Raw genomic sequence first — 57,671 nt, forward strand, 5'->3', positions numbered from 1 at the left:
TTCCGATCTCGGCCGGGGCGACTTGGCCCCGACCAACCCCCAGCCATTGGCCCTGGCACGCTGTCTGGACTCTGGTGTCAAGGCTTTCAGCAGGTGAAGGAAGGCATCTGCACGGAAAACTGGCCCAAAACGTGTGCTTGACATTGGGTCCACCTTACTGAACGCGTCATGACCTGATCACGCAACGTGCGCCAGAGCCTGACAAATGGATCCACCTTAAGGGGAGCCTTCCTCACCGGCTTTCACTTTTTGATTCGAGGTGGACAGGATGCCTTCCTTCGGTATGATATGCGTGCCAGCACCAATCACACTGTATGGAGGATTCACGATGTCCACCTCGACCCGGTATGATACCATAGCCGCTCGCTTGACCACTGCGCTGCCTGAACTGCGCCCCCGCTTGCGTGACCCGTTGGCCTGCGTGTTGACGGGGATGAGCCAGTCCGTCGCATCCCATCAGCAACGGGTGGCGGACGCGATGCCCCTCGACACCGCCCAAGCGAGCAAGATCCAACGCTTCCGCCGCCTGTTGGAGAATGCCAAACTCACCGCCGAGGACATCTATCAGCCGATCGTGCAAGCGGCGTTGACGGGCTTGCGCCGCCAGCGCGTCCACCTGCTGCTGGATCGGGTGGTGCTCACCGGCGACCAAAACGTTCTGGTCGCCAGCCTGGGCTTTCGCCGCCGCTCTCTCCCTTTGGTCTGGCGCATCCTGGACCACGGAGGCTCCAGTGCGTTGGCCGATCAGCACGCCGTGTTGACTGCCGCTGTGGCCCTCCTGCCCGCCGAGGTGCGCGTGCTGGTCCATGCCGACAGCGAATTTCGCTCGCAGGCCCTCTTTACCTGGATCCGCAGCCACGGCTGGGACGCCATCCTGGGCATCCGGGGGAACGTGACGGTCACCACCGACCCTGCGCAGGCGGCTCAGGCGTTGCACACCTGGCTGCCGGATCGCGAGACGGTCGTCTACCTGAATCAGGTCTGGCTGACCGAAGACCAGCACGGCCCGGTGAACGTCCTGGCCTGGTGGGACAAGGACGACCGTGGCGTGCTGACCTGTTACGCCGTGATGACCAACCTGCCCGCGACCTGGCGAACGTACCGGATTGGCAGCCGCCGGATGTGGAGTGAGACGATGTTCCGCGACTGGCAAAGTGGGGGCTTTGCATTGGGGAAAACGGCGATCACGGATCATGAGCGGTTCCATCGGCTGATCATCCTGGTGTGTCTCATCTACCTGTGGTTTGTCAGCCTTGGGCGGTGGCTGGTCAAGCGTGGCTATCGTCACCTCCTCGATACGGGACCATCCGATGCGTGGCACCGCAGTTTGTTTACGCTGGCCGTCGCATGGCAGAACCGCTGCCGCACCTTCGACCGTCCGCTGGCCGTCTTCTGGTTTGTGTACCTCTGACCCCACCAGAAAGTGAAAGGTTGGCAATTTGTGTACATATGACACCATAAGAAAGTGAAAGCCGGTGAGGGCCCATGCCCTGGCGCCGGGCCAGACGTGCCCCTGGTTCGCCGCCCACATCCAGGGCGAGTTGGCGCTGTTCTGCCCGCAGTCGGGTGGTTCGGCGCGCAGAAGGAATGGCCAGCCCCGGCACCGGCTCAGTGAAGGTGGTGCGACCACAGCCGAGAGTCGCACCGCGAAAGCGCCGAACGTGGAGGTGGATGCGGACGGGCAGTTGGGCCAGGGGCAGATCCGCCAAACGGCGCTGGTAATGGCTATGCACCTGGTGCGTGGTCACCGCGCAGGTGGGGCAGTCGGCGGTCTGGGTGGTCGTGTGGAGGTCAACCCGGATGCCTTCGGGTGTGAAGTCGGCAGCGGTCATCTGGAGGGCGGCACCAACAGGGATGAACAGATTCTCGATCAACATCAGATTCTTGCCTTACGACAAACATGTTCTTAAACCTCCTCTTCGAGCATGTTGGTTCTCGTCCTGCCTGCACGGAAAGTGCGGGAGAGCCACTTTTCACTTGACAAAAACACAGGGGCACCCCTGCTGCGCCCGCCGTGGCACCCCGAGCGGAGCGAGGGGTCTTCCATGCGCCGCAGTGAAGATTCCTCACTGCGTTCGGAATGACATGGATGGCGTTGGCATCCCGCTGCGCCCGCCTTGCCACCCCAAGGCATCCTCCGTCACCCCGCCGCGCCCGCCGTGGCACCCCGCCGCACCCGCCGTGGCACCCGCCGCGCCAGCATTGTCACCCCGAGCGCAGCGAGGGGTCTTCCATGCGCCGCAGTGAAGATTCCTCACTGCGTTCGGAATGACATGGATGGCGTTGGCACCCCGCTGCGCCCACCTTGTCACCCCGAGCGCAGCGAGGGGTCTTCTATGCACAGCACGGAAAATTGCCTTTTGTGCATCCTGAGCCAGCAGGCGAAGTCGCGACAGCCATTCCCCGCAAAATCTCGTCTTGAACCTTTGCGCCTCTGCGCCCTTGCGTCAAAATGCGCGCCGCACGACCGCTACCACGCGCTCGAGGTCTTCCAGGGTGAGGTTCGAGCCCGAGGGGAGGCAGAGGCCGTCGCGGAAGAAGCTTTCGGCGACGCTGCCCCCGCTGCGTTCGTAGCGTTCAAAGATGGGCTGGAGGTGCATTGGTTTCCACCCTGGGCGCGCTTCGATGTGCTCGGCTTCCAGGGCCACGCGGATTGCCTCGCGATCAGTGCCGCTTTGCGCCGGGTCAATGGTGATCACCGTGAGCCAGCGCGTGTGCCGCCCCCACGAGGGTGTTTTGACGCCAAGACGCAAGGGCGCAAAGGTTGATTTGAACCTTTGCGCCTTCGCGTCAAAAACAGCCGGTCCCCCCGCCGCCCACACCAAAAACGCCGGGGCACCCAGGCGAGGCCCTGGCAACACGGCGTTTGATAGACGCCAAGACGCAAAGATATAACATTTGCGTCTTGGCTCTCAGCTTCGGGCGAGAAGGATCTCGCCAGATCACACGATGCTCTTGTATAATACCTGCAACCACACAAGTCAGTGAACAAGAGGCCGCCGATGCAAGCTTATCGTGTAGAAACGACCATTGCGCCTGATGGCTCAATCAAAATTGTCAATCTCCCCTTTCCGCGTGGCGAAGCCGTTGAAGTCATTATCCTGCTGCCAGAATCACGCACGACGACAACTGAGCGCTATCCCCTCCGGGGCACACCAGTTGTCTATCATGCCCCCTTTGAGCCCGTGAGTGAAGATGACTGGAGCATCCTTCCATGATCATCCTCGATACGCACATCTGGGTCTGGTGGATCCACCAAGATCAGCAACTCCCAACAGGCTACGAGGAATATATTCGTCATCACGAAGCACAAGGTTTGGGCATTAGTGCCATATCCTGTTGGGAAGTTGCTAAATTGGTTGAGTATGGCCGACTGACGCTGCCAATGGGCATCGCGGATTGGATGCAACGTGCGCTCTCCTACCCTGGTATGCGCTTGTTACCACTCACACCAGAGATTGCGATTGCGTCTACCCAGTTGCCACCACCTTTTCATAGAGACCCTGCCGATCAGCTTATCGTCGCAACAGCTCGTACCTATGATTGTCCATTAGTTTCACTTGATGGCAAGATACGTACATACCCATACGTTCGTACTGAGCCTCAGAGCAACAGCCCTGCCGATGCCGCAGCAGGCAACATTCATGCGTCGGGACAAGGCTCGGCAGGAACAGCGCATGACACCCATCCTGTGCAACCAGATTGATCAAGTTGCACGATGCTCCGTCGCGTGAGGGTAAACCTGGGATCCCCGCCACCCACACCAAAAACGCCGTGTCGACTAGGGATGTGCCCTGGCAACACGGCGTTTGATAGACGCAAAGACGCAGAGGCGCCAAGATCTTTTTTTACCTTTGCGCCTTCGCGCCTTGGCGTCAAAATGTCCCCCCGCGCTACACCGCGTTGCGCTGACCAACGGTGCGTTCGGTGACGACGACGGTGCGCCACAGCAGGGCGGCGCTCAGCAGCGGGACGAGGCTTGCGGCGATCTCACGGCCAGGCACGGCACGCATCCAGAGCAGGGCGCGCTTCGATGTGCTCGGCTTCCAGGGCCACGCTGTTTTGACGCCAAGACGCAAGGGCGCAAAGATCTTTTTTTACCTTTGCGCCTTCGCGCCTTTGCGTCAAAATGACAGGTGTTCCGGAGGGTTTAACTCAGAGGCACGGAGACGCGGAGGCGCAGAGATTCAAGAGGAGCCACGATCTTCCGGTTGTTTGTTGGAAACCAGGGCCTGCAAATCTCGCGTCAACGGAACGAAACGCCGAGCGGATCGCAATGCATCATCAGCACTTTGTTGCGTAGATAAAGCCCAAGGCATCCTCCTTGTCACCCCGATGCGCCAGCCATGTCACCCCGAGCGGAGCGAGGGGTCTTCCATGCGTAGCAATGAAGATTCCTCACGCCGTTCGGAATGACATGGATGGCGTTGGTAGCCCCGCTGCGCCAGCCATGTCACCCCAAGGCATCCTCCGCCACCCCAAGGCATCCTCCGTGTCATCCCGCCGCGCCCGCCGTGTCACCCCGCCGCGCCAGCCATGTCACCCCGAGCGCAGCGAGGGGTCTTCCATGCGCCGCAGGGAAGATTCCTCACTCCGTTCGGAATGACATGGATGGCGTTGGTAGCCCGCTGCGCCCGCCGTGGGCCCCCATCGCGCACCCCTGCCCCCCACTGCGCCAGCACTGTCACCCCGAGCGCAGCGAGGGGTCTTCCATGCGTAGCGAGGGGGCTTCGATGCGCCGCAGGGAAGATTCCTCACTCCGTTCGGAATGACATGGCTGGCGTTGGTAGCCCGCTGCGCCCGCCGTGGCCCCCCATCGCGCACCCCTGCCCCCCGCCGCGCCAACAATGTCACCCCGAGCGCAGCGAGGGGTCTTCCATGCGCAGCGAGGGGTCTTCCATGCGCCGCAGGGAAGATTCCTCACTCCGTTCGGAATGACATGGATGGCGTTGGCACCCCGCTGCGCCCGCCGTGGCACCCCAAGGCATCCTCCTTGTCACCCCGCCGCACCAGCCATGTCACCCCGCTGCGCCAGCCATGTCACCCCGAGCGCAGCGAGGGGTCTTTTATGCGCGGCACGGAAACTTGCCTTTGGTGCATCCTGAGCCAGCAGGCGAAGTCGCGACAGCCATGCCCCGCAAAATCGCGTCTTGAACCTTTGCGCCGTTGCGCCTTGGCGTCAAGATCACCGCCGTTCCCCCCGCCACCCACACCAAAAACGCCGTGTTGCCCAGGGACTTGCCCTGGCAACACGGCGTTCCGGAGGTTGTAACGCAGAGGCGCGGAGTTTCCTCTTGAATCTCTGCGCCTTGGCGCCTTGGCGTCAAAATGCGCACCGCACCACCACCGGCACGCGCTCCAGGTCGGCACCATATGCTGCCAGATCAAGCGTCTTTCTCACCTGCCAATTTCAGCGTCTCCTCGTATAAATCAAGCGCAAGATGAAACCCGCATCGCTGTAAGTCATCTAAGAGTGGCTGAACTGCTACAATCAGACCGGCCTTTTTTGCCCTTATCAGGATACCAATAACTCCTACAACGCTCACTTCCAAACGCTCGGCGAACAGACGCGCCTGGCGATCATCCAGCCCAGCCACATAGCCCACATGCGACCTGGCATAGGCTATCACAGCTTGCTCACCTGGCCCCAGCCGATTAGGTGGTAAGGCAGCTTGTTCACTGTGATCAACAGAGACCGCCAGCATCCAATTGAACTTGCCAGGATTGATCGTATCTGGCCGCATCAAGCGCCCCATGTCCAACTCTAAGCAAACCAACTCCGGCACATAGACCGGTTCAAAAAGAGCGTGAAGCAGACCGATCTGACCGATGCGATCCAGATACAGCAACAGGGTGGTATCGCAAACCAAAGGCCGTCTACTCATCGGCTAACTCGCGGTGCAGATCTTCCCCCGTGATTGCCGACACAGGAATATCGTAGTCAGCACACAAATCCAAAAACATCATGCGTGGCACACCTGCCATATGGGCCGCAGCACCGGATGAGAGTTTACCTATACGAAAGAGCATCAGCGCCGCGTACAGCCGCATATCACGCGCCAGTTCTTCCGGTGTCCGATTAAGCATCTGCGGAATATCCCCTGGCAACTGTATTTCCACTACATCGTACATCGTTGTCTCCTCTGCCAAGCGATGGCCCTGCCCATCCATCGTGTAGCCTATCGCCCACTGCCGAGCAAACGGGCGCGACATGTGCGTGTTTACGCTTTTCCTGGGAATGAGGGCAGCTTGCCCTCATACGCACGACGAGGGCGGGACGCCCTCGCGCCAAGGCTTGTAGGTTCCCCCAAGCTGGCACCGGGGCGGCACACCCTACACCTAAACATCCGTCAGCAAGTGCGATAGCAAAGCTATGGGGGTAGTGTACCGCACCACGAGCAGAAAATCCACCCGTCGCGCAAGGCCGACGCCACGGCGTTCCGGAGGTTGTAACGCAGAGGCACAGAGACGCGGAGGCGCAGCGTTTCTTTTTCGACCTTCGCGCCTTGGCGCCTTTGCGTCAAGATCACAGCCGTTCCCCCGCCACCCACACCACAAACGCCGTGGCACCCAGGCGAGGCCTTGGTACCACGGCGTTTTGGGGTGTACCACAGAGGCACGGAGACGCAGAGTTTCTTTCTTTACCTTTGCGCCTTTGCGTCAAGATGATAGGCGTTCCGGAGGTTGTAACGCAGAGGCGCGGAGGCGCGGAGGTTCAAGAGGAATCCGGTTCTTTGTTGGAAACCAGGGCTTGCACATCGCGCGTCAACGGAACGAAACGCCGAGCGGATGGCAATGCATCATCAGCACGTTGTTGCGTAGATAAAGCCCAAGGCATCCGCCGTGTCACCCGCCGCGCCCGCCATGTCACCCCGCTGCGCTCTCCCTGTCACCCCACTGCGCCAGCACTGTCACCCCGAGCGCAGCGAGGGGTCTTCCATGCGCCGCAGGGAAGATTCCTCACTGCGTTCGGAATGACATGGATGGCGTTGGTAGCCCGCTGCGCCAGCCATGTCACCCCGCCGCGCCCGCCGTGGCCCCCCATCGCGCACCCCTGCCCCCCGCTGCGCCAGCACTGTCACCCCGAGCGCAGCGAGGGGTCTTCGATGCGTAGCAATGAAGATTCCTCACTCCGTTCGGAATGACATGGATGGCGTTGGCACCCCCGCTGCGCCCGCCGTGGCACCCCAAGGCATCCTCCTTGTCACCCCGCCGCGCCAGCAATGTCACCCCGCTGCGCCAGCCATGTCACCCCGAGCGTAGCGAGGGGTCTTCCATGCGCCGCAATGAAGATTCCTCACTCCGTTCGGAATGACATGGCTGGCGGCACGGAAAATTGCCTTTTGTGCATCCTGAGCCAGCAGGCGAAGTCGCGACAGCCATTCCCCACAAAATCTCGTCTTGAATCTTTGCGCCTCTGCGCCTTGGCGTCAACATGCGCGCCGCACGACCGCTACCACGCTCTCCAGGTCTTGCTCGGTGAGGTTTGAGCCCGAGGGGAGGCAGAGGCCGTCGCGGAAGAAGGCTTCGGCGACGCTGCCCCCACTGCGTTCGTAGCGTTCAAAGATGGGCTGGAGGTGCATTGGTTTCCACCCTGGGCGCGCTTCGATGTGCTCCGCTTCCAGCGCTACGCGGATTGCCTCGCGATCAGTGCCGCTTTGCGCCGGGTCAATGGTGATCACCGTGAGCCAGCGCGTGTGCCGCCCCCACGAGGGTGTTTTGACGCCAAGACGCCGAGGCGCAAAGATCTTTTTTCGACCTTCGCGCCGCTGCGCCTTGGCGTCAATCAACAGCCGTACCACTGCGACGACGCGCTCCAGATCAGTGAGGCGGTTACGTAGGTGGCATGAGCATGGAGATCGCGGTTATGCGTCAAGTTCTTGTTGAATCAGGTCAATTAGTTCCAGAATGCTCAGTACCTGACCCGGTTCAATGCTGCCAGTTTCGCCAATATGCACATGATCGGGAAAATTGGGCAAGTTGGGATAATGCGGGGCATTATCCCAGCGTTTTCTCAGCAGGCGGCGTTCAGCATCCATCCACTGATATCGGTATTCCGTCGTTTGGATCCGTGCTTGCCTGCTCTGGAAGAATTCGGCAACTTCGAGAAAGTCATGGTTGCAGAGCGTCAGTCTTGCTCGGAAGAAGCCCTGGGTGGGGGTGGCATATTCCTGTATGATATCAATATGCACAACGAGGGAACTGCTCGCAAGCTTGGCTTTCAAGTCAGCCAGGTAGTCTTGTGTGTCCACCTAGCCACCCGCTGCGTTCAGGAGGTTGATCTGCTCCTGGGTCGCTAACCACATCTGGTAGAACGCACTCCATTCAAAGAAATCGGCTTCATCACCCAGTTCCCCTGCTTGAAACTGGCGATAGAAATCCTCAGAAGAGAACTGATACCGCTCCTCAAATTCATGAAGAGTCGCTGTCAGTCGTGCGAAGGCTTGTTTGGCTTGTGTCTGTTCTCGAGCGATAAGTTGCTCAATCGTGGTATCAATCATGTCACTGTGGTATCCACGACGATAGAGTTGTTCCAACGATTGGATCTTACGTAAGGTCTGTTGGCCGGAGGTCATAGACGCCCTCCTTGGGTCACGGCTTCATACCATCTATGCCTTCCAGGATATCATATCTTTGTGAACCATACCAGGGATGCGCTTTGAACCTTGGCGCCGTTGCGTCAAAATGACAGGCGTTCCGGAGGTTTTAACGCAGAGGCGCAGGGTTTCTTTTTCTACCTTTGCGCCTTTGCGTCAAAACGCCCCCGCCACATACCAAAAACGCCGTGGCACCCAGGCGAGGCCCTGGTACCACGGCGTTTGATAGACGCAAAGACGCAGAGGCGCAAAGATCTTTTTGAATCTTTGCGCCTCTGCGCCTTTGCGTCAAAATGCGCGCCGCACGACCGCTACCACGCGCTCGAGGTCTTGCTCGGTGAGGTTCGAGCCCGAGGGGAGGGAGAGGCCGTCGCGGAAGAAGGCTTCGGCGACGCTGCCCCCGCTGCGTTCGTAGCGTTCAAAGATGGGCTGAATAACAATGACCACCCTGAATCGCTGCTCGCTTACTCCTCTTCCTCCAGAATAAAGAGGATATGTTGGTGAAGTACGGGTATCTTATTGATTATGACATCGTACACGATATCATAATCAATTCCAAAATAAGCATGAATGAGGCGATCACGTACGACGCGAGACATATTCAACCTCTTGGAGAATACGCGGCCCGAGATAGGGACTTAATGAGTCAGCGGTAATCAGGTCAACCGGTCGTCCAAAAAGGTCTTCGAGATACCAGGCGAGTTGGATAAAATTATCAAATGTTTTCTGAGCTGGGTCAAACTCCACAAGCACATCAATATCGCTCTCGGCATGCGCTTCATTCCGGACAAACGAGCCAAAGAGTCCGTAGCGGGTCACACCATAGCGCCGAATAGGGGCTTCGTGCGCGGCAAGCAGGGTCAGGATTTCCTGTTTTGAGGTCACGGGCATCTCTTTTTGCCTCCGCATGCGCCGACGGTCTCCCAGGGTTTCTGGTGAGATAGTATAGCATAGCGGCCATCGTCCTGGGGTGTTTTGCAGGTACCACGGCGTTCCGGAGGTTTTAACGCAGAGGCGCGGAGACGCGAAGGCGCAAAGATCCTTTTTGAACCTTTGCGTCTCTGCGCCTTTGCGTCAACCCCCCCGCCACCCACACCAAAAACGCCGTGTCGCCTAGGGATGTGCCCTGACCACACGGCGTTTGATAGACGCAAAGACGCAAAGATCTTTTTTACCCCTTTGCGCCTTTGCATCAAAATGACAGGCGTTCCGGAGGTTTAACGCAGAGGCGCGGAGGCGCGGAGGCGCAGCGTTTCTTTTTTTACCTCTGCGCCTCTGCGTCTCTGCGTTAAAAAATGTCCTCCCGCGCTACACCGCGTTGCGCTGACCAACGGTGCGTTCGGTGACGACAACGGTGCGCCACAGCAGGGCGGCGCTCAGCAGCGGGACGATGCTTGCGGCGCTCGCACTGCCAGGCACGGCGCTCATCCAGAGCAGGGCGATGATCACGCTGAGCACGGCCCATCCAAGGTAGAGCAGAGTGACGCTGCGGTGACTCCATCCGGCGATGACGAGGCGTTGGTAGAGGTGCGAACGGTGCGCGGCGAAGATGTTTTCGCGGCGCTGGAGACGGCGTAGGATGGTGAAGGTGGTGTCAAAGACAAACGGCCAGACGACGAGCACGCCCGCTGCGGCTAGGCGGGGATCTTCGACGGCCCCAAAGACGGCCACGGCTGCCAGGGTGAAGCCAAGGAAGGCACTGCCAACATCGCCCATAAAGATGCGCGCTGGCGGCCAGTTGTGCCCGAGAAAACCAAGGCTGCTGCCTGCGATCAGGGCACCCATCAACGTGAGCAAGGGTACGTCAACGATGAGGCCAAGGGCAAACCATCCCAAACCCGCTACGACCGCCTGCCCGCCGGCGAGCCCATCAATGCCGTCCATAAAGTTGTAGGCGTTTGTGAGGCCAGCGAGCCAGAGGAAGGTAATCGGGAGGCCTAACCATCCGAGGGTGAAAGAGGGCAACAGGGGCACATCAAGAACGCGCCAGAAGCCAACAAAGATCAAGATGAGCAGCGCACCAATGGCATGGGCACCAAAACGCACCCGGTTCGCGACAGGGCGCAGGTCGTCAAGCCAACTGATCCACGCGATCAACGCCGCACCCACAGTGAACGCACTGATTTCGAGGAGCAAGTCACGCAAATCAAATAGCACAACAGCAAGCCACAACCCAGCAAACGTCACTAGCACAATCAGCAAACCACCCCCGCGCGGGGTTGGCCGGGTATGCGAACTACGCTCGTTGGGAATATCAAGCATGCGCTGCTCAGCCCAGCGACGAAAGAGCATCACACCTACATATGAAAGCGTTGCTGCAATAAAGAATGGAACAAGCCTCCAAAAAATCTCAGTCACTACTGGCCCCACTAAACATATTCAGGGTTATGATATCTGCAGAAATCATAACGATGCTAAAGGAGGCCCATCTGCCGAAGTTGTAGGGTGACACCTTCTTTGAAGGAGTAGGGCGCGTAACCAAAATCTCGTTGTGCATCTGTATAATCAAAAGCTTTATCTTCGTTAAGACGTTGAATTTGCTCTGACTTCACAGGAATCGAAACGGACATCCGCTCGAAAAACTGCAACATACCAATAACAGGTGATGACGGCAGATAAACTTTATAGATGCGTTTGTTTAACAAATTTGAGATAGTATCAATAACTTGATTAAATGTAAGACTTGCAGCCCCGCTAATATTATAGGATTTACGTAGAGTACTTTCAGTCAAGAGGCTATCTACGATAGCTTGTGCAACATTGTCAACATAGACAGGCTGTTGGAGGTTTTTACCATTTCCGACAATGGGTAGGCAAGGAAAACGACGGATATAGTTAATAAGACGACACATATTACGATCACGAGAACTCCCGTAAATCATTGTAGGTCGTATAATTGTATATTGAAGATCGCTCTTTTGAATTACCTCTTCAGCTGCTAAGCGAACTTTTTTACTACTAGCTTTCAATGAGGTAAAAATTGCCGTTGTACTTACAAATACGCCCCGTTGAACACCCGCTTCCAGAGCAGCCTGCACAATACCTGGCGCGTGTCCAAAACCTATTGAAGCTACATTAATAATTGCATCAACACCTTGCAAAGCCAATTTTAAGCTATGGAGATCACTTAAATCGCCATATACTAACTCCACCTGCCCCTGAGGAAGTATCGAAGTGTCACTCGTAGAGCGCACCAGGCAACGTACTTCAGTGCTTTTTTCTAACAACTTTGGGACTACGTATGAACCCGTGAAACCAGTACTACCTGTTACTAATACTTTCATGTTCTCTTATAGTGATAAACTTGGCGTGCTTCGTGTAAAACCTCAAGATATTGATCAGCAAGGAGTGATCGTGAAAAATGATTGACAACAAAAGCTCGTGCCTGCTCACCCATCTTATACCGTTGGGCCTGATGTTGATACAATTGCAGGACTGATCGTGCGATCGCATCCGCATCTTCAGGATTAACTACAATAGCACCTTCAGAACGGTTTAAAATTGTTGCAGCCTCTCCAGCGACACTGGCTACAATGGGGCGACCCATAGCCATAATTTCAAACATCTTTGAAGGAATAAAAAACTTGAACAGAGGAATATCACGCAATGGAACAAGACATATATCGGCCAGAGCATAAAATTGCTGCACCTCAAGCTTGGTGACAGGATCATGAAAATGGACATTGGATAAATTCTGCTCTTGAGCACGTTGCATTAACAGATCTTTTTCAGCTCCTTCACCAACAAAGAGAAATTGTATCTCAGGATGAGGTTGTAATTGAGCAGCACTAGTCAAGATTGTGGTTAATGCCTGAGAAATTCCATGTGCCCCGATATAGAGGACGATGAATTTACCCTGGAGCCCCAGCTTCTTACGGAGATCTTCTGGAGAGGGTTGTGGCTGCCAATATTGGATATCAGCACCATTATACACGGTCACAATTTTGTCGGCTGGTACCCCTCTCGCAATAAGATTATTACGAAACTCATTGGTGACAGTAACTATACGCGTTGCCCTTCGGTACATCCACAATTCTAATGTTTCCAGCAAAGCAAGCATTTGTCGATTTGTAAGAATACCTAGATCCTCAAAAGAGGCAGGCCACAAATCACGTACCTCCATGACAAAGGGGATTTTGCGCTGTATTCCTGTGGCAATTGCAGCCATGGCAGCAAAAAAAGTTGGCGAAGTTCCAATGGCAACATCCGGTCTGCTTATATGAGGATTGCTATACAACAATGTAGCAGGTAGATAAGAAATATGGCCAAGAGTTTTCTTTGCAATACCTTTATTTGGTGTTATATATGTCCAATGGCGATGCACTTCAATGCGATCTAAAATCTCATACATGTACCGCTGAAGTTTATAACCAGGATAGACTTGGCCAGTAGGATGATTGGGAAAACAAGTAATTACTTGCACTTGATGATTTTTCTCAAGCCACTGCTGAGCTAAATCATAGATGCGGGCAGACGGAGCACCAATTTCGGGAGCAAAGTAGTGCGAATAAACAGCAATATTCATAGAAAAACCGGGGGAACTTGTGGTGATAATTCAAGCATGTAGGAGTTATCCGCATAAGAAACCACAATTCTCGGCACCGAAAAACCAGATACCATCTCTATGCTTCCAGGAACATCATAAAAGATACCATAACCATGCACACAAGAAAGAACAGCGTCCTTCTGTAAAGTTAACACCTGGTTTGATAGAAGGTTCCCAAATTTTTCGGAATACCATCCTTGATAAAACGGCTCTTTCTGGCCTTTACTATAAAGATATGAGTCATGCCCAAAACCCAGCAGATAAAGGCTTCGTTTTGTATTAATGAACTGCCAGGTGGTTTGATTGACAGGTTGAAGATCAACATCAGGATGCAAATGAATATGGTTACTAGACTGAACCTTACCATCTCCCCATAATTCATCAACAAATAACCAGAATTTTTGCTGGCACCAGACAATCGTACGTCTGTGAGTAACAGGTGGATGTTGACGACAATAGCCATTATGTGAAGCCTGAGCTAACACACACTCTGACGATTGATGAAAAAAAACCGAGTCTGGTTGAGCGCGATGCGCAACGCGGAAACTTGACCAGACATCCGATTGATTGGTTGCATTTATTTCTACTGTGTTGTGAGCCCGTGTTGATCGGAAATAGTCTCGCCAATGACCACGAGTATACTCATAAACACCAGAGTCAACAATGATACGTTGACCATCAATGGTAAGTTCATAGCTAAGCAGATCCGCATGGGCATGAGCAGGAAGATAGTCTGGGCAAGGTTTTCCGACATCAATGATGCAAAAATCATCTTTAGAAGGGTTACAGATAAGCGCCCAACCACTATGCTTGAACAGGCATGATGTTTGCGAAGATTTGCTTACAGGCCAGGTTTGAAACTTATCCCACCCCCTCTGACCAAATAGCAAGAAGGGATAAAGACCAAATTCTTCGGTTAGTTTATATCTCGGGTCATCAAAATATATGGCACCAACATTCAATAGGTCAAAGGGATTAGGCGAAATATCCCAGGCTGTATCTTTGAATAAAGGCACAAGACCATTTTGAGGCAGCAGGGCCAGTAAGAAATCCAGCATTCGGTGAATAGCTTGATGCAGTTCATCGGGGCAAGAACGATGATTTCGCTTCAGCCACAGCGCAATTTCGAGGAGATCTTTCAAGACAACCAGATGGTAACCCGGGGTACGTTCAAAATGTCCCCCATCCTCAAGAACCTGTTCCTCGATCTCTTTCGTAAGTAAATCAATGCCACGCTGATACCAACGCTGTGGCTCAGAACCGTCGAATGCAATGCCAAGCCAGCACAACGCACGTATGTTTTCTAGCAAATGATTGCCACGGACATCAAGTTCTAGGTTACGAAATAAATATTGTGCTTGAGTATACAGACTGCCAATTAACTCGAAGCGAAATAGATCATCTTCCTGTACATATTGCTTAAAGCCAATAATAGCATGAAGCCAGTTCACACTTCGTAGAGCAATGGTATAAGGATGCCATCCATCCCCTTGGTATGCTTGATTGGCATCATTCCATGATCTGACTAACTGACGGAACGTTGCATATGCAGCGTTCGCAGGGTCGGTACATTCCCAAATGAGTAAATCTTGCACATAATTGAAATAGTGCAATTGATAGCGCCACAATTGACTTACCGTCGGGCTGTGCCAACCGATTTTATCTATTTCTTCGGTCTGATGCAGAAATAAGAAGCGACCTTCAGCAATTTCTCTGGCAACATCGTTCCTACTTTCGATATGCCGCGAGATTTGATGAGCTACATCTAGCTCGGCGAGGCCTTCAAAAAGAGGGTTTGGTGAGGTGTATTGCCATTGCGTAGCATACGCGAGTTGCGCACCAGAATATTGTAGCCAACGCTGACGTGCTAAACGACGTCCACGATGCCATATCTGCGATGGCGTCAAGTAACGCATTGTTGTAAGTAGTAAAGAGAGTTGACGTAGTCTACTCATAATGCATGCAGGATACTAGCAATGCGCTCACCCGTACGACCATCCCATAGCGGAGGGATAGCACCAAGTTTTGCTTCACCCTGCAAGATACGGGCAACCTCCTCAAGCAGACGCTCCATATCTCGCCCTACCAAGATATTGCTCCCTACATCAACAGTAACCGGACGCTCGGTATTTTCCCGCAAAGTGATGCAGGGAACCTGTAAATAGGTCGTCTCTTCCTGCACACCACCAGAATCCGTGAGCACGACAGAAGCATGGGCCTGTAATGCCAGAAAATCGAGATATCCTAGTGGATCACAGAACTGGATGCGTTGGGCAAGTTTGTCCAGGCCATGATGGTGGATGCGCTGGCGTGTACGTGGATGGATTGGAAAAAGCAGAGGCAAGTCTTTAGCTACATCATTCAGAGTTGCTAAAATAGTACCAAGCATAGATGGCTCATCCACGTTGGAAGGCCTGTGTAGCGTAATCAGTCCATAAGAGGAGTGTAATTCAAAGCGAGTTTGTAACGCGGGCCATAACGCTTCAGCCTGTGGCTGCAACCGTACCAGCGTATCGATCATCACATTGCCAACACAGTGAATCTTCTCGGCAGCAATGCCCTCACGCAACAGATTCTGATCGCCATCGACTGAAGGCGTAAACAGAAGATCGGCAAGCTGATCGGTCACCAACCGGTTGATCTCTTCTGGCATCGTGCGATCTCCTGAACGCAGGCCAGCCTCAACGTGAGCTACCGGTATGAGCAATTTGGCACAGACGAGGGTCGCCGCAACCGTGGAGTTTACGTCACCGTAGACGAGCACCATGTCAGGCTTTTGCTCAAGCACGACCGGCTCGAAGCGGGCCATGATCTGGGCGGTCTGCTGAGCATGACTCGCCGAACCTATCTCCAGGTTCACGTCTGGCGCAGGAATGCCAAGTTGCTGGAAAAAGATGTCAGACATGTTGACGTCGTAGTGCTGTCCAGTGTGAACAATGATCTGCCTGACGGCATCATAATGACCCAATGCATGTAACACTGGTGCGACTTTCATAAAGTTGGGACGAGCACCGACGACATGGATAAGCTTCATTGTCTGTTTCCTAACCCAGTGATTTTCAGGTATAGCAACCCTAGGAGGTATTTACTTGTTATATGATTCGCTTGACAGATCTTTTGCGAGTGATTAAACAAGAAACACAAGCCAAAAAATTATTGAATTGACATGTATTAGCTTTGGGGATCAGAAATTCCATAGCGAAACACATGACTGTGCAGACTGTAGGCTTAAAATGGACACGTTTTAAACTATTTTTTACAACCAATGACCAACATTTTGTTTTTTACTGGAAATAACCAAAGCAAGACACTTACAACTGGCAAAGCTATGTTAACTAAGAGGTCTGATTTCAATAATCTCTTCAAGTAAAAACTGTATGGAAAAGAAAGCTCATGAAATTTTGTTACAGACACGACTTCTAGTCCAACTCTTTCAAGTATACACCTTATTTCTGAAGACGAAAAAATTTGCTTATGACCAAACGGATGCGCTGAATACATGGCATTTAAAAATGTAGGAAATCTTCCGTTAGTATATTTGTACGTAATTTCCCCAAAACGATGATAAAAACTATCTCTACATGGAGTGTCAATAAAAAGACATCCCCCCGTTTTGAGCATCATTGCAGAATATCTCAGAGTCTGTTCCGGATAATTGACATGTTCGATTACATCCCATAATGTAACTACATCAAAGGATGACTGCTGATCCTTCCAGAAGTCATCCTCGATTGGGCGCTTAACGATTTCAAGGTTATGTTTTGTTCTCGCATACTGAGCTCTTGGGTCACTTAATTCAATCCCTATCACTTGTGCGCCATCCTTTTTTAATTTTGAAAGAAATAATCCGCCACCACAGCCAATATCCAAAATACGTTTCCCTCTGATTGAACGGAACCGCTGCTTCACCACGCCGGCTTGTTTCTCAAATCTTTCCGGGTTAGATTGTAGTTGGTTTTCAATGTAAACAGTTACCTGATCAGTCAATGCATTTGCATCTATCTCTGGGGAGAGTTTTTCAACTGGATCCAAATAATCGATGTAATGATAGCCATCCTGTGAGACAAAAACATTTGCATTTGTAAGACGATATTTAGGATTTCCTGTTGTATACTGCTTTAAATCGTCAATGCTTTGCATTTTATTTACCCTTTCTTGATTTGGCATACAAAAACAGTCATGAATTAACTGCGTTAATCAACCATGAATCACTCGAATTCACTGGTTTTGTTCGTGAAGTTTTTATAACATCCTTCAATGTTACTGCACCTGTTCGACAGCAGCAAATGTCGCTTGCGTGACATCTGCCAGTTCTTCCCAGGGGATGAGCCACGAGCCACCATGCGCAACTCGTTCAACAAATGCAGCCACTTCGGCGCCATGTCCTTTATCCTGCCGCCACAGCCGCTGGCCCTTGAAGCCTGCCCAGCCATAGCTGTGCAGCCGCTGGAAATTGTCGAGGGCCAGGATGCGCCCAGCACTGAAGACCTCTAGCCGCTCTTTGGGAAACTGCTTGCTGCCGTTGGCAAAGTAATGCACGGTGCCCAGGGAGCCGTCGGCAAAGGTGAGGGTGATGGTCATCTTGTCTTCACGCACCGCCAGGCCAGGCGCGGCACCGATGGCGTGCGCACTGACGTTGACAATAGGATGGCCCGCAAGAAAGCGGAGCAGATCGATGAAATGACAGCCTTCACCAATAATGCGCCCGCCCCCCACCAGAGGATCTTGTGTCCAGTGGTGCGCCGGGATTGCGCCTGCATTGACGGTATAAATCATGGTGAGTGGCTCGGTACGAGCACCAAGGAGCTTGCGCATCTCTACTGCAAGCGGAGCAAACCGACGGTTAAAACCGACCAGTAACTGAAGATTGGGGGCTTGTTGCCGCGCAGCATTGATCTGATCGAGCTCATCCTGGGTAAGCGCCAGAGGCTTTTCGACAAAGACATGCTTGCCTGCCGCCAGAGCCTCAACGATCAAGCGGGCATGCGTATTATGGCGAGTCAGAATGAAGACCGTATTGATCGCCGGATGCTCGAGGATCTTGCGATAATCAGAGACAGCCTGGGCGAAGCCAAATTTACGTGCCGCAATCGCCGCATCACGACCAGTCGTGGTTGCAATCGCCTCAAGACGAGCACCGGTTTTGACAACTGCAGGAATCAGAACGAGCGAGGCAAAATTACCGGCTCCAATGACGCCTACAGCAACCTGATGCTGGGGGGTAGATCTGGCCAAAGGTGCTTTCGCAATGCGAGGTTGCACCTGAACGACTTGCTCGAGAGCAGGTTGCACATCGGGATAGGTGAGCAAGACCCCGAGCAGCGAACGATCCGTGACCAGTTCCTGATAGACGGCAGGAGCCTGAACCAGCGGGACACGGCGCGAGATAAGGGGAGTTGCATCCATGCGCCCACTTGCCATCAGATCGAGCACAGCCTCGAAGTTGCGCTGTTCGGTCCAGCGCACAAAGCCGAAGGGGTAATCTTGACCCTTTTGCTCGTAGAGTTCGTCGTAGCGTCCTGGCCCATACGAACAGGAGACCTGAAACGTCAACTCTTTCTCATAAAAATCAGCCCGCGAGAGTTCCAACCCAGTCACACCAACCAGCACAATGCGCCCACGCTTGCGGCTCATCTGCGCGGCCTGGTGAACAGGTTCACTGCTTTTCGTCGAGGCGGTGATCACGACAGCATCAACGCCGCGCCCCTCGGAAAAAGCCATGCCTGCTGCCACCGGGTCGGTACCATTGCTGAGGTCAACGGCCTCAGCGCCAAACTGGCGCGCCAGCGCACACTTCTGGCTGTCTAGGTCGATGCCCAGCACCTGACAGCCGTTTGCCAGCAGCATCTGCACAGTCATCAACCCCAACAAACCCAGACCAACCACCACCACGCGCTCGCCCAGGGTGGGGTTGACCAGGCGAATGCCCTGCAAGCCCACAGCAGCCAACACCGTGAACGCTGCGGCGTCATCGCTCACGCCATCAGGAATGCGGGCGCAGAGGTTCTGCGGCACAGCTACGACCTCGGCGTGGGGTCCATTGGAGACCACGCGGTCGCCGACCGCAAAGCCGGTCACGCCCTGGCCTACCTCCAACACCACGCCTGCATTGCAGTAGCCCAGCGGCAGTGGCTGATCGAGGCGAGCAAAGACAGCCTCCAAAGTAGGTAGCAACCCGTCAGTCTTGATCTTGTCAAGCACTTTTTGAGGCTGAGAACGCACCTTGGTGATCAGGTTGCCCTGGCCAAACTCGACAAGCATACGTTCGGTGCCAACAGAGATTAGACTGCGACGGGTAGCGATGAGAAATTGACCGGCGGCACAGGTGGGAGTTGGGGTATTGAGGAGTTCAGTTTCGCCGGTCTTTAGGTTATGAGCAATCTGTTTCATGTTGGCAGCAATAACTGACGGTAAACTTTGAGCAACTTTTCACCCTCGGAATCCCAGGTATAACTTTTCCTTGCAACTAACGACCTTCGTTTCATTGCTGCCATGGTCTCAGGATCCCGTGCGATTTGATTAACTGCTGCTGCAATTGCCACCGGATTTCCTGGTTCACACAATACGCCCACTTGATGTGTATTAACGACTTCTCGAAAAATAGGCAAATCTGGCGCGACAAGTGCCAGACCCGCCATCACATATTCGAATAACTTGTTAGGTGATGCAAGCTGATTGTTCAGGTTATGAGGCAGATACATAATCAGGCCAATATCATACCTCGAAGCCGTCGAAACAACCTGATTTGAAGCAACCGGGGGTAGGAAAGAAACCTTATCCTCTAAACCTTCAACTGTCGCAATTGATCGTAAATCCTGTTCGACGTCTCCAGAACCGATAAAGGTCAGATGGATATTACTATCCATATATCTTGCACTGCGCACTACATCTTCAAGCCCTCTATTTCGATGAAACATGCCAAGGTGCAAGACTTGTACTGTTTGTATACCGACACTTTCTAGGTTGTTCTCGTCCTCACTTGAATTAACAGATAGAGGAGCATTCATCACGACTGTAGGCAACGGGATTTTATATCTCTCTGCAAGCATTTCGGCGATTAAGCGATTCACAGTTACTGTAGCATTGCAGCGACGAATCAGAAATGATTCCAAATACCCAACAATTTTTTTGGCGCGTCCTATATCACGACCCGCTTCTGGCCAATACTCATGCGAGTCATAGACAAGTTTGGCACCGGTAAGTCTGCTGATTAGATAGCCAGCGGGAAGGGTGTCAAGGTCATTTGCGTGAACAATGTCCGGCCGCATCACCGTTGCTATTCGTATCATTTCGAGATTTGAAAGAGTTCGCTCTACAAGCTTGGCAAGCCTAGAAGTCCTTCTTTTTGCCGCAAATTGTATGACTTTGTAGGGAAGAGGGGTTCCCGTATAGCTCCGGCAGACGACAGTAACATCAAACCCTGCATCTGAGGCAGACTTCGCCTCTTTCTGAACGCGAGGGTCAAGGTGGAGATCGGAGGTAACTAACATACAAACTGAAGAATGTGTCACAGCAGTCTTAGGCGATGGCATATCAAACATTCCTTTGACGTAAATGTGTATACAGATCGAGCAATTTGATCGACTCCACTTCCCAACAATAATGAGCCGATGCCACCTGTTTCGAAAGAATGCCTATCTCCTGCATACGCTCTGGCGATATCAATAGCGCGGTTACCGCTCGTCCTATGTCCGCGGGATCCGTGGAATTCACCAACTCCCCGACAGCATGAGTTGACACCACCCGACGGAGTGGAGGAAAATCGCTAGCAACGACTGGTAGGCCTACCATCATGTATTCATAGAGTTTGTTGGGCGCACAGAGATAATTGTTGCGTGAAGTATTCTCGTAGAGTACTAAACCAACAGTGGCCGAACTGGTGTATGCGAGAAGTTTACCATACGGTACAGGTCTATGAAAAAGTACCCGGTCTGCGACGCTCTGTTCCTTAGCTAAGACGAGCAGTTTTTCCTTATACTCCTCAGTGATACGGCCTAAGAAAATCAACCCTGAAGTCGCTGGGGCATACCGCATTGCACGGATCACCGTCTCTGCCGACCGCCCTGGAATAATACCACCTTGATAAAGCACAATCTGCGTCCACGAGCACCTTTGCTCGCGAACGTAGTCCGGAAGCAGGGAAGTTCTTTTACCTTGATAGAGTGGCGGGCAATTTTCTATAGTTAGGGGCAAATTCCGTGCGCCATACTCCTCGTGCATGACTGTTGCGCGCTCGATGTTTGCAGCAATGACAGCGTCCACACCATGCAGCAAGAATCGTTCAATTAGCCGCCACATTGAGCGAAACTGCACATAGGCCGTTTCTGTAAACAATTCATGCGAATCATAGATTACCTTTGCACGACGCAATCGTGCGGCTAAATACATAGCTGGTAGCGTCGGGAGGTCGTGCGCATGATAGATCATCGATTGTTGTCTCAGTGCAACAACGAAAGTAGCTATCAGGAATTCGAGTAATTTCACAATGTTGAACACAGCGTGTCGAGGTAGTCGTCTCGATACAATGTCGAGTCGGCTGATTGTGTAGCCGTTACGCTCTTCTTGCTTAGGTTGGGATGGAGACTTACGAATGCAAAGGACAACAACCTGATATCCTGCTGCGGCTAGTGTGCTGGCCTCACGCTCCACGCGCGAATCTTGTTGCATATCATTCGCCACGCACATTGTAACTGGCGTTGGCATATCAACTTTTAGTTGCTGATGTTGGCTTTCCACAACATTTTCCTCTACATCATGCCAAAACCACACCGCTGCCGACCAACACTTACAGCAAACCCTTCAACCTTGCTGGGTTGGTTATCTCTGTATGGCCCCTGTGTTCACTCGACTTTTGTGAGAATATTTACGATCTTTGCGGCGGAGTTACCGTCACCAAAGATTGGCGGTGGTGGTGTTATTGGCCAGGCGTGGTCGGAAACAGCTTGCAAGATGGCATCTGGTCTTGTCAGTATATTCCAGCCAGACTCGACGGTCTCCACCCATTCAGTCTCTGGACGCAAGGTTATGCAAGGCACAGCAAAAAAGAATGCCTCTTTTTGCACACCTCCAGAGTCAGTCAACACCATGCGTGCATTCTGCTCCAGGACAAGCATGTCAAGGTAACCAACTGGCTCAATGATGCGGAGCGACGCTCCGGCTAAATGTACATGCAAATCCATCATCTCCAATTTGCGCCGTGTTCGTGGGTGCACTGGGAAAATGACAGTTTGATCTATTGCGCACAGCGCCTGCCAAATCGAAGACAATACAGACGGATCGTCGGTATTGTAAGGCCTGTGGATGGTTGCCAATATGTAATCTTGAGGTTTGATCTTCAGGGTGGACAAGATATCCGACTTTGCACGAGCGGTATCGGAAAATTGCATCACCGCATCATACATTGTGTCCCCAACTTGATGAACATTTTTTGCGATGGCTTCCTGGAGAAGATTGTCGACTGCGGTTTTGGTTGGACAAAACAAAATGTCTGACAGATGATCGGTCAATACCCGGTTATGTTCTTCTGGCATCTGGCGGTTGAATGAACGCAATCCTGCTTCTACATGGGCTACTGGCACATGTAATTTGGCGGCCGCCAATGCACCAGCCAGGGTTGAGTTTGTGTCGCCATACACCAGCACGCAGTCAGGTCTCTGAGCCAGAATCACTTTTTCAATTTCGATAAGCATCTGGCCGGTTTGATAGCCATGAGACCCTGAACCGATATCAAGATTAATAGAGGGTCTTGGAAGATGAAGCTGTTCAAAAAAGACTTGGGACATCCCGTAATCATAATGTTGTCCCGTATGTACTAGAAACTCCTCATATCCACCGTTGCGTAGTGCTCGAGTCACAGGCGCGGATTTGATGAATTGGGGACGTGCTCCTACAATAGTTAACACTCGCATAGTTGACTCATGCTTCCCAGAATTGGCTAAATGCGGTAACTACAGCCTTAATCATATCGTCGGAGAGTTCTGGGTAAACTGGGATTGCTAACGTATGCAATGCAGCCGACTCACTGAATGAGAAATCCCCAGACCGATGACCAAGCTCAGCAAAACATTCTTGCAGATGCATCGGCACCGGATAGTATATCTCCGTCCCGATTTGGTGCGCCTTAAGATACGCCATCAACGCATCACGACGCTCACTGCGGATCACAAACTGGTTGTAGATATGGCGGCCAAAGCCGACATCGTAGGGCAGTCCGGCGTCAACGCTGGCGGCGGCGAACAACTGGCGGTAGCGCTCGGCGTTGCACTGGCGGGCGGCAGTCCATTCGTCCAGGTAATTGAGCTTGACGCGCAGCACCGCAGCTTGTAGCGCATCGAGCCGGAAGTTGCCGCCCACCACCTTGTGGTAGTACTTGGGGCGGGCACCGTGGCCGCGCAGCAGTTTTACCTTGTCGGCCAGGTCGGAGTCGTTGGTTGTCACCATGCCGCCATCGCCGAAGCCGCCCAGGTTCTTGGAGGGAAAAAAGCTGAAGCAGCCCAAATGTCCGATCGAACCGGCGCGGCGTCCCTTGTACTCGGCGCCAATCGCTTGCGCGGCGTCCTCGATGACAGTGAGACCGTGCTGTTCGGCAATCGCCATGATCGGATCCATATCCGCCATCTGCCCAAAGAGATGCACGGGCATGATCGCCTTCGTACGCGGTGTGATCACGGCCTCGATGCCGGCCGGGTCAATGTTATAGGTGCGCGGGTCGATATCGACAAAGACCGGTCGTCCGCCCAGCCGTACAATCGAGCCGGCCGTGGCAAAGAAGGTGTAGGGCGTGGTGATTACCTCGTCACCGGGCTGCAGGTCGATCGCCATCAGTGCCACCAGCAGGGCATCGGTGCCGGAGGAAACGCCGATGCCGTACTTGCAGTGCGAATAGGCGGCGACTTCACGCTCCAGCGCCTCGACTTCCGGCCCAAGAATGAAGTGCTGCGACTCGATTACCCTGCCCATGGCGGCATGGATTTCGTCGCGCAGGGCAGTATATTGGGCTTTGAGATCGAGCAAAGGAACGGGCGTCGCGGATTCATTTGTCTGCAGAGTATGCATAATGTGCCTTATTCTCGCCATACCAATGGGTAATTCACAGGATGTTACAGGGTATTCAACTCAATATTCACATCCAAATCAAACCACTGGAGTTGATCCATACCAATATGTTTTACCTGAAAGATCTGTTCAACGGTCGCCTTCTTAAATCGTGGATAGTCGTTGAAAGCAAAAAAGTACTCCTCTACGTTGATCAGCAACCGAAATCCATGCATGTGAGCCGCTATAAACAAGCATTGGTGACATTAAATTCACCCCTCAAATGGTCAGTGCCTGATCCTCCGGCCAATCCAGACAATGCACGATACCTGGTTCCACTTCTTGGTAGCGCCAGCCGCTCTCCGGACAGACCATCAGGCCGTCAGTGTCCGCCGGTGCGAACAGGCGCTGGCCGTGCCGGCTCATCCAACCCTTCTGCACCGCCGACACACCTACCATCAGAGCGTAGTCGGGCACGTCACCGCGCACGACGGCGCCCGCCGCAATAAAGGCATAGCGACCGATGGTGGCACCGCAGACAATTGTGGCGTTGGCACCGATGGTCGCGCCGCGGCGCACCAGTGTTCGCATATAGGCACCTTGGCGCACGATCTGCGAACGCGGGTTGATCACGTTGGTGAAGACGCAGGAAGGCCCACAGAAAACGTCCTCCTCCAATTCCACACCGGCGTAGACAGACACATTGTTCTGAATCTTGACATTGGCACCGATGACAACGCCGCCGGCGACAAATACATTCTGCCCAAGATTACAGTTTTCGCCAAGTCGGGCATGCGCCATGACATGGCAGAAGTGCCAGATTTTTGTGCCCGCACCAATCTCACATGGCTCGTCCACATAGGCACTAGGATGGACATAATAGATTCGCTCGTTCATTTAGCGCCTCTTATCACGCTTGTCTCATATCCGTTTTGATCCACCCGCTCCGGAGCAACTGTGTCCCATTTTCGCACTTCATTTTCATCCACGCAACAAAGCTCCTTCTCAAAACGATTCGATCGGCAGATGCACTGGATGCCCGTTAGTCACCAACGAACGCTGCGCTGCCTGCAGCACACGCAGCACGCGCAACCCGCTCTGCCCATCGGTGAGCGGCGGTTGTCGTGTCGCCATGGCATCGAGAAACGCCTGACATTCGAGACGCAGCGGCTCATCGCTTGCGTAGTTGACAACGACGCCATCGTGGCGCACCGGCATTGGCTGCCCTTCCTGCCATTCCACCCGCTGATCGTACAACACCAAACGCTTGTTCACATCATCAAAACTCGCCATCTTGCGTGAACCGATGACAACCAATCGCTGTTCTTTAAAGGGATGGAGCCATGAGACATGAATGTGGGCGCGCACCCCATTATCGAAAAGCAGATTGGTCACCGTCACGTCGGCAATGTTAGGCTGTAGATAGGCACCACCGCACGCAACGACCTGGAAAGGGAGGGCACCCAACAGGCGCAGTATTACCGCCACATCGTGCGGAGCAAAACTCCACAGAATGTTCTCTTCACGGCGTACTTTGCCCAAACTCAGCCGGTTGGAATAGATATAGTGAATCTTCCCCAGTTCGCCTTGCTCAATGAGACGGTACAGGGTCACGATGGCAGGATGATACTCCAGTACATGACCAACCATAAGAATGCGCTGCGCTGCAACTGCCAACCGTACCAATTCCGCACCTTCCTCGTAGGTCAAAGCTAGCGGTTTTTCGACAAACACGTCCTTGCCTGCTAGCAGCGCCTGCCTTACCAATGAAAAATGCGTCTCGGCGGGCGTTGCAATCACCACACCGTCGAACTGAGGGCTACTTAAGACATCGTCTGGGTGTTCGACGACATCACATTCAGGGGCTAGTTGACGCGCATCCGCACGTCCTTGCTCGGTCATGTCGCAGATCGAGTGTAGTACACCCAACTGTCGGAAATTGCGCACTAGGTTTTTGCCCCAGTACCCACAGCCTATTATGCCTACTTGCATCATTGTGGTTGCCTCAGAAATGTTGAGTCTTTTGTCTGGCAAGTCAAAACTGCATCCAGGGCGAAAGCCTATCTATTGCTCACTGGGCCAGATTACCTGATCCCACTCTGGGAACACGTCGCCTTCTCCAATGATGAGACTGTCATAGTTGACAGCATTGCTGTTCAATGACAGTCTGATTTGGGAACCGGCCTGAATATCAACGATTGCCTGTTCTCCGGGCGCGCCCGACCGAAATACGATGTCGTCCATGACCCAGACACGAGCATTGGCTACGTTATTTTCTACACGAATATGAGCTGATTCAAGGAATGTCGTATTGCCTCTGGAGATCAACTGCACAGCGCGCTGCGAGCGCAGGCGAATAAACTGACCGACCCAACGACCGCCGCTGTCTACATTCCAGCGCTTCATACCTTCGACGGTGTTATTGCTTACGGTGACATAGGCGCCATCAGCAATGACAATTGCGGCAAGGTGTGTTCCCACGAAGCGATTGCCATGAACCGTGATAAAGTTTCCCCTTAGGATCAGTCCACCGTTGCGCCCGCCGACCAGAAGATTATTCGAAAAGTCACAGTGTTCAGCAGTGCCATGTATCCCTGCAACGGTTGAACCTGCAATGCGGCTGCTCCCCTCAAGCAAATTGTCATATACACGGACGAGACGGCTTGGGTGAAGACCGCTGAGATCAATCGCCCTACGATGCTCTCTGATGATGCCGTCATGGATGTTTACGGCTTGACAGCCGTAGGTTTGCAGTCCATACCCACTGCCTGTCTCCCGAGTCTGATCACCCTCTGCAATCAGGAACTGCGAAATGTCCCCATCAAGGCAGTTGTCCAACCGTATGCCGGCCCAACTTCCGCCATAGATGGCAATGCGTTCGATCAGGAAATCCTGCACGTTTGATACCAGCATACCGCGTGCATCAACCCCATTAAAGCGGACACTAAAGTCTGCCAAATGGAGACCGTGAATTGCGTCTACAAGTTCAACCTGCACATGCGTAAATACCTCTGTGCCTGCATTCATCTCTTGGGGGACAGGCTCGGACAACAGAATCGAGTCGTCGCCAACGCCGGTCACTGTCGCAAGGACAGGCGCGCTGCCGACAGGCAGCAGAACAATACTGCTACCTGTATAGAATTCTTCTGCGCTAATCACCGGTAACTGGAGTGCGCCTTCTACAACGTCTTCTGCCAGACTGGTCTTATGCACTTCGTATTCTACAGATGACTGGACAGGGGTTACAAGGTGTAACATAGCGCTGATTGGTTTGCTTTGCTCAATACGTAGGAACTCGCCGTTGTGCAGGTTCGGGCGCGGATCGTACGGCCATGAGCCGTTGCCAGCCATATCAGTGCTATAGTCAATTAACTTGACAACAGAATTTGATGAAAAACCTGTTGCATCGTAAACACGCAGACGGGTATCTGCACCACTGGCACCAGCGGTCAAAAAGGTTTTGGTGCCTTCTCCAGCGTACGTAATTTGGAAGCCCCATTCGCCCGGTGATGGTTGGAAGTGCAGCGTTGTAATACTTCGTCCCATCCCCCTGAGTGCAATCCGGTCCGGAAAATCATTAAGAACCAACTGAGAAACCTCGATATTGCCAGCCGGAAACTGCACGACTCCGCCGCCCGCTGCTCCTGCATCGTCTATCGCACGGCGGATTGCATGGGCGTTTGCATTGCGCGTCGCATCATCCTTCCCCCTCCCCACTTGAACCCCGTAATCCAACACACTAAAAATGTGCAACTCACTGGACGGCTCGATCCATTGGGTCGGTTGGAGCGTGTGTGCTGTAGGCGTGGAGAAAGCTGTGCTCAGGGGACACGCACCTAGCACTGCGCCAAAACTTAGCACCAATGCCATGATTAGTTGGGTCATAACGGCATTCATCTTTCGAATGTGAGCAGATGGTCAGGATGCTTGGTCTTCATTGTCCATCACTTTGGTCACATGCCACAGATTGTTCTCAGGCGCAATAATTCAGCCTGGACGTCTGAATTCTCAGCTGCGGGCGGCAACATTCTGGCCAGGATACCGTCATCATCAGTACAAAGGTTGTGGTCGGCGCGCAGTTTCAACCAATCGATCCAGAATCGTGCATCTCGAAATGCGATTGTTGCTGCTTCTCGCAGAGCAACTTCTGCCTGTGTGATTTGCCCGCGACGGATATACTCGCGGCCAATGGCGCGCAGCAACCAATGAAGGTATCACCGTGTAGCATCGGATCAATGTCGGGTGAATCGCGCAGAGTGGCGTCGGCCAATTGCAGTTGCCAGATTGCGGCACGCAGTTTGTCTATGTCAGCTCGTTGACGGGCACTGTTGAGCCTACCTGTTGCCAATCGTGAGTTGCCAGCAAACAACAGTGTTTTCCGCAGGTACAGGAGTTTGGTCGGGCTGTTCTTTTGCTGTTGAATACTCCTCCGGTGCGCAGTTCAGATAACAATCAACCATTGCCGGCAGGTGATGGCTGATTGCACTGGTAAGCGCAAGATTGCCCGACCACCTGAAGGGGATAATCGTAGACGCGCCAAATCTAAGCGCAACGAGAACTAGTCCCCAGAAGCTACAAACGCGGTTGCGTCTAAAAGAATCCTTTATATACCAAGTAAACTACATAAGCAGTACTCAGAAGAATCGGCAGAGAAATGATCCACAAGGTAAACCATCGATAATGCTTTACAGCGCCAAACACCGCAAACAGCATCAGCAGCGGCATATACTGCATAGCATGCCGCTCATTCAATGTTGTCAGGGCAACGCCCGCAAAATAGACAAGGATAGCAACAGCATATGTTGTACGTCTGGGATGTCGGAGGCCTTGCAACACCCCGATCACAGCAAAGGGAACAAGTGGATACCAGAGAAAGGCTGAGAAATTTGACCAGTTCGCATCAAATGCTCTACCAAAAATAGGAACGGGTAAAACCAAACGATAAAACAAGCGAGCCAACTGGCTGAATGGCGTTGGAAGACTTAGCAATAATCCAGCCACAGACCTGTCATCAGAGATATTATACTCTAGTATCCGCTCTGTATAGAATATCATGCCGCGATCGATCACCAGCGCCTGAATGACGCCGTCCATGACAAGGAACAAAAGCGCTGCAAGTGCAATGAGCCCAAGCGGGAAAAGCATAAGCACTTTGGGCGCTGAGATACGGTTTGTATGATTCCTATGCCCCAAGACGAGAGCCACAGAGACAACCACCACCATCGGCAGCAGACTCTCCAGCCGAAATCCGACAAGAACAATTGTGAGCAACGCAAAAGAGACCAGGGGAGCGAACCAAAATCGTTGTGTGCGGAGATATTCAAAATTGACGACCAGGAGCAAGACGAGGAGTGCCACAATCGTATCACGCGTCACGTCAGCCGAGACCATGATTGAAGCGGGATAGATGGCAAACAAATAGGCAGCGCCGAGCGGTGCGTACCGCCCCATATCCAACTTCCGCATACCAAGCCTGGCAATGATCACTGCAACAAACCCTACGATGGCAGAATTCAGAATTCTGGCATTTAGTGAACTGCTGTCCCCCATAAAAAGGCCGGAGAAGCGCTCAACAAACCCCAAAGTATAAATATAACCATAGTAGCGACTCCTCACAATATCTTGAAGGCCTGCATAATCCCAGAAGGGCAGATCGCTCGCCATAATACCCCACCGATAGAAGTCTTCTCCATCAGTAAGGAAATCGCCATAATACTTGGCACCATAAAAGGGAACACCACCGTAGAAACTCCAGGCGTAATAGAATAGTATCGAGCTAATCACTCGGATTGCAAAGACAGCCAGAAAAAGATTGCGGAGATAGATATAATCGGGCTGGCGGCGTTGTGTCTCAATGATGGACAGACCGACGACCAGCATCAATACGAAAAAGAAGGGGACAGAGACTGTGCTGTATTGAAAGGAAAAGACAACAATCATTACCAACGATAATGGTAATAGGAACACCCAAGATGTATTTGCGATGCGTAGCAGGCGCATCCAAATGCTGCTGTTCCTGCGTATGCTTGGCAATGTTGAGGAAGTATTCGAATTTATGGAAGACAGAGAAGGTGTAAAATCCATATTAAATATTTTTCATTGAAAGACAACATCGTCATGCTGCACTACCGATGCAATGCGTTTCATGACCTGACCATCACAATGGCACCATTTGTCGGCAAATGCTTGTTGCCGGAGTATTTCGGCTTTTTGCTGCGCCGGGTCAGCGAGCAGTCGAGACAACTCTGCCGCCAAACCAGTCAAACCGACGCCGACGCCTCCTCCGTCCCGAATATAGCCCACTGGATCCAGAGCGCCGGGGAACTGCAAAATCAAGTTGGGGCGCTGGAGAGCGGCAGCTTCGATGATCGTGGTTGAGTTGAAGCTGATATGTACTGTGCTGGACAGGATGAGTGCATTCAGATCGATCTCTTCGCGCAGCACAACGGCACGGTCGACAATTCCAGCAGAGGCAAATGCGTCGCGCCATGCATTCATATCACGCGAGGCTGGATGGACTTTGACAACCAAGTACGCGTTGGTAAGTGACGGAGCCAACGCCGTGACAAGTTCAGATTTGCTGCAGAAGTGTTCTGTCTCAGGCGATGCCGTATGAAGTATGATGGGGGTCGCAGCAGTAAGACCAAGTTGTTGACGCACTGCAGCAACGAGACGTGGTTGCAGCGTCGTCGTTTCCAGATAGACGTCCAGGCGAGGGTTGCCAACCACCGCTATCTCTGATGTGTCGTATCCACCTTGCTGAGTCAACAGATCGTGCGTTGCACTTCCCCAAACTAGCAACTTCGTTGCCTGCCCTAATGGAATATTCGACGATGGCCGCATATAGCCCAGGTGATGCGCATGGATAATGCCATGTTGAAGTTCAAAGCTTGGGATGCCTAGTTTGCGTGCAGCCATAATCAGTGCATGGGCCTCAAAATAGTACGCACAAACCACTATGATCTGCCGTGGATGTAGCCAGGCCAACAGACGCAGCCATACTGCATAAAGATGAACAAAGCGTTCAACATCAACCCGCGCATATTTTAGTATAGGCACCACTATGAACCCGACAGCTACATCATTGTAGGTGGCATTGATCAGCGCCGCTTGCTCTATTGCCTCCCAGTCTAGCTGTGTTGGTGTACCTTTTTGAGGTCTTAACCTTCCCAATGTGGCTAAACCAGACAAGAGATCAGTCGAAACGAAGTTCAGCCCACGATGCCGCAAAGAATAGCCGACGACATCGCTGTGCATATCTTTCTCAATCGTGCGCACCCGTCTGCCAGCAGCATTCAAGATAGACGTCACTGGGACACTGTAGACATCTTGTAACTGCGTCTGCTTGGTGCTCGATGGTGCCAACGCGCTGCGCCGCAAATAGTGCGACGAAGTGAACACAAGCACATCGGTCTTCGGTCTCAGCAACCAACCGGCCAGGACGAGCGCGCTGGTGACGACATTCAGTGCCCGTGCCGCTACCCGACGTATGAGTAATGAGCGACTTTGAAGCGCAGACACTGTATTAGGTTCAGCTATAACCTCTACAGCGGGCAGCATATTGCGGATCAAGGAGGTTTTGGCATAGTAGGGCTTGTCGACATAGACTGTTGCGATGGGGTGGGACTGGGCAATATCTGCAATCAGGTCTATGAGCGCAAACACTTGACCACGTTCGAGTCTGTCCAACAACATACGAGCGTAACGGAGCCACCAGAGGCTGACGCCGTTCACCATGATCCGCCGATGGAGGTCTGCTTTGGTCGAATAATCGTCAATCCAGGCATGAACAGTTGTCAGGTAATCTTTGCCTGCGAGTTCAGGGGCGATAGGGCGCGAATGCCATACGCCTCTTTCATCATCCCACACATACGCGCGATATGCCTGAGCAAATACGATGCGAATGTCACCCGCTGAAAATGTCACCCCTGGCGGTTTCCAGTCGGCAGCGCCGAGAAACAGCCGGATGGCATCCACCGGGCTATCGAATCTGCGATCGTGGCCAGAAACTTTTGCTATCATGCGCCAAGACCCTCTTTGCCAAATCTGGATGTCGCCAGCACGGGTCTGACCAACCACAGGTAGGCATAGATCGCATAGACTAAGAGGATTACTGCTTTGAGCGCAAGCGCACTGATAGGCACCTGGATCAATGGTGCCACATAAATTGCATATAAAACGCCCATGAAAACAAGTCCAACAGCAACCGCTAACGAAGGGTATGGGAGTGGAATTTTCTGATACTTCCGCCCCCGTATAAAGGCAAGCGAAAACGAAAGGCCGTAGGCGCAAGCGGTCGCCCATGCCGCCCCTAAAGCACCAATGAGGGGTATCCACCAGAGGTTGAGCACGATATTGAGGGCTGCCGCAACCAATGTGATCTGCGGAACAATGCGCGTGTGCTTGTAATAAAAGATGGGTGCAATGGAGAAGTTATACAGCCCCAATAGGAGGTAGCCGAACAAGATCGGTGGAACATAGACTTCCGCACCAGCATAATGGATGGGGGCGATCCAGCGCACAAACTCCGCAGCAAAGAGAATGCCAACAAGACAGAGTGCACCCATGCCCGCCACAAAGAGGCGGATGATGCGAGTGATAATGAACTCTGGCTGCTGCCTTGTTTTCATCAATCCGTAGTAGTACGGGGAATAGGCCTGGTTGAAACTGAAAATGAGGACATTCATGACCAGCGCCAACTGATAGCCAAGGTTATACAGACCGAGTTCTGTCAGCGACACGCGTGACTCAAGCATCAGCCGATCAATAGCACCAAGTGCCCATGCGGACAAAAGATGGGGCAGCAAGGGCAGGCTGTAGGCAAGCGTCATCGCAAGGTAATCGCGGTGTATATGCAGTGTCCCGTAGCGTCGCGCCAGCAACAGCAGCAACACGCCTGCCACAGCCGCCGAGGCCATGAGGTCACCGGTCATCTGCCCGGCAGCACCCATTCCCAGATAGACGACGAAATAGATCACTGCACCGGCACGGAGTACAAACATGCTGATCTGCGCAATCACAAACGCTGCAGCCCGCTGCTCTGTGCGGTAGAGCACAAGCGGCAACTGCGCAAGGGCATCTACACCGGCGCCGAGCACCATCAATTGCACATATGGTTTGAACGCAACCTGGCCTGAAGTCAACGAATCCCAGACTGGCTGCCCAAACATAAGCAGCATGGTCACGGACAAGACAGTAACGCCAAACAGAAAGAGGCTGTTTGTGCTAATATAGCGACGCAGGGTAACGGGATCGTCCAGGTAATCGTAAAACATGCGCGCCACACCACTGTAGATGCCCAGGCCGATCAACAGTGCCAGCACACCTGAAATCGCAGCACCCAGCCCGATGATGCCATAATCTGCTGGGGTTAAATAACGCGTATAGAGCGGGATCAATAGAAAACCGAAGGCTTTCTGCAGCATCGTCCCACCGATATAGATTGTGGCATTGCTCAACAACTTGCTGCGGCGAAACCCTTGCAGGCTGAGTGCAACTTTGTGGTATATCGCTGTTAACCGCTGTGCCGCTTCACTCATTGCTGTGTATGTTCCTAGCAAGGATCGCACGAATTCTTCTCGGAAGCCGCAGTCTGTTCATGTTTTTTTCCTGGTTTGTCCGACTTAGGCCTACCTGAAGAAAACGCTCGTGACATGAGCCTATCTAGCCGATTAGCTCCCAAGAGAGCGGAGTACCTCGCTGGATGGCGGCGGTTGCATATCTGCCCAAGACATTGTCCATGTAGCGCGTATGCAACCCGTGTCCGGGGCGGATCGAGCGCACATTTTCTGCTGTAAACACATCGCCGGGTGCCATATCCTGCACGACAAAGAGCGAGCGACGAAAGACCCGGCTGGCGGAGTCTTTTTCGGTCACTGCGTAGTTGACCTTGCCCAATGCCTTTTCTGTGATGCGCACGGCATTGATCTGATCAGGAACATCCATAGGTCTAAATCCAGGAAAAAAGCCAAATAACATCAACGCGGGCAATCTTCATCTGGCACCTCCAGGCGTAGCGGATGACTGTTTTGCTATATTACACATGTCCCGTAATGCCCAGCATCACGGAAACTGGTGCAGTCGATCATCCACAACAATAGAAAACATCAAATTGACTGTAGAAAAGAGAGTTACATACATTGTTTAAGAAATCTTAGAAAGAAAAAGAAGTTCCTACTCCAGTCTGCTTTTGTTTGGACTAGAACCAGATTTTTCTGGATCATCTGCTGCAGGCGTTCATGAGATGCCGAGGTTGCCTCTAACATAGTTGCCGCAAATTCGCTAGCACTTTCATGTTTCGCCAGCCACCCATTATCGTTATGACGAACTAACTCTCGATTACCAGGAATATCACTTACTACAACTGGCAAACCCGAAGCCATTGCTTCAAGCAAAGAGATCGAGGTTCCATCGGAAGCAGAGCAACTGACATAAAAATCAGCGACAGCGAAAAAATTCAGCAAATGATCATGCTTCAAAAGCCCCAATAGCTCGACAGATTCATTAAGCTTATGGGCTTCAATGAAATTATCTACAATGCATCGCAGAGAGCCATCACCTGCCCAGAATAATCGCAGATTGCGATTTTGCTTGTGCGCCAGACGAAAAGCTTCCAGAAGTATTTTAGTGCCGTATATTTCCTCCATATTTCGCGTACACAGCAGGATGGTATACGCCTCAATACCCAACTGACGGCGCAAACTATCTCTGTGTTTGTTACGGGAATACATATCAATAGACTCAAGACCCCATGGCATAACGAAATTTGCCGGAATGCTCAGACCAGTCAGAGATTGACATTCCTGAAGGAGTGCGTTACTGTCCAAGAACCATGCAGTTGCCGCCTCTAGAGCCACTCGTGTCCGATAACGAGAATCATGATCGCGCCGAGCTTCCCAGAGAAGGTCAAATGCCCATGATTGGGCTACAAAAGGAAGATTGGCATTGGAAACGCCAACGATAAAACCGCAATTGTGCAGTGGACCCGCCAATATTAAATCAGGCTCAAACTGATGCAAAATGCGTGTGAATAAAGGGATTGCATCCATCAAATCCTTGGCGTTAGCATTCGCCTGTACGTCCAGACTGCCTAGATACTTCACACCAGCCAAATCTTCACAAGGCACCTTTTGTGTCTCTAACGTTAAAAAGCCTACATAAACTCCGTATTTCACAAAGCTAGCTAGAAAGCGGCGATCGTGAACTGAGCAGTTCATCGAAAAATAAAGGATTCGCATGCCTCTACTACTCTACCGAACTCCAAGTGAAATGCTCGTGTTTTTGAATTGCATGAAGAGTTCTACGGCCAACTAGTCCTCCTATTTCGTAAGGTTGAACAGCACCTCGTGGTGCAGGACGCAACACAACTAAGTCATCTCTAGTTAATATCGTTCCGGCAGCGAGGTTCCGCGCAGCTCGCACACATCGTCGTTGAATGATCACAGTGTCTAGCTCATTAGGAGCAATCTCTTTGGCTGAGGATCCTAGTGCAAACTCAAGCTCTCTCGTGTGTTCCACCATTTCACGCCAAGAAGCAGGCGTCATGGAAAACGGATGATCTGGACCATCGCGAGATGTATCATCAGTGAAATGCTTCTCAATCATACGAGCCCCTAGCGCAACGGCACCCAGCACGGTCGTATGACCTGGTGTGTGGTCAGACAATCCAAGAACAATGTCTGGATACATAACCGCGTAGGTCTGAAGAACCCGCAGGTTTATATACCGAAAGTTATCCAAGCTGCCTGTATAGTTTGTATTACACTGCATTAAGCATAACTGTGGGTTCAGAGATAGTATCTCGCGCACTGCCTTGTGGACTTCTCCTATATCAGAAGCTCCCGTAGCCAAAATCACAGGCTTTCCTTTGCTTGCAATACGCTGACAAATTTCGTGCCAGGTAAGGTCACCCGAGCCTATCTTGTATGCTGGTACAAAAGATTCTAGCATATCGACCGCTGGAAGATCGTAGGGTGTCGAGAAATACGCTATGCCCACCTTGTCACATTCGTCTTTGAGGATAGGAGTCCACTCCCAAGGAATGCTGGCATCCTCATAAACTTCATAGACAGTCTTTTTCCACGTCGATTGATGAGATTTCTGGGTACCAATTTCCTCGAACCCCTTACTGGATACAATATGCTCAGCACGAAAATTCTGAAACTTTGCAGCATTCGCCCCCGCCTGTGCCGCCAAGTGTATCAATTCTTTAGCTCTTTCGATGTCCCCATCATGATTTGCTGAAATATCTGCAATGAAATAGGTAGGTTCATAAGTACCAATGAGCGTTCCTTTGACCTGAAAATTAGTCATGTTACCACACTTCCTTTATAAGCATATTTAAGAGTTGTCGTATATCCAGTATCGCGTAGGCGCTTGAACTGAGTCAATTCCTGCCGAATTGTAGGTAAGTCAATCTTCAAATGATGTGCCAACTTGTCTGCACAAAGCCAGGTGTGTAATGGACGGGGAGCGAGCAACTCGGAGTCTTCCAGTTTCGCAGTCAGCACAAGCCGTTCGCTAAGATTAAACGTCCGGGCAGTCTCCAGCGCAAATTCATGTTTACTGATAGGGGTAGTGCTAGCAGCATGAAAAACGCCTCGACAGCCTTGCTCAACCATGCGAATCAGCAAACCAGAGAGGGTATTTACCAGCAAAGGGGCAAAGGTTGTGTCAATAAATCCTGGAATTTCTTGTTTCGTCTCTAGCTTAGTTAGAATCCATTCGGCTAGGCTAAGCTTGTTCTGCGCATTCCAGCCAAAGATATTAGCTCTCACCACAAGATACTCATCCAAAGCATCTATCACTATTTGCTCAGCCTGCCATTTAGTGGCGGCATAATGATTGCATGGGTGAGGTGTTGAAGTCTCAATGTACGCCCCTGTCACACCATCAAATATTGAGTCCGTTGACATGAGGACAAATAGACAACCATTAAGTTCCGCCCAGTTGACTAAGTTATGTGTTACATCAACATTCATTTTCGTAGCTTCATCCTGATGGGCTTGGCACCAATCAACATTGGTAGCAGCTGCGAAATGAAAAATGACATTTGGCTTTAGATCGTCTAGGCTATCAATAATTTGACGTGAGCAAAGAAGGTCAGCATGGATCGTTCTTGTTCCTGGTAATGCGAGGGGATGCTTATTGAATATACCAGTTAACAGTCGTTTTGGGTGCGCTGCAACGCGCAAGAAATTCGCTCCCAACAGACCGCTTGCACCAGTCACAACCCAATGGTCGAATTCGGAATAAATATCTGAACTTGGTGATACTTGAAAACCCATATTGGTTACTGTGATTGTGCCACTATAATATAGTGTAACACCATTGCAGCAAGGTTTTATCTGCACATTTTGCTGCTACCATGGAAATTACTATCTTTACACTTTTCGGCACTACCTCTGAAGCATATGCACAGCGGCGACAGTCGCCACCTCTAGTGAAACTGAAAAAGTGCAAAGATGGTGTGGAAATGTTGTCAAACCGACGATTACCACGAGTGCAACTATACCACCCACAAAATGACGGTTAACTGCTATAAACCTTGTTGTAGTAGAATCGCCATAGGTCGTAACACCATCTTATTCATTGGCATCCCTTTGCTGACCGGTAACAATATTTGAATTCAGCCATTTGCCAATCCTCAGGCGTGTCGATATCTTGAGCATCCCAATCCGAAATAACAATCGCCTTTGAACGATCAGTCCAAAGTTGCCTTTTCTGTCTGAGGGCAACGCAGTTGAACCAGTAGAATTGGCCGGCATCATGATACGCTGGCGTCAGATCCTGTGAGCGAAGGGTGTAATTTCCAGGCCAAAACATTATGACCCGATCGTCCTCTATGCGCAGAGCTCGCTGAATTGGAGAAGAGTAACGCAGAACAGGAAATACAGTGTCGTAGTTATTCTCAAATAACATTCGCCATGCATGATGCAGCAACTCAACCTTAATGAACGGTGCTGTTGGATAGATGCAACACCCGTAATCAAAAAAACGCCCTAAACTTCCATAAGAATCCAACACTTCAAGCAACACCTCGGCCGTTCCAGCGTAATCATTTGCTGTCTGTTCGCTACGTCGAAAAGGTACTGTGGCACCACATTGAAGTGCTAGTTCTGCAATTTCGTCATCCTCAGTAGAAACCATCACCTCCGAGAATAATTGAGACTCTAAAGCTGTCTCAATGGAATAGCTAAGAATCGGCTTACCAAGAAATGGTTTGATATTTTTGCGGGGAATACGCTTGCTTCCGCCCCGCGCAGGAATAATCGCTATACGGGTCATAACGCTGCTCCCACTGATTGAGGTGTATTATGAAGTGCAGTGGCCGCTCGATGTGGCAATCTTGGCAGGGTGAAAGCTAAAGACCGTGATGTCGGATCAGGATCAGCAACAACGGCCCACCGGCTCGCTCTGAACGCTCACTCCAATGGCGTGCGAGGCGTCTTCGAGCACCCGAAAGCCAAACTCCTGTGCCAACGCCCAGATCGCCTCTTGTTCAGTCGGCTCGCCGGCAAAATGCACCGGCATGACCACTTTGGGCAAACGCCCTCGCCTGCGTGCCTCGGCGAGCTTTTCGCTCAGTGCGGCCACGCTCATATTCAATGTCTTCGGAGCAATATCGACAAAATCAACATCCGCCCCACAATAGCGACCACAGTTCGCCGAGGCCACGAACGTGTTGGGGGCTGTCCACAGCAGATCGCCGGGGCCAAGTCCAAGCGACAGACAGGCGATGTGCAGTACGCTGGTTGCGCTGTTGGCGGCGACCGCATAGCGAGCATTGACACGCTGTGCGACAGCAGCCTCAAAGCGCGGCACAGCCGGCCCCTGGGTCAACCAATCCGAACGCAGCACGTCAGCGACTGCATCAATATCGGCTTGAGAAATAGTTTGACGACCGTACGGAATCATGCAACACCTGCAAGATGATTGATCGCGACAATCTCCTCAACCGTCAAGAAGCGTTCATTTTTACCTGAGTTGTACTCGAAGCCTTGCGCAACGGGCTGACCCACTTCACCAAGCGCATTGGTCGTGAAATTGTTGTTACGCGTCGTGAACGTAATCGTCGGGCTGATCACATAATGGTCGGCAAACTCGACAGTCAAATGCGAATCGTCTGAAGGGCACATAACTTCATGGATCTTCTCGCCCGGACGGATGCCGACCTCTTTCTGCGGCAGGTTTGGTGCCATCGCGCTTGCCAAATCGGTAATGCGCACCGAAGGAATTTTGGGCACAAACAACTCACCGCCCTGCATACGCTCAAAATTCTTCAGCACAAAGTCCACACCCTGCTGCAGCGTAATCCAAAAGCGCGTCATACGCATATCAGTAATTGGCAAATAATCTGCACCACTGCAGATCAACTTCTGAAAGAAGGGGACAACAGAGCCACGCGAACCAACCACATTGCCATAGCGCACCACCGAAAAGCGAGCGCCATGATAGCCGGCAATATTATTGGCAGCAATAAAGAGCTTATCGGAAGCCAATTTCGTGGCCCCATACAGATTGATCGGATTAGCAGCTTTGTCTGTTGACAACGCAATAACCTTCTCGACACCACACTCCAAAGCCGCATGAATCACATTCTCGGCACCATACACATTGGTCTTAATGCACTCCATCGGATTATATTCAGCGGCTGGCACCTGTTTCAGCGCCGCAGCGTGGATGACAAAGTCAACCCCCTTCATCGCCATCTTGAGGCGTTCGCGATCGCGCACATCACCAATGAAATAGCGCATACAACTGAAACGTTCGAGAGGAAAATCCTGCTGCATCTCAAACTGTTTCAGTTCATCACGCGAATAGATAATCAGACGTTTGGGTTGATAACGCTCTAAAATCGTACGCGTATAACACTTGCCAAAAGAGCCAGTGCCACCAGTAATTAGAATGGCTCGATCATTGAACATGATTTACCTATATCTGATGATTATAATACCAAGCAACTATATTTTTGAGACCCGTATCAAATGCGATCCTACTCTCAAACCCAAACCGCTCACGAGCCCGGCTCACCTCCAGTTTGCGCCGGGGTTGGCCGTTTGGTTTGCTGGTATCCCAGCGGACTTCGCCATCAAAGCCAACGACGCGGGCGATGGTTTCGGTGGGATGCGGGCGCTGCGCCCCGCCCTGGGGGACTATGCTCCGCAGGGGGTCTTGCGATCAACAGACTGCTTGCGGGCGCTGCGCCCCGCACCCAACCCAAGGGTGGGTTGCTCCGCAGGGGGTCTTGCGATCAACAGACTGCTTGCGGGCGCTGCGCCCCGCACCCAGCCCAAGGGTGGGTTGCTCCGCAGGGGGTCTTGCGATCAACAGACTGCTTGCGGGCGCTGCGCCCCGCACCCCGCCCAAGGGGGGCTGCTCCGCAGGGGTTTGTGGGGGACAACAGACTGCTTGCGGGCGCTGCGCCCCGCACCCCGCCCAGGGGGCGCTGCCCCCTGGACCCCCGCGAAGGGGCGTTGCCCCTTTCGAAACCCCAAGTTTGGCGCGGTGCTGGCGTTTTTAGGTGGTGGCGCATGCCTCGTGGCGATAGCCATGGCGGGCGGCGTGTTTCAGCTTTCTGCTTTCAGCTTTCAGCTTTCCCTCTTGCTGTTAGCTATGGCGGGCAGCAATTTGCGCGCACGACACGCTTAATCACTTGGCCGAGTTTCTGCTTCTGGCGGCTCTTCACGCTTATCTGCACTAGCTACAGTCTCAACACCTTCAGCACTAGGGGTTTTCTTCCGGCCAAAGCGCTCGCGGTATTTGTCCAGGACGAAGGGTTTATAACCCTGGAAGTCGAGAACTAGGGCTGTTCCGACCGCCAGCATCACGCCGAGCATCCCCGAAGCCAGCAGTGGCAACAACAATGAACGGCCATTGGGCCGCTCTGGGGTTACGCCGGTCGTCGCCAGGCGCACTTCGCTGCTGCCTGCTGCGCGGGCGAGGCGTAGCTCGGTCAGTTTATTGTTGACCGAGTTCAGCGCCTCACGGGCTAGATTGCGCTCGTTGGTCAGACGCTCACCGCGGGAACGCTCGAGTTCGAGTTGGGCCCGCAACTGGCGCGCATCGTTCTCCATGCCTGCGATGAATTCGCGCAGCGCCAGCGCTTCTGCTGAGATGTCGCTCGGTTCACCCTCTGCTTCGGCAATGACAAAAGGCAACTCACTCGCCGTCTCCTCGCCCAGACGCTTGATGAGGTCATCCAGTTCAGCAATCAAGGGGAAGTCGGGCATCCGCAATTCGCCTTGTGGAGCCTGCAGTCCCAGGGCTGACGGAGGGGCCGACAGTTCGTCACGCAGTTCGAGTGCCGCCACCGCGAGCGGTCCGTTCAGATCAACTGTGGCACCCAGATTAGTATAGCCTTCGCCACTCAGCAACTCGTCACTCAACTCGTCAATCAATGCTGTTGTCTCTTCAATGCTCTGCTCGAGGCTGCTAATCAGCGAGTCGACTTCGGACAGCAGAGCTGTCCGGTTGACTGGTTGGGCACCACCCGCCGGGAACTCCAGGGCTGGCACTTCACCTGCCAGGGCGCGCAGGTTAAAAATCTGCACGGTCAGGCCGCTGCTAATCAGGGTATTTGTATCAGCACTGACGATCTGATTGCGCAACACCTGGGCATTGTTGAGGAACGTCTCGTGCCGGGTCAGGCGGCTATAGGCAGTCTCGTAGTCTTGCAGTTTGCGTTTGGCCTGTTCGTCAAAGATCGCGGCCTCACTGTTGTAGAGCGCACTCAGGTAGGCCGAGAACCTCGCTCGCCGACTGGCCTGCTCTTTCTCGTACGCCACCCGCGCATTCGAAATCTGCTCACCGAGGTAAGCCTGGAAGAGTTGCGTACGCGCATCAATGCTCTGATCGACCAGACGGATCAACGTATCAGTGCTCGTTCGCCGCAACTGGGCAATCAGCACATCAGTCTCGCCAATCTGGCGCTGGATGCGCGAACTGGTATCCTGAGCGATAAAGGTCTCGAGGGCACGCTGGGTACGATCATACTCAACCTGCGCCAACTGCTGCTCTTCCTGCAATGAGGCAATGATGCCATCTGGTACCTGACCATACACGCCGTTGGCCGTCCGCACAAAAACTTCTGCCCACGCATTAGCAACGGCCGCTGACTTGACCGGATCGTCGGTTGTAGCGGTGATCACGAGCAAATCACTAGTCTGGCGACTACCTTCTGTGCCGAACTCAACCGTCATCGCACGGGCAAGGCTGACCGGATCGGGCTGATTTTCTTCAAACAGATCGCCCAGTTGTTCAATGACCTCCGCTCCAATTGACGGACTCTGCGCCATGCCCAGCAGCGCATTACGCCGAGCATTTTGTGTGTCATTAGACGGTACTCCCTCAACACTCAGCGGATCATTCTGGACGGTGAAGCGTGCGTCAAAGCTGACATCACTCGTTGTCCGTACGATCACCACCTGGGCTGAGGAGCTATAGGTTCGACTGAACATGCGGTTGAGGTAAGCAGCGCCCACAACGACGAAGACAATGACGCCAATGATCAGCAACTCTTCGCGCCACCAGCGCAACAGAGGCATCAGGTAGGGCCGAAGGTCAATCTCAATATCGTCAAAGTCCGGCCGGGCTGCCGACGGGGTTGGTGTTTCTTGCATAGGTTTCGTTTTGTCCCTGAGGGTTCACATACGGACAGTATTTGGGTAGCTTTTGGCAGACTGTAGCCGGGGCATTATACAATAGGTTGAGGTTGGTGCAACAAGAGGAAGCGACGAGACCACATCACAGCGCCGATGCAATATCACGAATCGTCTCTTCGAGGGTGATCGTGGGTGTCCAGCCGAGCAGGCGATGGATGCGGGTGGTGTCGGGGACGCGCCGGTGCATATCTTCAAAGCCGGGGGCATAGGCTTCGGCGTAGGGGACATAGGCAAGCTCGGCGCTGCTGCCGGTCAGGGTTTTGATGAGTTGAGCCAGGGCTGTGATCGTGATTTCGCGGGTATTGCCCAGGTTAAAGACGCGCTCGGGGCCAACTGAGTGGTGGTCGGCCAGCGCGGCAACGGCACGCACAATGTCGCGCACATCGCAAAAACAGCGCGCCTGCTGCCCGTCACCATAGATCGTCAATGGTTCGTTGGCGAGCGCCTGGCGGACAAAACGGGGCACGACCATGCCATACCGGCCACTCTGGCGGGGGCCAATCGTATTGAAGAAGCGCATCACCAGCGCGTCCAGGCCGAACTCGCGGTGATAGGCAAGGGCCAGAAACTCATCGAGCATCTTGCTCGCCGCATAGCTCCAGCGGCTCTTGCTCGTCGCCCCCAGCAGAATATCGTCTTCCTCGGCAAAAGGCACCCGCGTCGCCTTGCCATAGACCTCCGAGGTACTCGCCACCAGCACCCGCGAGCCATACCTGAGCGCCGCCCGCAGCACCGTCTCGGTACCACGCACATTGGTCTCAATCGTATGCACCGGGCGCTCAACGACCAGTTGCACCCCAACGGCGGCGGCGAGATGAATAATCACCTGTGCCTCTGACGCCAGTCGATCGAGCACGACCAGATCATTGACATCAGCCCTGGCGAAACGAAAATGCTCGTTGGGCAAGAGATGGGCAATATTCGCCATCGCCCCCGTCGAGAGATTATCAATTGCCAGCACGCGCTGCCCCTGCGCCAGCAAATACTCAGCCAGATGTGAGCCAATGAAGCCGGCCCCGCCGGTGATCAGGTAGGTTTGCATATTGTGTGTTGAGGGCTGTGCCCTAAAAACCTTTGCTTATGCTGGCGAAAACGGCCAGCAAAGCTGGCCGTTTTCGCCAGCATAAGCAAGCTTTGCAACCATTAACGCAGCGTCCGGCGTGTGTCAACGATGACACGGGCGGTGGCGTGGATCGTTGGCCAGTCGTAGGTGCTGTGGTCGGTGACGATGATGGCGCAGTCGGCGTCGGCGAGGGCTGCGTGCAGGTTGGGCACGCTGGTCATCGTGATGCCGTCGTGGTCAACGTCGGGCACATAGGGGTCGTGGTAGGTGACGCTGGCCCCTTTGTCTTGCAGCAGGTGGATGATGTCGAGCGCGGGCGATTCGCGCATGTCGCTGACATCTTTTTTGTAGGCAATGCCAACCACCAGCACGTTGCTGCCCTTGAGCGACTTGCTGGCCTCGTTGAGCGCGTCCTGCACTTTTTGCACCCAATAGCGTGGCATGCCGGTATTGATTTCGCTTGCCAATTCAATAAAGCGTGCGGTGTAATCAAGCGTACGCAGTTTCCACGAAAGGTAGAGGGGGTCAATGGGAATGCAGTGCCCCCCGAGGCCGGGGCCGGGGGTGAATTTCATAAAGCCGAAGGGCTTGCTTGCCGCGGCTTCGATCACTTCCCACGCATCAAGGCCAAGCTTTTCGCACATCAAGAGCACTTCGTTGACCAGACCGATATTGACCGAGCGGAAGGTATTTTCGAGCAACTTGGTCATCTCGGCGGCGGCGGGCGACGAGACTGGCACCACCGTCTCAATCGCAACGCCATAGAGCGCCTGGCCTGCCTCAAGACAGGCGGGCGTCTGGCCGCCCATCACCTTCGGCGTATTCCTGGTTGTCCAGTCGGTACGACCCGGATCGACGCGCTCAGGCGAAAAGCAGAGGAAGAAATCCTCGCCGACGCGCAGTCCATCCTGATGGTCACTCAAACGGGGCAGAATCACCTCACTCGTTGTCCCAGGGTAGGTCGTACTCTCAAGCACCACCAGCATCCCGCGGTGCAGATAGCGGGCAATCTGCTCGGTCGCATCAACAATATACGAAATATCGGGATCACCCGTCTTGCGCAGCGGCGTCGGCACACAGATGCTCACCGCATCGCACTCGGCCAGCACTGCCACATCAGTAGTCGCCCGCAGGCGGCCAGCCTGCACCAGCGGGGCCAGCCTTGAGGTAGGGACATCCTCAATATAGGACTCACCGGCGTTCAGCAACTCCACCTTGCGCGGATCAAGATCGATCCCGACGACGGTCAAGCCCGCCTCGGCAAACACCACCGCCAGGGGCAGACCAACATAACCAAGGCCGATGATGGCAACGCTGACGTCGCGACGATGAACACGTTCGAGGAAGGCTTGCAAGAGAATGGTTTGTGAAGTCATACAATGAAAATCCTACAACGGCCTGATCTGATTCACTTTGAGCTCAACGCGGATCTGGCGATCGCCAAGCAGATCAATTAAGACGCGCACGCGTTCGCTATCGCGGAGGCGGGCGTCAAAGATCGCCTCGTACTGGGCAAACGGGCCGTGTTCAATGACAACGCGGTCGCCGGGGCGCAACTGAAAAAAGGTCTCGCCGCCAGCGGCGTTGATTTCAGTGAGGCGTTGATCAATCAGTTGGAGCAACGCATCATCAACGACCGCTGGCTCGCCGCCAAAACTGACGAGGCCAACGGCAAAGGGCAGATAGCGAAAGACCGACGGGCCAAACTCACCGAGATCAGCCTTGACAAAGACATACGAGGGAAAGAAGGGGCGGATCGTGCGCGAACGCGGATTCACCGGCTTTACCACCAGGTGCGGGTAAAAGACCGGCACGCCCCGCTGCTCAAGCTGCTCGGTGATCAGCGCCTCTTTGCGGGCCTTTGTCTGCAATGCGTACCAGTGTGCTGCCATAGACCTCTTGCCACCTACACCCCGCCACACGCCAACTCAGTGTCATCGTTCGGATGACCCTCTTCAGGTAGCGCGTGGTTGACCCGCCGATTCCACGACTGGATCAGCGTCACCATCAAATCGTCCACCGTCGTACACCGGACTGGGGGGGCTTTCCCTTCGGGATCAACTAGCCACAATACAAACTGTGGCCCCCCGGTCTCCTCATCTTCCGAGCTCTGCATGAGCAACAGCCAGCGCAACTGTGCCATGAGTTATCCCTTGCGTAGTTTTGGTTTATAGGGTTGCGGCGCGCAAGCGCGCCGCAACCCTATGCATAGTTACCTTGCGGCGCTTGCGCCGCAACCCTATGCATAGGTACGGGTGCGGCGTAAAAGCTTCCCAGAAGCTTTTAGTATCTGGGCACGCTCCGCCATTTCGACATCGCCCTACGATGCCGAGACAAGCGCTATCCTAGCAAGAGACCGTCACGTTACCTGGCAATTCCCTGACAACCGTGGGGACATAACCACCGTCTGAACACCTACCGTCCGCCAACCCGTGCGCTCGCTTTGAGGTCACCGCCTCGCGTCACAACCACAATGCCCTCTTCACGCAACAGCGCGAGGTCACGTTTGATCGTGCGCACATTGACCTCCAGGACACGCGCAAGCTCCTCAAGGGTCGCAAAACATCCTTGAGCGATGGCCTCACCAGAGAGGCGGAGCAGGCAGGTATGGCGGCGGGCAATGCGGTCAACAGGATCATCCGGGGCCTCAATTGTCCAGACGACCGGGTGCAACTCATCAGGTTGCAGGGGGCGTCCGGTTGGTGCATGTCGTAGGGGGAGCCAGGCGAGACAGCGCGGGCGCTGGACAACCGGCTGGCAAGCTAGCTCCAGGTCAAATGGTTGCAGAGCAAGCAATGTACGACGTACCTCAGGCTCTTTATTATACCCCAATTCAGTAAGCAATGTGTCAAGAGCATGGGCACGCACGGTTGCTGCCTCGGTGGGGGCGTGGCACGCGGCGAGCACGCCAGCGATCCGCCAGCGGGTCATTGCCGGGGACCAGTGCGGGAGGCTCGGCTCAACGAGGTTGGCCGCAGCGCGGGCATAGGCAAGGGCGCGGTCAGGCTCACCTGCTGCGGCATAGACTTCGGCAGCCAGCACGATGCCCTCAACTGGCAGCGGCGGGATACCAGATGCATCAAGCGGCAGCAAGGTCGCATAGGCTTCGCATGTCTGGCCCAGCCCCAACTGTGCCGCCGCGACCAGGGTCTCCTGAAATGCCGCACCAGGCAAGCTAGCCAGGCGACGGGTCAACGCAACCCCCTCGCGGGCCAGCGCGAGCGCCTGCTCATACTCGTGCAACGCCAGGAGGTTCAGGGTCATACTGGCAAGCAACAGCTTGAGCGGGGCAAGCAAGCCGGCCTCGCGTACCAACGGCAACGTCGTCGCCCCAAGCAAACGGCTCTCTTCAAACGCCCCAACCAGGGCAAGCGTATGCACAAGCCGGGCCCGCACCTCCAACTCAACGCGCTGATCGTCAGCCAGTTGCGCCTGGAAGAGCACCGCACGCAACAGCGCCAGCCCCTCGCCATACCGGCGCTGGCTCAGACAAACCAATGCCTCCACCAGCAACGCCCGCGACGCCAGCAGTGGTATCGTCGCCAGCGCAGCAGCATCAACCAGGTGCGCCATCACCGCAGCCGCCTCTTCAACCCGGCTTGCCGCAAGCAAAGCGGCAACGAGGTTCAAGCGCGCTTCGGTCAAGCTCGTGGATTGAGCATGGAGGCCATTGTTGGAACGCACGCTGGCCCCGCATCCAACCTCCATCGCCGCAAGCTCAACAGCCCGCTGCGCATAGCGCACGCCCTCATCATACGCCTCACTGATCGCCAACACCTCCGCCAGCGCCAGTGACGCCTGCGCCTCAAGCCGCGTCAACCCGGCGCAACGCGCCTGGGCCAACGCCTCACGGAGCACCCGCTCGCCCTCCGCAGGATCAACCAGCGTCCCGCGGGCCAACCCGACGCAGATCAACGCCTCGATCTGCCAATCCTCCCGCCCGGCAGCCTGTACCTCTTCAAGGAGCAGGTCTGGTGCCGAAGCACCCCTCGACGTGAAGGTGGGATACGCTCTTGGGGCGAGGCCCCCCACCCCCAACCCCTCCCCCACGAGGGGGGCGGGGAGTGAGGACAGCGCCGCCGCACGCGGCGGCTCCCCGCCTCTCTCACCAGGAGAGAGGCGGGGCAGGGGGGGAGAAGGGGAAAAAGCCATCAAGCGCGCCACGTCCCAGCGTCGGGCATGGCCGACGGGGAGGTTCAGCGCTTGCACGGCGGCGCTGGCAAAGCCAAGGCTGCGTTGGGCCAGGGGCAACGACCCGGTGGCAAGGGCGGCATACGTTGCATCGAGGGCCTCGTCGAGCACGGCATCCCACAGGTGGCCTAGGGCGCTATGGGTAAGTCGCTCGAAGCGCAGCGCCACCGGACGATCCAGCGCAGGGCCAAGCGCCGTGGCGAGTTGGGCGTGCAAGGTACGCCGCGCTTCAGGGTCCAGGCGCTCAAGCAGATACACCCCGAGGTCAGGGTGGACCAGACGCAGATACTGGCCCCGTTCGATCAGCACCCCGGCGATCAGCAGGTCAGACAGCAGGGCCACCCGCTGCCCCGGCTCAGGCCAGAGCGCCTCGATCAGGTTCTCATCGGCAGGGCGCCCAAGCAGCGCAAAGGTACACGCCATCATCCATGCCGCAGGCGCAAGCCGTGCGACTTGCCAGCGCATCAACGCGGGCATCGTTGTGGGGAGGGGAAAATCCGGCCTGATGAGGCCCCATCCCGTCGGTGGGTCATACCAGAGCACCTGATGTTCATAGAGAACGTGGATCAGGCCCAGGAGCAACCCGGGATGACCACCACTGCTCGTGAGCAAGCGGTCGCGCAATGCAGGGGCAATGCGGCCACCTACGGCAGCCTGGGCCAGGCGCATCGTCGCCTGGGGGTCAAGCGGCTCAAGGGCCAGCAGGCGCAGGGGCAAAAGGATCGGTCGGCGCATCGTCGCCACAGGGAAACTCGCCTCACCGGGGGGCGCCGTCAAGACCACGCAGAGGGCTCGTGGGCCGGCGAGCAAGCGGATCACGAGTTGTCGCAGCGCCTGATGATCACCAGGAAAATCATCGATCACGAGCAGCAAGGCACCCTGTGCAGCCACGTGATCGAGCAACGCGACCAGGGCCTGCAGCGGATCAAAACGAAAGCCCTGCGCACGACGCAGCGGCTGCGGCACACGCTCGGGCAGCATCTCGCGCAGACGGGGCATCTGGCGACAGAGCAGATGCCACTGCTGGTCATCAAGACGCGCACAGGCGGCCCGCAGATAGACACGAGCCGTACGGCCAGCGCCGAGCACCCCATCTTCAAAGAGTTCCCAGATATCGTGCGCTCCCGTACGAGGCGTCAACCAGAGGACAGTCCACGAAGCGCGCAGGCGCACCTGGGCGGCAAACTCCTGCACCAGACGCGTCTTGCCTAGCCCACTCGCACCCTCGATCAACACCGCCGCAGGGCGGCGAACCAGCGCCTGCTGCCACGCCTCAGACAACCCCTCAAGTTCACGCACCCGCCCGATCAAAGGCAACGCCGCTGCGAGGCCACTCTCGACCTCAACCGGCAACGCCAGCGGCAACATCGGCAGTTCAGCAAGGGGAGCTATCGGGGCGGAGGCCACGGGCGGAGGCGTCCGTGCCAGCAAGCGAGCCAATTCATCCAGCGCAGGCCAGGTATGCTGTTGCCACTCGGCACGCAGCATCGAGCGGGCCTGACTCACCTGATCCAGGGCAGCCTCGTGCTCACCGAGGTCAAACAACGCCTGCACCGCCGCAACGTGGGCCTGCTCCTCCCACGGCTCCTCTATCACCCAGCGGCGAGCGGTGCGCAGCAAAAGCATCGCCGAACCACTGGCACGAGCGAGCGTCACCAGACGATGGAGCACCTCGAGGTAACGGACTTGCGTCACACTCGCCTCGTGGGCAGCCCAGGCATCAGCGAGCGAACCAAGGAACGGCCCCGTATAGAGCGTCATCGCATGCTCAAGCTCGGCCTGGGTCGCATCGGGGCGGCTCTGGTGCATAAAGGCATGGTAATCGCTGAGCACCACCAGGTGCGGATCAAGGCCGAGGTGGTACTCGGAAGTGACGAGGATCGGACCAAGGGCTTGCCGAAGGTAATGCCTTGCCGAGCGCAGGCGGCGCTGAACATGCGCCGGTTCCAGCGTCGGAAAGAGATCGTCACCGAGTAATGTCAGAGGGATCGGGGAAGGGAACGCACAGACGAGACGCGCCAGCAGAACCTTCGCCATACGGGTCGGCACCTGAACCAACTCACCATCGAGTTCAACCCGCCACTGTCCAAACATCCACAGACGCAACGTATTATGCATAGAAGAAGGAGGAAGGAGGAAACAGGGTGAGCGTATCAGAACGCCCTATACACCCCTATCGTCGCCATAAAGCTTCCCGGAAGCTTTATGCTACAATAGACGCGAGGCATTATACCAGAAAATCGTACCCTGCTTCACAAAGTGTGAACAAACTCACCCGTTTTCTCCGCAGCTTTTCCATATCTTAAGTAAAAGTTAAGTAATCTGGGAATCCGAGGGAATCTATGATGAAACATACGTACATAAGCGTCATAGCATTGTTCACACTGCTCGCGCTGTTTGGGGCAATGCCAGCGCAGGCGCAGCAACGCGAACGCTGTTTCGCCGCGACGGGCTATTGCATTACCGGGCCGATTCAGCGTTTCTGGGAACAACATGGTGGCCTGGCGGTCTTTGGGTACCCGCTGACGCCATTGCAAACCGAGGTGATCGAGGGGCGGCGCGTGCAAGTGCAATGGTTCGAGCGGCACCGGCTCGAACTGCACCCCGAGCTTGCCTGGCCCTACACCGTGCAACTAGGCCGCCTGGGCATTGAACGGCTCGCCCGTGACGGGCGCAGCCCGGTGCTACCGGTCGCGGGGCAAGCAGCGGCGGGTTGCCGCTTCTTTGGCGACACAGGGCTCAACGTATGCGGCGACATCCTGCGCGCCTGGTCAGCGAACGGCATCGAAAACGACGGGCGCGCCGGGTACAGCGTCGCCGAAAGCCTGGCGCTCTGGGGGTTGCCAATTACCGAAGCCCGCCCGGAGACCTTGGCCGACGGACGCGAATACATCGTGCAATGGTTCGAACGAGCACGGCTCGAAATCCACCCCGAGCAACCGGCACAGTTTCGGGTGCTAGGCGGTCTACTGGGGGCCGAACTAAAACCGCAGGCCCAAGCTGCACCGCGGGCCGTACGCGCCGTACCGCAGCGGATCGTCGCCCCAGCGCAAGGCATCGATAGCCCCATCGTCTCAGTTGGCCTTGATCCCCAGGGCGTGCCCGTCGTACCCAGGCACGACGTCGGCTGGTACAACCTCAGCGCCACCCCCGGCGAAGGCGAAAACATCGTGCTCTGGGGACACGTCCTGCGCTTCCGGGACACACCATCAATTCCGGCCCCCTTCGCCCGCATCAAAGACCTCGTGCCAGGGGACATCATCACCTTGCACACCAGCACCGGCCAGCGCTTCGACTACATTGTCAGCCGCCAGATCTGGGTCAAACCGGAAGAAGTGCAGTACATCCTGCCGCAACAACAAGAACTGCTGACCCTCGTCTCGTGTATCGGCGACCAGGTGATCGTCCAGAACGAAGTGGTAGACATGACCCACCGCCTCATCACCATCGCCAGACCTGTGACGGGGAGATAAGCAGCGTGCCAACAAAACTAGTACTTTGGTAACCGTACTAGCTTAGTACCAAAGGGCTAATCCGAAATAGTACTTTTTCCACTAACCTTTTCTGACACGAATGGGTATCTTTACGACTATTCAATGTCGAATTATATGGTAAGTCTGGCGCACGCGTGAACGCACAAACATGCATCGCGGCAGCGTGTTGTTATGTGTGCATCAGGATCTTCCAAAGCTCACAACGAAGGGGAAGCATACAGAGGAGTATCAGCATATAAGTCATACGTACAAGAACAAGGAGTGGGTGTATGGAAGATCAGAGGCTACTAGTGGTGGAGGACGAGCCAGTCACGCGCATGATGCTTGATGCACAGTTGCGCACAGCTGGCTTTCTGGTTACAACAGTTGAGAGTGCAGAAGCAGCGCTCGGGTTACTCCATCACGAGCGTTTCCCCCTGATGATCACCGATCTTCTGTTGCTCCAGATGGACGGTTTAACCCTTCTGCGCGAGGCCAAAGCCCTGGATCCAGATCTCGAAGTGATCGTATTGACCGGAGCCGCCAGCCTTGAGACAGCGATCGCGGCAGTCAACCTAGGGGCGGCCGGGTATCTGCGCAAGCCAGCGAGCATGCATGACCTGATTACACATGTAAAAGTGGTTATTGCGAAGCGCCGTCTACGGCTCGATCACCTAAAAGCCCTGCGACAACTTGGTACTCAGTTATTGCATCTGGCCGATCCTGCTGAGACATCCTATGCGGCTACGCCCCCCGAACAGCGTTTGCGTGTTGGCCGCCTCGAAATTGACCCTCTCCGTCGCCGTGTTGTAGTTGATCAGCATCCTGTACGTCTTTCGCATGGCGAATTCGATCTAATCCTCTACCTCGCTCGGCACAGCAACTGCGTGGTGTCGGTTGAAAAGATCGCTCGCGAAGTCCTGGCTTACCATGGCTGTACCACCGACGAGGCACGGCAAATCGTCAAAGCGCTAGTCTATCGCGTCCGTCGTAAAGTAGAACCCGATCCGGAGCTCCCCTGTCTGCTCATCTCGGTTCGTGGTGCGGGCTATATGCTGACCTCTGATGACCCAGATTCCTTCTGATGGGTTGGGGCACGGCGGTGCCGTGCCCCGACCAACAGTAACAAACCCTTCACTATAGGTACAACTCTCTCATCTGTACCAGGAACGACCTCAGGCTATCATGGATCTTGGCACCCCTTCTGGCAGCCTCATCTTGCGGTGCAATGCGCACTGAGCCGGGGTGAACCCTAGTTTGGATGGATACGTCCCTATGCAACAACAGATTGTGGTGATTGGTAGCGGCTTTGGCGGTTTGAGCGCAGCCATCAGGCTTGCCGCTAAAGGCCATCAGGTAACCCTTCTTGAAAAGCGTGATAAGCCCGGCGGGCGGGCCTATGTTTACAAGACCCAGGGCTTTACCTTTGACAGCGGGCCAACGGTAATTACGGCCCCGTTTATGTTCGATGATATCTGGCAGGCGGCGGGCAAACGTCGCGAAGATTATTTCGAACTTCAGCCCTGCAAGCCCTACTATCGCCTCTTTGATGCCAAAGGCCGCCATTTTGAGTATGGCGATGATCCGGCGGCAATCCTGGAGGAGATCCGGCGCTGGAACCCTGGTGATGTCCAGGGCTACAAAAAGTTTATGGCTTCGACCCGGGCGATCTTCGAGAAGGGTTTTGTCGAACTCGCCGATCAGCCGTTCCTCCACTTTACCGATATGATGCGCGTGGCGCCCGATCTTATTCGGATGCAGTCGTACCTGAGTACCTATCGCTATGTCTCGCGCTTTATCAAGCACGACTTCCTCCGCCGCTGTTTCTCGTTCCACCCGCTCTTTATCGGGGGCAATCCATTCGATTCATCGTCGATCTATGCGATGGTTCACTACCTCGAACGCGAGTGGGGGGTTCACCATGCGATGGGTGGCACGGGGACGATTGTCGCGGCGATGGCAAAGTTGTTCAAGGAGATCGGGGGCAAGCTCGAACTCAATGCCGAGGCAAGCGAGATCATGGTAGAGAATGGGCGCACTGTTGGGGTGCGGCTGGTGGATGGGCGGATCTTCAAGGCCGATACAGTGGTCTCGAATGCCGATGTGCCGTACACCTATCAGAAGCTGATCGCCCCCGAGCACCGGAAGTTCAACACGGATCGCCGCTTGCTCAGCAAGAAGTATAGTATGTCGCTGGTGGTGATCTATCTGGGGCTGAATCGTCGCTACGACGATCACGGTCTGGTGCAACATAACATTATCTTTGGCAAGCGCTACAAGGGCCTGCTCAACGATATCTTCAACCGCAAGCACCTCAGCCGCGACTTCTCGCTCTATCTCCACCGCTCTTCGCACGCCGACCCGAGCATGGCCCCAGCAGGCGGCGAGGCAGTCTATGTGCTGTCGCCGGTGCCACACCTCGGGGCACGCACCGATTGGTCGAAGGCGGCCAAAGGCTACCGGAACACGATCATCAATTTCCTCGAAGAGAACTATATGCCCGAACTCAGCAAGCATATCGTCGTCGAGCATATGGTTGACCCGCGTTATTATCGCGACGCACTCAACACCCACCTTGGCTCAGGCTTCTCGATGCAGCCGCTGCTCACCCAGTCGGCCTGGTTCCGCCCGCACAACCGCTCGGAGGACATCCCGAACCTCTACTTTGTTGGTGCGGGCACTCATCCCGGGGCCGGCCTGCCCGGGGTGCTTTCGTCGGCGATCATTGCGGAACGCTTGATCGGCGAAGCGTAAATTGAGGGATGGATGTGCGTGCCAACTGCGTTGGCATGCACATCCATCTCTGAGAGTGTAAAGTAATGTATGCGTAAATTCTATCTCCTGCTCCTCCTCGTTCTGCTCCTCATTGCACCACTGCTTTCCCTCCCTCGACCTACCACCGCCCAGGGCTTGCCCTGGCAAGATAAGAGCACGCCCTTTGGCGTGGTGGCCGCGTTGGGCAACCGGGTGCGTAGCGATGAGATCCCTGCTGCGGTTGCGCTCATGCGCGAGGCCGGGGTACAGTGGCAACGCGAGGAAATCTTCTGGCACGAGGTGCAGAAAGAGCCCGGTGGCCCCTATCGCTGGGACGGCAATGAGCAGGGGATGTACAATTACGATCTGGCCATCAGCGCGCAGCGACGGGCCGGCATCAACATTCTCGGGTTGCTCACCTACAATCCCGCCTGGTTCAAAGGGAAGAATCCCACCCCCGAGGAATGGATTACCGACTGGGGCGATTATGTCTACCAGACCGTCGCCCGTTATGGCCGGGAACGCAACCAGATCACCTACTGGGAACTCTGGAACGAACCGAATCTCGCCGCCTCCGGCTACGAGAGCGGGCTTTATACGGTCGCCGATTTTGTGCGCATTCTGGAGGTCGGGCGAGCGGCGGCGCTGGCAGCGGATCCACGCGCAAAGATCGTGATGGGTGGGCTGTCGAGCATCTGGAGTGTGCCGCCCTCTGAGCATTACTACGACTATTTTGACTATCTCGACCGTGTGGGTCAGCTTGGTGGGTGGAAGCATGTCGACATTATCGCGATCCACCCGTATCGACCCGATGCACCGGAGGGCGACGCATGGCGGCGCGATCAATCGCTGACCTTCGGCCAAGAGATGCAACGGCTCGACGCCATTCTGCGCACCTACGGGGCTAAACCGGTCTGGTTGACCGAGTGGGGTTGGACAACGACGCGCAGTTGGCAAGGCGTTGACGAGGATACACAGGCGTTTTTTTTGGTGCGATCGTACCTGCATGCCATTGCCCATCCAAGCATCGAAAAGGTCTTCTGGTACGATTTCCGCAACGACACCCAGCCCGAAGCGCCGTATGATCGTCCGGTCTACGACGAGGATGAAGCCGAATTCCACTACGGCCTGCTCCGTCGCAGCTATCCACTCGATCCCAATCGAGCCGATCTGCGCAAACCAGCCTTTGTCGCATACCGGACGATGACCGAAATGCTGGGCGGGCTGAGTCTGCGGGAAGTGATCCGGCATGGCGACGAGGGGATCTACTGGCACCGTTACAGCGGCAACGGGCGACGGGTGGATGTCATCTGGCGTACCGGCAATAGCATTCCAGCACTCGAGGTCGCGTGTGGATGTCGCCAGGCGCTCGTACGAAGTTGGAACGGCCAGGTGCAACACATTCTCACCAGCAGTGCGGGAATGCTCACCCTGCATCCTGACGCCCTGGGAGCGCCACTTTATGTCGAGTACGACCAACCACCGCGGCATCCTGGCATCTTCGAGGCAACAGGACACAGCCTTGGGGGGGCCTTCCGCACCTTCTGGGAGCGGCGGGGCGGCTTAGCGCGATTCGGCTACCCGTTGACGGAAGAAGTGATCGAACCAGAACCGGGCACCGGACGACCGCGGATCGTTCAGTATTTCGAGCGCGCCCGGTTCGAATACTTCCCCGAGCTACGGGGGAGCGCGTACGAAGTGCAACTAGCGCGCCTCGGCGACACCGCGCTGCAACGCCAGGGCCTCGACTGGCGCAGCCTACCAAGCACTGAGAATCCCGACCCAGGCTGCCAATGGTTTCCCGAAACGGGCAAACAGCTCTGCCCGCCGTTCCTGGAAGCGTGGCAACAGGCAGGCGGGCTTGATCTCGCGGGGCTCCCGCTGACCGATGCCTTCTTTGCCACCGGCGCGACCGGGGGAACCTACCGAATTCAATACTTCGAGCGCGCGCGTATCGAACACCACCCGGCCAATGCAGGAACACCGTACGAAATGCAATTTGGCTTGCTCGGGCGGGAACAATTTATTCGGTACGATCGGATGCCATAAGGGGCACGGGCGGCGCCGTACGGGCACGGCGCCGCCGTGCCCCAACACGGAAGGGCACGGGCAAGCCGTGCCCCTACCACGCGCCCCCGTGCCCCACCTCGCCCGTGTCCCACCAACGCAGGGCACGGGCAAGCCGTGCCCCTACCACGCGCCCCCGTGCCCCACCACGCCCGTGTGCCACCACGCCCGTGCCCCACCAACGCAGGGCACGGGCAAGCCGTGCCCCACCACGCCCGTGCCCCACCTCGCCCGTGTGCCACCAACGCAGGGCACGGGCAAGCCGTGCCCCTACCACGCGCCCCCGTGCCCCACCTCGCCCGTGTGCCACCAACGCAGGGCACGGGCAAGCCGTGCCCCTACCACGCGCCCCCGTGCCCCACCTCGCCCGTGTGCCACCAACGCAGGGCACGGGCAAGCCGTGCCCCTACCACGCGCCCCCGTGCCCCACCTCGCCCGTGTGCCACCAACGCAGGGCACGGGCAAGCCGTGCCCCTACCACGCGCCCCCGTGCCCCACCACGCCCGTGCCCCACCAACGCAGGGCACGGGCAAGCCGTGCCCCTACAGCGAAACGCGGATCTCTTCTAATACGAGGATTGTCACGGCATGCAATTGCTCGATCCTGGCGAGGTGCCCTTGGATATCGTTGATTGCGTCGGCGCGGGCCTCTTCTTCCAGGATGCGCGATGCTTCTGCCAGGGGTTCGGCACCGACCAGTTTGCTGGTTGATTTCAATGTATGGGCCGCTCGGCGAATGCGGGCCAGATCGTCATCGACAATCGCCTGGCGCAACTGTGCGATCAGGCTGCTCGCTTCCGACGTGAAGAGCGTGATGAACTGGACGATCATGGCAGGGTCACTGCCACCCTGAATAGTGCCGAGCAGTTCGAGCGTTGCGCGGTTGATATAGACCGAGGCCGATGGCATGTCAGGAACTGGCGCGACCACCGGCTCGGCAACTGGCTCATACGAGGAGCCCGCCAGGGACGCATACGAGGAGTCACCCAGTGACGCATACGAGGAGTCACCCAGTGACGCATACGAGGAGTCACTGTCAGGATCAGGCAAGAGTTGCCAGTCGCTCTCTGGTGCCGCAACGGGGCCAGGGTCAGGATGAACTTCGGGGGCATGCAGCGCTTCGTGCCGCATCAGGGCGGCATCGAGCGCTTCGATCCGTACTGGCTTGCTAATGTAGTCGTCCATGCCAACCGAGAGGCAAAGCTCGCGGTCGCCACTCATCGCATTCGCGGTCATGGCAATGATATATGGGCGCTGCGAGGGTTCCATCCGGCTGACAATGCGT

General features: G+C 54.7%; 51 protein-coding genes (1 of these 51 running past the window's edge). 8 read left to right on the plus strand and 43 right to left on the minus strand.

The annotated features are described in order from the left end of the window. Positions 1–328: 328 nt before the first annotated feature. Complete coding sequence (locus tag A9Q02_RS05425) at positions 329–1,411, plus strand: transposase (RefSeq protein ID WP_172450665.1); 1,083 nt, start codon at positions 329–331, stop codon at positions 1,409–1,411. Here the strand turns inward: A9Q02_RS05425 and A9Q02_RS25315 are convergent. After that, positions 1,332–1,877 (minus strand): transposase family protein, encoded by a 546-nt coding sequence (locus tag A9Q02_RS25315; protein ID WP_097651340.1) that lies wholly within the window; start codon positions 1,875–1,877, stop codon positions 1,332–1,334. The two genes, A9Q02_RS05425 and A9Q02_RS25315, sit on opposite strands and share 80 nt — an antisense overlap. Positions 1,878–2,447: 570 nt before the next feature. Continuing rightward, positions 2,448–2,861 carry a DegT/DnrJ/EryC1/StrS family aminotransferase gene (locus tag A9Q02_RS05435; protein ID WP_342760468.1) on the minus strand — a complete coding sequence of 138 codons (414 nt, stop codon included), beginning with the start codon at positions 2,859–2,861 and terminating at the stop codon, positions 2,448–2,450. A 141-nt stretch (positions 2,862–3,002) separates the two neighbouring features. On the opposite strand from A9Q02_RS05435, the gene A9Q02_RS05440 reads away from it, so the two are divergent. Together A9Q02_RS05440 and A9Q02_RS05445 are read left to right on the plus strand one after the other, a co-directional pair. Continuing rightward, complete coding sequence (locus A9Q02_RS05440) at positions 3,003–3,218, plus strand: hypothetical protein (RefSeq protein WP_097651342.1); 216 nt, start codon at positions 3,003–3,005, stop codon at positions 3,216–3,218. Continuing rightward, a complete protein-coding gene (locus A9Q02_RS05445) occupies positions 3,215–3,706 on the plus strand; it encodes a type II toxin-antitoxin system VapC family toxin (protein WP_097651343.1) in 492 nt (163 codons plus the stop codon). Before A9Q02_RS05440 ends, A9Q02_RS05445 begins: the two co-directional genes overlap by 4 nt. Positions 3,707–3,893: 187 nt before the next feature. Here the strand turns inward: A9Q02_RS05445 and A9Q02_RS05450 are convergent, their stop codons facing one another. From A9Q02_RS05450 to A9Q02_RS05465, 4 genes are all read right to left on the minus strand, one after another. Continuing rightward, entirely contained in the window at positions 3,894–4,079 is a 186-nt protein-coding gene (locus A9Q02_RS05450) for a hypothetical protein (protein WP_097651344.1), read from the minus strand. A gap of 1,305 nt (positions 4,080–5,384) precedes the next feature. Continuing rightward, positions 5,385–5,885: a PIN domain-containing protein gene (locus tag A9Q02_RS05455; RefSeq protein WP_097651345.1), complete on the minus strand. Its 501-nt coding sequence runs from the start codon at positions 5,883–5,885 to the stop codon at positions 5,385–5,387. Further along, a complete protein-coding gene (locus A9Q02_RS05460) occupies positions 5,878–6,132 on the minus strand; it encodes a UPF0175 family protein (RefSeq protein ID WP_167857523.1) in 255 nt (84 codons plus the stop codon). Before A9Q02_RS05460 ends, A9Q02_RS05455 begins: the two co-directional genes overlap by 8 nt. A 1,298-nt stretch (positions 6,133–7,430) precedes the next feature. Continuing rightward, positions 7,431–7,682, minus strand: coding sequence for a DegT/DnrJ/EryC1/StrS family aminotransferase (locus A9Q02_RS05465; RefSeq protein ID WP_245860385.1), 252 nt, complete (start codon positions 7,680–7,682; stop codon positions 7,431–7,433). Between A9Q02_RS05465 and A9Q02_RS24825 the strand changes: the two genes are divergently transcribed. Beyond that, positions 7,578–7,841, plus strand: coding sequence for a hypothetical protein (locus A9Q02_RS24825; RefSeq protein WP_245860387.1), 264 nt, complete (start codon positions 7,578–7,580; stop codon positions 7,839–7,841). The two genes, A9Q02_RS05465 and A9Q02_RS24825, sit on opposite strands and share 105 nt — an antisense overlap. A 24-nt stretch (positions 7,842–7,865) precedes the next feature. On the opposite strand, the gene A9Q02_RS05470 is transcribed toward A9Q02_RS24825, so the two are convergent. The 36 genes from A9Q02_RS05470 to A9Q02_RS05640 all read right to left on the minus strand — a co-directional run bounded on the left by A9Q02_RS05470 (position 7,866) and on the right by A9Q02_RS05640 (position 50,187). Continuing rightward, positions 7,866–8,252, minus strand: coding sequence for a toxin-antitoxin system TumE family protein (locus tag A9Q02_RS05470; RefSeq protein WP_097651348.1), 387 nt, complete (start codon positions 8,250–8,252; stop codon positions 7,866–7,868). Further along, positions 8,253–8,576: a hypothetical protein gene (locus tag A9Q02_RS05475; protein WP_097651349.1), complete on the minus strand. Its 324-nt coding sequence runs from the start codon at positions 8,574–8,576 to the stop codon at positions 8,253–8,255. 309 nt (positions 8,577–8,885) lie between these two features. Beyond that, entirely contained in the window at positions 8,886–9,044 is a 159-nt protein-coding gene (locus tag A9Q02_RS24125; protein WP_172450668.1) for a hypothetical protein, read from the minus strand. Positions 9,045–9,061: 17 nt separating this feature from the next. Then, positions 9,062–9,196 (minus strand): HepT-like ribonuclease domain-containing protein, encoded by a 135-nt coding sequence (locus tag A9Q02_RS25320; protein WP_097651350.1) that lies wholly within the window; start codon positions 9,194–9,196, stop codon positions 9,062–9,064. Then, entirely contained in the window at positions 9,177–9,488 is a 312-nt protein-coding gene (locus A9Q02_RS05485; RefSeq protein WP_097651351.1) for a nucleotidyltransferase family protein, read from the minus strand. The genes A9Q02_RS25320 and A9Q02_RS05485 overlap by 20 nt, the downstream gene beginning before the upstream one ends. A gap of 417 nt (positions 9,489–9,905) precedes the next feature. Beyond that, complete coding sequence (locus tag A9Q02_RS05490) at positions 9,906–10,955, minus strand: glycosyltransferase family 4 protein (protein ID WP_097651352.1); 1,050 nt, start codon at positions 10,953–10,955, stop codon at positions 9,906–9,908. 56 nt (positions 10,956–11,011) lie between these two features. Further along, on the minus strand, positions 11,012–11,881 hold the full coding sequence (locus A9Q02_RS05495; RefSeq protein WP_097651353.1) for an SDR family oxidoreductase: 870 nt from the start codon (positions 11,879–11,881) through the stop codon (positions 11,012–11,014). Then, entirely contained in the window at positions 11,878–13,122 is a 1,245-nt protein-coding gene (locus tag A9Q02_RS05500) for a glycosyltransferase family 4 protein (protein WP_097651354.1), read from the minus strand. Before A9Q02_RS05500 ends, A9Q02_RS05495 begins: the two co-directional genes overlap by 4 nt. Beyond that, complete coding sequence (locus A9Q02_RS05505) at positions 13,119–15,098, minus strand: heparinase II/III family protein (protein WP_097651355.1); 1,980 nt, start codon at positions 15,096–15,098, stop codon at positions 13,119–13,121. Before A9Q02_RS05505 ends, A9Q02_RS05500 begins: the two co-directional genes overlap by 4 nt. After that, on the minus strand, positions 15,095–16,177 hold the full coding sequence (gene wecB / locus A9Q02_RS05510; RefSeq protein ID WP_097651356.1) for a non-hydrolyzing UDP-N-acetylglucosamine 2-epimerase: 1,083 nt from the start codon (positions 16,175–16,177) through the stop codon (positions 15,095–15,097). The genes A9Q02_RS05505 and wecB (A9Q02_RS05510) overlap by 4 nt, the downstream gene beginning before the upstream one ends. A gap of 215 nt (positions 16,178–16,392) precedes the next feature. Further along, entirely contained in the window at positions 16,393–17,310 is a 918-nt protein-coding gene (locus tag A9Q02_RS05515) for a class I SAM-dependent methyltransferase (protein ID WP_097651357.1), read from the minus strand. A gap of 93 nt (positions 17,311–17,403) precedes the next feature. Beyond that, positions 17,404–19,533 (minus strand): bi-domain-containing oxidoreductase, encoded by a 2,130-nt coding sequence (locus A9Q02_RS05520; RefSeq protein WP_097651358.1) that lies wholly within the window; start codon positions 19,531–19,533, stop codon positions 17,404–17,406. After that, entirely contained in the window at positions 19,530–20,675 is a 1,146-nt protein-coding gene (locus A9Q02_RS05525) for a glycosyltransferase family 4 protein (RefSeq protein ID WP_172450671.1), read from the minus strand. Before A9Q02_RS05525 ends, A9Q02_RS05520 begins: the two co-directional genes overlap by 4 nt. Position 20,676: 1 nt before the next feature. Next, the gene (locus A9Q02_RS05530; protein ID WP_097651360.1) at positions 20,677–21,879 is read right to left on the minus strand and encodes a glycosyltransferase family 4 protein; all 1,203 of its coding nucleotides are present in this window, start codon (positions 21,877–21,879) and stop codon (positions 20,677–20,679) included. Positions 21,880–21,983: 104 nt separating this feature from the next. Beyond that, positions 21,984–23,051, minus strand: a complete 1,068-nt coding sequence (gene wecB / locus A9Q02_RS05535; RefSeq protein ID WP_097651361.1) for a non-hydrolyzing UDP-N-acetylglucosamine 2-epimerase — start codon at positions 23,049–23,051, stop codon at positions 21,984–21,986. A gap of 7 nt (positions 23,052–23,058) precedes the next feature. Continuing rightward, positions 23,059–24,198 (minus strand): DegT/DnrJ/EryC1/StrS family aminotransferase, encoded by a 1,140-nt coding sequence (locus tag A9Q02_RS05540; protein ID WP_097651362.1) that lies wholly within the window; start codon positions 24,196–24,198, stop codon positions 23,059–23,061. Positions 24,199–24,242: 44 nt separating this feature from the next. Further along, positions 24,243–24,413, minus strand: coding sequence for a DUF2442 domain-containing protein (locus tag A9Q02_RS23595; protein WP_141508735.1), 171 nt, complete (start codon positions 24,411–24,413; stop codon positions 24,243–24,245). Positions 24,414–24,456: 43 nt separating this feature from the next. Continuing rightward, on the minus strand, positions 24,457–25,074 hold the full coding sequence (locus A9Q02_RS05545; RefSeq protein ID WP_097651363.1) for an acyltransferase: 618 nt from the start codon (positions 25,072–25,074) through the stop codon (positions 24,457–24,459). 108 nt (positions 25,075–25,182) lie between these two features. Further along, positions 25,183–26,172, minus strand: a complete 990-nt coding sequence (locus tag A9Q02_RS05550; RefSeq protein ID WP_097651364.1) for a Gfo/Idh/MocA family protein — start codon at positions 26,170–26,172, stop codon at positions 25,183–25,185. Between the two features lie 69 nt (positions 26,173–26,241). Further along, complete coding sequence (locus A9Q02_RS05555; RefSeq protein WP_172450674.1) at positions 26,242–28,062, minus strand: right-handed parallel beta-helix repeat-containing protein; 1,821 nt, start codon at positions 28,060–28,062, stop codon at positions 26,242–26,244. 705 nt (positions 28,063–28,767) lie between these two features. Continuing rightward, positions 28,768–30,177 (minus strand): hypothetical protein, encoded by a 1,410-nt coding sequence (locus tag A9Q02_RS05560; RefSeq protein WP_097651366.1) that lies wholly within the window; start codon positions 30,175–30,177, stop codon positions 28,768–28,770. A gap of 96 nt (positions 30,178–30,273) precedes the next feature. Then, positions 30,274–32,199, minus strand: a complete 1,926-nt coding sequence (locus A9Q02_RS05565; protein WP_097651367.1) for a hypothetical protein — start codon at positions 32,197–32,199, stop codon at positions 30,274–30,276. Next, on the minus strand, positions 32,196–33,716 hold the full coding sequence (locus A9Q02_RS05570; RefSeq protein WP_097651368.1) for an oligosaccharide flippase family protein: 1,521 nt from the start codon (positions 33,714–33,716) through the stop codon (positions 32,196–32,198). The genes A9Q02_RS05565 and A9Q02_RS05570 overlap by 4 nt, the downstream gene beginning before the upstream one ends. Before the next feature lie 124 nt (positions 33,717–33,840). Then, positions 33,841–34,122: an SAF domain-containing protein gene (locus tag A9Q02_RS05575; RefSeq protein ID WP_245860374.1), complete on the minus strand. Its 282-nt coding sequence runs from the start codon at positions 34,120–34,122 to the stop codon at positions 33,841–33,843. Positions 34,123–34,307: 185 nt separating this feature from the next. Further along, complete coding sequence (locus tag A9Q02_RS05580) at positions 34,308–35,414, minus strand: glycosyltransferase family 4 protein (RefSeq protein WP_097651370.1); 1,107 nt, start codon at positions 35,412–35,414, stop codon at positions 34,308–34,310. A 7-nt stretch (positions 35,415–35,421) separates the two neighbouring features. Beyond that, the gene (locus A9Q02_RS05585; RefSeq protein ID WP_097651371.1) at positions 35,422–36,489 is read right to left on the minus strand and encodes an N-acetylneuraminate synthase family protein; all 1,068 of its coding nucleotides are present in this window, start codon (positions 36,487–36,489) and stop codon (positions 35,422–35,424) included. After that, positions 36,486–37,529 (minus strand): SDR family oxidoreductase, encoded by a 1,044-nt coding sequence (locus A9Q02_RS05590; protein ID WP_141508737.1) that lies wholly within the window; start codon positions 37,527–37,529, stop codon positions 36,486–36,488. Before A9Q02_RS05590 ends, A9Q02_RS05585 begins: the two co-directional genes overlap by 4 nt. Positions 37,530–37,764: 235 nt before the next feature. Continuing rightward, a complete protein-coding gene (pseF, locus tag A9Q02_RS05595) occupies positions 37,765–38,463 on the minus strand; it encodes a pseudaminic acid cytidylyltransferase (RefSeq protein ID WP_097651373.1) in 699 nt (232 codons plus the stop codon). 102 nt (positions 38,464–38,565) lie between these two features. Then, positions 38,566–39,093 carry a DegT/DnrJ/EryC1/StrS family aminotransferase gene (locus A9Q02_RS05600; protein WP_097651374.1) on the minus strand — a complete coding sequence of 176 codons (528 nt, stop codon included), beginning with the start codon at positions 39,091–39,093 and terminating at the stop codon, positions 38,566–38,568. Continuing rightward, positions 39,090–40,103 carry a UDP-N-acetylglucosamine 4,6-dehydratase (inverting) gene (gene pseB, locus A9Q02_RS05605; protein WP_097651375.1) on the minus strand — a complete coding sequence of 338 codons (1,014 nt, stop codon included), beginning with the start codon at positions 40,101–40,103 and terminating at the stop codon, positions 39,090–39,092. Before pseB ends, A9Q02_RS05600 begins: the two co-directional genes overlap by 4 nt. Before the next feature lie 720 nt (positions 40,104–40,823). Next, positions 40,824–42,797: a hypothetical protein gene (locus tag A9Q02_RS05615; RefSeq protein WP_097651376.1), complete on the minus strand. Its 1,974-nt coding sequence runs from the start codon at positions 42,795–42,797 to the stop codon at positions 40,824–40,826. A gap of 124 nt (positions 42,798–42,921) precedes the next feature. After that, a complete protein-coding gene (locus tag A9Q02_RS05620) occupies positions 42,922–43,881 on the minus strand; it encodes a GDP-mannose 4,6-dehydratase (RefSeq protein WP_097651377.1) in 960 nt (319 codons plus the stop codon). Positions 43,882–43,982: 101 nt separating this feature from the next. Then, positions 43,983–45,278 carry a nucleotide sugar dehydrogenase gene (locus A9Q02_RS05625; RefSeq protein WP_097651378.1) on the minus strand — a complete coding sequence of 432 codons (1,296 nt, stop codon included), beginning with the start codon at positions 45,276–45,278 and terminating at the stop codon, positions 43,983–43,985. Between the two features lie 12 nt (positions 45,279–45,290). After that, positions 45,291–45,794: a transcription termination/antitermination protein NusG gene (nusG, locus tag A9Q02_RS05630; protein WP_097651379.1), complete on the minus strand. Its 504-nt coding sequence runs from the start codon at positions 45,792–45,794 to the stop codon at positions 45,291–45,293. 14 nt (positions 45,795–45,808) lie between these two features. After that, positions 45,809–46,045, minus strand: coding sequence for a hypothetical protein (locus A9Q02_RS05635; RefSeq protein WP_097651380.1), 237 nt, complete (start codon positions 46,043–46,045; stop codon positions 45,809–45,811). A 272-nt stretch (positions 46,046–46,317) separates the two neighbouring features. After that, positions 46,318–50,187, minus strand: coding sequence for a BTAD domain-containing putative transcriptional regulator (locus tag A9Q02_RS05640; protein WP_172450677.1), 3,870 nt, complete (start codon positions 50,185–50,187; stop codon positions 46,318–46,320). 248 nt (positions 50,188–50,435) lie between these two features. Here A9Q02_RS05640 and A9Q02_RS05645 point away from each other — a divergent pair, with 248 nt between their 5' ends. The 4 genes from A9Q02_RS05645 to A9Q02_RS05660 all read left to right on the plus strand — a co-directional run bounded on the left by A9Q02_RS05645 (position 50,436) and on the right by A9Q02_RS05660 (position 56,369). Further along, positions 50,436–51,566 (plus strand): sortase, encoded by a 1,131-nt coding sequence (locus tag A9Q02_RS05645; protein ID WP_245860376.1) that lies wholly within the window; start codon positions 50,436–50,438, stop codon positions 51,564–51,566. A gap of 290 nt (positions 51,567–51,856) precedes the next feature. Further along, entirely contained in the window at positions 51,857–52,651 is a 795-nt protein-coding gene (locus A9Q02_RS05650) for a response regulator transcription factor (RefSeq protein ID WP_097651383.1), read from the plus strand. Positions 52,652–52,841: 190 nt separating this feature from the next. Next, positions 52,842–54,320, plus strand: a complete 1,479-nt coding sequence (locus tag A9Q02_RS05655) for a phytoene desaturase (protein ID WP_097651384.1) — start codon at positions 52,842–52,844, stop codon at positions 54,318–54,320. Positions 54,321–54,389: 69 nt separating this feature from the next. Continuing rightward, on the plus strand, positions 54,390–56,369 hold the full coding sequence (locus A9Q02_RS05660; protein WP_097651385.1) for a glycosyl hydrolase: 1,980 nt from the start codon (positions 54,390–54,392) through the stop codon (positions 56,367–56,369). A 560-nt stretch (positions 56,370–56,929) separates the two neighbouring features. Here the strand turns inward: A9Q02_RS05660 and A9Q02_RS05665 are convergent. Next, a protein-coding gene (locus A9Q02_RS05665; protein ID WP_097651386.1) for an ATP-binding protein crosses the window boundary here: on the minus strand, positions 56,930–57,671 show its 3' portion. 2,504 nt of this gene lie beyond the right edge of the window; 742 of the gene's 3,246 nt are visible here — the last part of the coding sequence; its start codon lies off the right edge, out of view; the stop codon is at positions 56,930–56,932.

Origin of the sequence: Candidatus Chloroploca asiatica (assembly GCF_002532075.1) — a bacterium.
GTDB classification, from domain to species: Bacteria; Chloroflexota; Chloroflexia; order Chloroflexales; family Chloroflexaceae; genus Chloroploca; species Chloroploca asiatica.

Bases quoted from the DNA above. Each gene is read 5' to 3' on its own strand.
- A9Q02_RS05475 (WP_097651349.1), bottom strand. From the start codon at position 8,576: ATGACCTCCGGCCAACAGACCTTACGTAAGATCCAATCGTTGGAACAA.
- A9Q02_RS05505 (WP_097651355.1), bottom strand. From the start codon at position 15,098: ATGAGTAGACTACGTCAACTCTCTTTACTACTTACAACAATGCGTTAC.
- A9Q02_RS05520 (WP_097651358.1), bottom strand. From the start codon at position 19,533: ATGAAACAGATTGCTCATAACCTAAAGACCGGCGAAACTGAACTCCTC.
- A9Q02_RS05440 (WP_097651342.1), top strand. From the start codon at position 3,003: ATGCAAGCTTATCGTGTAGAAACGACCATTGCGCCTGATGGCTCAATC.
- A9Q02_RS05560 (WP_097651366.1), bottom strand. From the start codon at position 30,177: ATGCGCCTGCTACGCATCGCAAATACATCTTGGGTGTTCCTATTACCA.
- A9Q02_RS05500 (WP_097651354.1), bottom strand. From the start codon at position 13,122: ATGAATATTGCTGTTTATTCGCACTACTTTGCTCCCGAAATTGGTGCT.
- A9Q02_RS05455 (WP_097651345.1), bottom strand. From the start codon at position 5,885: ATGAGTAGACGGCCTTTGGTTTGCGATACCACCCTGTTGCTGTATCTG.
- A9Q02_RS05485 (WP_097651351.1), bottom strand. From the start codon at position 9,488: ATGCCCGTGACCTCAAAACAGGAAATCCTGACCCTGCTTGCCGCGCAC.
- A9Q02_RS05600 (WP_097651374.1), bottom strand. From the start codon at position 39,093: ATGATTCCGTACGGTCGTCAAACTATTTCTCAAGCCGATATTGATGCA.
- A9Q02_RS25320 (WP_097651350.1), bottom strand. From the start codon at position 9,196: ATGTCTCGCGTCGTACGTGATCGCCTCATTCATGCTTATTTTGGAATT.
- A9Q02_RS05620 (WP_097651377.1), bottom strand. From the start codon at position 43,881: ATGCAAACCTACCTGATCACCGGCGGGGCCGGCTTCATTGGCTCACAT.
- A9Q02_RS05550 (WP_097651364.1), bottom strand. From the start codon at position 26,172: ATGATGCAAGTAGGCATAATAGGCTGTGGGTACTGGGGCAAAAACCTA.
- A9Q02_RS05575 (WP_245860374.1), bottom strand. From the start codon at position 34,122: ATGGATGTTCCTGATCAGATCAATGCCGTGCGCATCACAGAAAAGGCA.
- A9Q02_RS05445 (WP_097651343.1), top strand. From the start codon at position 3,215: ATGATCATCCTCGATACGCACATCTGGGTCTGGTGGATCCACCAAGAT.
- nusG (WP_097651379.1), bottom strand. From the start codon at position 45,794: ATGGCAGCACACTGGTACGCATTGCAGACAAAGGCCCGCAAAGAGGCG.
- A9Q02_RS05655 (WP_097651384.1), top strand. From the start codon at position 52,842: ATGCAACAACAGATTGTGGTGATTGGTAGCGGCTTTGGCGGTTTGAGC.
- A9Q02_RS05640 (WP_172450677.1), bottom strand. From the start codon at position 50,187: ATGTTTGGACAGTGGCGGGTTGAACTCGATGGTGAGTTGGTTCAGGTG.
- A9Q02_RS23595 (WP_141508735.1), bottom strand. From the start codon at position 24,413: ATGCATGGATTTCGGTTGCTGATCAACGTAGAGGAGTACTTTTTTGCT.
- A9Q02_RS05525 (WP_172450671.1), bottom strand. From the start codon at position 20,675: ATGCCATCGCCTAAGACTGCTGTGACACATTCTTCAGTTTGTATGTTA.
- A9Q02_RS05585 (WP_097651371.1), bottom strand. From the start codon at position 36,489: ATGACTAATTTTCAGGTCAAAGGAACGCTCATTGGTACTTATGAACCT.
- A9Q02_RS05565 (WP_097651367.1), bottom strand. From the start codon at position 32,199: ATGATAGCAAAAGTTTCTGGCCACGATCGCAGATTCGATAGCCCGGTG.
- A9Q02_RS05615 (WP_097651376.1), bottom strand. From the start codon at position 42,797: ATGCAAGAAACACCAACCCCGTCGGCAGCCCGGCCGGACTTTGACGAT.
- A9Q02_RS05580 (WP_097651370.1), bottom strand. From the start codon at position 35,414: ATGCGAATCCTTTATTTTTCGATGAACTGCTCAGTTCACGATCGCCGC.
- A9Q02_RS05570 (WP_097651368.1), bottom strand. From the start codon at position 33,716: ATGAGTGAAGCGGCACAGCGGTTAACAGCGATATACCACAAAGTTGCA.
- A9Q02_RS05650 (WP_097651383.1), top strand. From the start codon at position 51,857: ATGGAAGATCAGAGGCTACTAGTGGTGGAGGACGAGCCAGTCACGCGC.
- A9Q02_RS05460 (WP_167857523.1), bottom strand. From the start codon at position 6,132: ATGTACGATGTAGTGGAAATACAGTTGCCAGGGGATATTCCGCAGATG.
- A9Q02_RS05425 (WP_172450665.1), top strand. From the start codon at position 329: ATGTCCACCTCGACCCGGTATGATACCATAGCCGCTCGCTTGACCACT.
- A9Q02_RS05545 (WP_097651363.1), bottom strand. From the start codon at position 25,074: ATGAACGAGCGAATCTATTATGTCCATCCTAGTGCCTATGTGGACGAG.
- A9Q02_RS05540 (WP_097651362.1), bottom strand. From the start codon at position 24,198: ATGCATACTCTGCAGACAAATGAATCCGCGACGCCCGTTCCTTTGCTC.
- pseB (WP_097651375.1), bottom strand. From the start codon at position 40,103: ATGTTCAATGATCGAGCCATTCTAATTACTGGTGGCACTGGCTCTTTT.
- pseF (WP_097651373.1), bottom strand. From the start codon at position 38,463: ATGACCCGTATAGCGATTATTCCTGCGCGGGGCGGAAGCAAGCGTATT.
- A9Q02_RS05495 (WP_097651353.1), bottom strand. From the start codon at position 11,881: ATGAAAGTATTAGTAACAGGTAGTACTGGTTTCACGGGTTCATACGTA.
- A9Q02_RS05645 (WP_245860376.1), top strand. From the start codon at position 50,436: ATGATGAAACATACGTACATAAGCGTCATAGCATTGTTCACACTGCTC.
- A9Q02_RS05660 (WP_097651385.1), top strand. From the start codon at position 54,390: ATGCGTAAATTCTATCTCCTGCTCCTCCTCGTTCTGCTCCTCATTGCA.
- A9Q02_RS05625 (WP_097651378.1), bottom strand. From the start codon at position 45,278: ATGACTTCACAAACCATTCTCTTGCAAGCCTTCCTCGAACGTGTTCAT.
- A9Q02_RS05555 (WP_172450674.1), bottom strand. From the start codon at position 28,062: ATGACCCAACTAATCATGGCATTGGTGCTAAGTTTTGGCGCAGTGCTA.
- wecB (WP_097651356.1), bottom strand. From the start codon at position 16,177: ATGAAGCTTATCCATGTCGTCGGTGCTCGTCCCAACTTTATGAAAGTC.
- A9Q02_RS05515 (WP_097651357.1), bottom strand. From the start codon at position 17,310: ATGCCAAATCAAGAAAGGGTAAATAAAATGCAAAGCATTGACGATTTA.
- A9Q02_RS05635 (WP_097651380.1), bottom strand. From the start codon at position 46,045: ATGGCACAGTTGCGCTGGCTGTTGCTCATGCAGAGCTCGGAAGATGAG.
- A9Q02_RS25315 (WP_097651340.1), bottom strand. From the start codon at position 1,877: ATGTTGATCGAGAATCTGTTCATCCCTGTTGGTGCCGCCCTCCAGATG.
- wecB (WP_097651361.1), bottom strand. From the start codon at position 23,051: ATGCGAGTGTTAACTATTGTAGGAGCACGTCCCCAATTCATCAAATCC.